This is a genomic window from Peribacillus sp. P4_B1 (assembly GCF_056402395.1).
The window spans coordinates 1-57671 of sequence record NZ_JBFUHM010000007.1 but is presented as its reverse complement, the minus strand read 5'-3'; the positions used below and the strand labels follow the sequence as shown (position 1 = coordinate 57671).

Below are 57671 nucleotides of genomic sequence, written 5' to 3'. Positions count from 1 at the left end.
TATATCCGGATCAACGCTTTCAAGCATACCCAGGCAATCTTGACCGTTATGTGCCACCCCAATTACTTCCATGTCTTCCTGTGCAGAAATGTATTCTTCCAGAAGGCCAACAAGTTCTCTATTATCATCTACAACGCACACCTTAATTTTTTTCACGCTTGATTTCCTCCTCAACTACAATTGGTCTTTTTTTCTATATGACTAAATTCTATTGTAATTGAACTTTTCGACAATGGAAACTAAATTCCTTTTATTTTTGAAAAAATATAAGGAATTCAATATTATTCTCCGGATATCTCTTGTTTTCGACTTCGTTTGCTATTCGAATGAACCGATTGTCGAAAAATCTTCATTTCGTTTTCATTTTATCACATCGTTTTAAAAAAACATCTATTTTTTGAAGAAATCATATTTAATTCCTACCCATGACCTGCGTTTTATAAAAAAAGGGCATCCAAAAGGATACCCGGTTTCATTAGCTTGCCTTTTCATAATTATCTTTGTCATATATATTTATACCGGCTTCGTTTAACATCCATTCGATATGGACTCCATACCCACTTGTAGGATCATTAACAAATACATGGGTGACTGCACCGATTAATTTCCCATTTTGTATGATGGGACTGCCGCTCATTCCCTGAACGATCCCACCCGTTTTTTGAAGCAATTCTTTATCCGTCACTTTTAAGACCATTCCTTTAATCGCAGGAAACTTCTGTGGTATGGAACTGACGATTTCCACATCGAATTCCTCTACTTTGGAACCATCCACCACCGTCAGGATTTTAGCTGGTCCTTCCTTTACCTCATGGGAAAGGGTGATGGGGAGCGCCTTGTCATTTATCCCATTTTTAAAATCTTGATTTAATTTCCCAAAGATCCCAAAGGGGCTGTTGCGATTGATATTTCCTATTTTTTCTTTATTAGAAGAAAAGCGTGCCAATTTTTCTCCCGGATCACCATTGCTTCCCTTTTCGATGGACGTGACAGTCGATTGAACGATCTGTCCGTCCTTTACAACAATCGGCTTTTTTGTATCCATATCGGAAATGACATGTCCCAATGCCCCATATTTTTTCGAGTCCGGGTGATAAAACGTCATCGTTCCGATGCCGGCTGCTGAATCACGGATATACAAACCTAATTTGTAAGTTCCTTCATTCTTATCTTTCAAAGGTAAAAGGGTACTATGAAGCACTTTATTCTCTCGGTTAATGACCAAATTCAACGCCTGACCCTTTTCACCTGCCTGTTGAACAAAAGGGGTTACATCCCCCATCTTCTTTATCGTCTGACCATTGATTTCTGTAATAATATCACCTATTTCAATTTTCGCTTTTTCTCCTGGTGATTTTTTTCCCTGCGCAGTATCAATAAGATGATGACCTACTACGAGCACCCCAAGAGTATTAAGCTTCACTCCAATGGATTGGCCTCCAGGCATGACTTTAAAGTCTTTTATCACTCTAATGTCGACCTTTTTGGCAGGCAGGCCTGCTACATCGAGTAACACTTCATTCGTCCCTGGTTTCTCAGCACCAAGCGTAATTGAAGTTTGCTCATCATGAAGCGAAATCCCATCACTGGATCCCGAAGCTTTTGCAGAAACAGGCAATGATTTGGAAATACTATATTGACTTCCTTCAAATAGTACAAGATGATTTGGAATTAAAAAATATTCACGAGATGGCTGGTATAACCCTAATGTTAATAGCGAAACAAGGAGAATTCCACCGATGATTCTGTTTATCCATACAAATTTCAATCCATTCACTCTCCTCGCTCTCTGAAACTTTATGGCTACACCTTTAATTTAGCCCTCAGGACAGTCATTTATAACAAGTGCACAAAATAAAAGCTATCCGTTTTTGGATAGCTTTACAATGAATGCTTATGATAAAAGTTTAAATAATCTTCTTACTGGCCCATCAAGATGTAATCTTCAGCCTTTTGGCCAGCTGAATTAATTCATTGGCATGCTGCTTCGTCAAATCCGTAATCTCGACTCCTGAAATCATCCTGCCGATTTCTTTTATTTTTTCAGTTTCAATTAGAGGCTTTACCGAGGTATTCGTACGTCCAGCCCTTACATTTTTCGCTATGAAAAGGTGGGTATCCGCCATAGCTGCCACCTGTGGTAAATGGGATATGCACAGCACTTGAGACCCCGTTGCCACTTTATAGATCTTTTCAGCAATCGATTGTGCAACCCGTCCGCTCACACCCGTGTCCACTTCATCAAATATAATCGACGTTATGCCTTGGTGCTTGGAAAAAATGCTTTTCAAAGCCAGCATGATCCTCGACAGCTCTCCACCCGATGCAATTTTAGAAAGGGGTTTTAACGGTTCCCCCGGATTGGTGGAAATATAAAATTCCATCGAATCCAGCCCCGATTGATTAATGCCCCTATCTGATAACTCATCGAAAGTATAAGCCGTTTGAAGGAAATGGGGTTCGAAAATTGTCTTTTCCATGTATAAATCTTTTAATTCCTGATGGATCTTTTTGGTTAACTGCTGAGCGAATGTCTGACGAAGATCAGACAAATTCTTTGCTTCAACAATTAAATCAGCCTTTATTGATTTCATTTCCTTTTCAAGCTTTGCTATGTGTGTTTCCCTATTTTGCAGTTTTTCGACTTCTTCTTCTATGCCTGCACCATATTCCAGGATTTCCTCGATGGACCGCCCGTATTTACGTTTTAGCTGATTTATTTCATTTAGGCGACTTTCAATGAATTCAACACGTTCTGTATCAAAATCCAAAGAGTCTAATTGATCTCGAATGTTCGATACGGCCTCTTCAAGAAGGAAGTAACTATTTGATACGGTCTCGGAGCTGTTTTTTAAACCTTCATCAAGCCCTGCCGCCTCTTCCAGGTTATTCATGGCTACGGAAAGCCAATCAATTGCATGCTGCTCACCATTTAAAGCATTGTAACTCGTTTGCAGCGCTTCATGAATTTTTTCGAAATTATTAATTTTCTTCCGCTCTTCCATCAATTCTTCATCTTCGCGAAGTTTCAAATCAGCTTTTTGGATTTCATCGAATTGAAATTGGATCAAGTCAAGGCGATGAACCATTTGCTGTTCATTTTGACTCAAACTATTTAATTGTTTAGAAGCGGTTTCATAACGTTTATATAGCTTTTGGTATTCCGTAAGTGCCGATGCGATTTTTTCTCCGCCGAATTGATCCAGCAGAGGAAGGTGGAGCCGTTCATCCATTAATTCCTGATGTTCATGCTGACCATGAATATCTATCAATGTCCGTCCTATCTCGCGTAAAATGGCAATCGTTACAAGTTTTCCATTTACCCTGCAAACGCTTTTGCCGCTCTGTGAAATATCCCTACGAAGAATGGCCATACCGTCATTCATATCCAGGCCAAACTCTTCTGCCTTGGCAAAGACCGGGTGTTTCTCATCTTCAATTTGAAATAATCCTTCTATTTCGGCCTTCGACTCACCATGCCGTATGAACTCGGCAGAACCACGTCCTCCAACCAAAAGGTGAACGGCATCTATAATAATTGATTTCCCTGCCCCTGTTTCTCCGGTCAAGACAGTCAAGCCTTTCTCAAATGAAACGGACAGGCTGTCTATGATCGCAAAATTCCTAATCGATAGTTCTGTTAACAAACTAGGTCACCTCACAAAATTATTAGAGCATGTCCAAGAATTTGCCGGAAATGATCTTTGCATCTTCCTCAGAACGGCAGATAATTAAACAAGTGTCATCGCCGCCGATCGTCCCGAGTATTTCTTGCCAATTTAAATTATCAATCAATGCACAGATTGCCTGGGCATTACCCGGGAGCATCTTCATTACAAGTAAATTATTGGCTGCGTCAATGCGTACAAAAGCATCAACCAGGATTCTCTTTAATTTTTGAAGTGGATTGAAACGTTGATCGGCTGGCAGGCTATATTTATACCTTCCATCAGTTAAAGGGACCTTAACAAGGTGAAGCTCTTTAATATCCCTTGAAACAGTGGCCTGAGTTACATTGTATCCAGCTAATTTCAGCTCTTCAACTAGCTCATCCTGGGTTTCTATATCATTATTCGTTATAATGTCCCTTATTTTTATATGTCGTTGTCCTTTATTCATAAGTAGAAGCACCTCTTCTCAACTGTTGCTCATTTAATGAGTATCACTTTTATATCATACTTAAGCAAGCTGCCCAAAATGGGATTGTTTCAAGTATCATCCGTACGTGCAAATAGACCGCTTTCTAAAGTGGCTAATATTAATGTTATCGGATTTTTATGCAATTGTACAACTTTTTCTCTAAAAAGCATAACAACTCTATTTTTTGTTCATACCTATTTTATGTATTCCCCTTAAATGATTCAAGTGCATTACAGGACCATTTAAAATTAAAAAGCTCCTTTTAGCCAACCATCCAGCCAAAGGAGCCATACAAAAAGTTCTAGCTATTCTTTTTTAAATTGGGCATGGGCTTCCCTAACGATGTCATCCACCGTTTTCGAAAGCAATATCGCTCCATCGTCTTTTGACCCTTGCCAGTATAAATGAAGTAAAAATTCAATATTTCCATCGCCGCCGGTAATCGGTGAGAAAGAAGCATCCTTAATATCGTAGCCTTCCTTTTTTGCAAAAGAAATGATCTTATCCAGCACTTGTTTATGGATTTTGGGATCACGAACAATCCCCTTTTTACCCACTTGATCCTTCCCAGCTTCGAATTGCGGTTTAACTAAAGCAACGACGTCGCTTTCCGGAACGAGGAGCGTCTTTAACACCGGTAAAATTAACGTTAGCGAGATGAAAGAAACATCAATGCTTGCAAAGTTTGGCATCTCCCCATCGAGATCGGCGGGTGTAACATAACGGAAATTCGTCCGTTCCATTACTTTTACCCGTTCATCCTGCCTAAGCTTCCATGCAAGTTGATTATAGCCTACATCAAGTGCATAAGACATTGCGGCACCATTTTGCAGAGCACAATCGGTGAACCCTCCAGTTGATGATCCGATATCAAGCAGGATTTTTCCGTTCATTTGTAAATCGAATTCCTTTAAGGCCTTTTCAAGTTTAAGTCCGCCTCTTGAAACGTAAGGCATAACTTTTCCTTTGATCGTAAACTCAAGATCGACCGGCACTTTTTCACCCGGTTTTTCGTACCTCTCTTCATTCGCGTAGACAAGACCAGCCATAACCATACGCTTCGCTTTTTCACGTGTATCGGCCAAGCCTTGTTCTACAAGTAATATATCTACTCTTTCTTTCATCACTTTCATATTGTCAGGCCCTTTTTTCTTTTTTTGGTGTTATCATTTTAATCTTTTTGATGGCTGTCTCTGTCGTTAAACCGATTTCTTCAAGAAGTTCATCGACACTGCCATGTTCAATGAAATAATCAGGTATTCCCATTCGATCTATAATTGCCCCATAAAAACCTTGATCATGAGCATATTCAAGTACAGAACTACCAAAACCACCTTGTAGAACCGCTTCTTCTATAGTCAAGATAGGCATTTTTTCACCAAGAAGACTGCTTAGTATGTTTTCATCCAAAGGCTTGATGAAACGGGCATTGATCACCTTAACTGAATAATCCTCTTTCTCAAGCAGTTCTGCAGCTTTAAGAGCCATGGGGATGGTTGTACCGAACGTTAAGATGGCAGCATCCGTTCCTTCTTTAAGAACTTCCCACGTACCGATTGGAATCTGCTGTAAGTCAGTATCCATTTCAACTCCCGAACCATTCCCACGAGGGAAACGCATAGCGATCGGACCATCATTATAGCTTAAGGCCGTATTGACCATATGTTGGCCTTCGTTTTCATCTTTCGGCATCATCAACACCATATTTGGAATGTGGCGTAAGAAAGCAATATCGAAAACCCCTTGATGTGTTTCACCATCGGAACCAACCAATCCGGCACGATCGATCCCTATGAATACGTTTAGATTCTGTCGGCAGATATCATGGACCACCTGATCATAAGCCCTTTGCAGGAAGGTTGAATAAATAGCCAGGAATGGTTTCATTTTTTGCGTTGCCAATCCAGCTGCAAAAGTTGCTGCATGCTGCTCGGCAATCCCTACATCATAGAAACGTTCTGGGAACTCTCGGGAAAACCCCACCAATTTCGAACCTACAGGCATTGCAGGTGTAATCGCGACAATCCGTTCATCTTCACGAGCGAGCCTGCTGACAGTATCGCTTACGAGGGCACTCCAAGCAGGAGCTTTACTAGTGGATTTCACGAAATCGCCTGTCTCGATCTTGTATGGGCCTGTCCCATGCCAATTTCCTGTTGTATCCAACTCGGCAGGTGAATAACCCTTGCCTTTTTTCGTGATGACATGTAGCAGTACGGGTCCCTTCGTTTTCTTGGCATATCTTAAATTCTCCAGCAATTCTTCATAATTATGACCATCAACTGGTCCAAGGTATGTGAACCCGAGTTCTTCAAAAAAGATTCCTGAGACCAATAAGTACTTCATGCTATCCTTCAAGCGTTCAGCGGTAGCCGCAAGTTTACCACCGACTGCAGGAATTTTTTTCAAAAGCAATTCCAATTCATCTTTTGCCCAGTTATATTTACCTGCTGTCCGCAATCTTCCCAATATCGTGTGTAAAGCACCTACGTTAGGGGCTATCGACATTTCATTATCATTCAGGATAACGATCATGTCCTTTTTTTCATCACCGATATGATTCAAAGCTTCAAGCGCCATTCCGCCTGTTAGGGCCCCGTCCCCGATGACAGGTAAAATAAAACTTTTTTCACCTTTGATATCACGGGCAGCCGCCATTCCCATTGCAGCTGAAAGAGAAGTCGAACTGTGACCGGTTTCCCAAACATCATGAGGGCTTTCAATCATTTTAGGAAAGCCGCAAAGACCTTTATATTTCTTTAAGGTATTGAACTCTCCTGCTCTGCCAGTCAGGATTTTATGGACATAGGATTGGTGACCGACATCCCATAAAATTTTATCGTTCGGACTGTCGAATTCTTTATGCAAGGCTATAGTCAACTCGACTACACCTAAATTGGGCCCAATATGCCCACCGGTCACCGATAATTTTTCCACAAGAAATTTTCGTATTTCCATACTTAACTCAACTAGTTCTTCATTATTCATATTCTTCAAAAAAGAAGGGTCTTTTATAGATAGAAGATCCAAACAGGACCACTCACTTTCTGTCATTTTCGGTTGTAAGCAAAAACAAAGCCTCATAAAAGAGGTCTATATGGAAGACTTGACCGAAAAATTGGTTTTAAGTTAAAAAATAGCCGCCAACACCCAGGTGATTTCGGCGGCTTAATATACCTATTTATCACGTATCTCAATTAAAAATCCCATTTGGGTTTTCACATATTTTTGCACAATGAGTATACCATAAAACCTCATTTGATAACAAATTTAGCCACAATCAATGGTTACGGTTCGCTATTAAATCAGTTAGATCATTCAACAGACCCGTTTGTAATGTTGTTTTTCCTAAAGCGGCATGAGCAAGTTCAATATGATGTTCCAACTTTTCCTTTGCCCCTTGAAGAGTAAGTAAAGAGGGGTATGTGCTTTTGTGATTTCCCACATCACTGCCAACCGGCTTGCCGATCAACTCTACTGATCCTTCAATATCCAGAATATCATCCCGAATCTGAAAAGCAAGCCCCAGATGGTATGCAAAGTCACGTAAATGCAGTCGCTGTTCTTCATTCGCCCCGGCCAATATAGCTCCGGAAAGGATGCTAGCAGTCAATAATTTCCCTGTTTTATGTTCATGGATATACTCCAATTCCTGGAGCGTCAACCTTTTATTTTCACCTTCCATATCGGCAACTTGACCGCCAACCATCCCTTCGGCTCCGGCGGACCTGGCAATTTCAGATACAAGGTTCAGCTTCATTTCAGCCGTCACCTCGGGATCGATCATTTCCGTCACCAATTGAAAACTATATGTAAGGAGGGCATCACCTGCCAGTACTGCTACCGCCTCACCGAATACTTTATGGTTCGTCGGTTTTCCCCGGCGAAGATCATCATCATCCATCGCCGGGAGATCATCATGGATCAATGAATATGTATGTATCATTTCAATGGCAGCGGCTGCAGGTATCCCCATCCTCAAATTTTTCCCAAAGGCCTCTAGAACCGCAAAGACCAATAAAGGGCGAATCCGTTTACCGCCTGCTTCCAACGAATAGATCATGGCTTCTTTGACCACAGCCGGAGCTTTCAACTTATTGACATATTCAACGATTTCTCTTTCTATAATCGCCTTATATTCTTTAGAAAACATATCAAAGGACGCCGTACCCATGTTATTCTTCCTCCTGGACAGCGAAGTTTTCAAGTTCCCCATCTTCGCGTAAAATTTGAGTCAATTGATCTTCAACTGCCTTAAGTTTTGAGTGACAAAGCCTGGATAAATCCATTCCTTGTTTATATATGGAGATGGCTTCTTCTAAGGGTACATCCCCCTCTTCCAACTGTTCCACAATTTTCTCGAGATTCTCCATCGCTTCTTCAAATGTAGCTTCCTGTTTTTTTGTCATGGTTCCATTCGCTCCTTTATTTCTTTAATTTCACATTCAAGGGTTCCATCTTTTATGGAAACGGCTATTCTATCACCTTCGGTTACTTGCTGTGTACTTTTCACTAATGTCTCATCCTCAGCAAAAACCAAACCATAGCCCCGTTCCATGATTTTTAATGGGCTGAGGGCAGACAACGTGGCTGTAATATGAACGAACTGCTGTGATTTTTGCCGATAGATGGCTTCCATGGCCCTCTGTAATACTTTTGCATGCTGCCGCAAATCATCTTTGGATTTTTTCACAGCTTGTTCAGGATGCTGCTTTTTCAGAATATCGTTGATCTGATTAAGCTCATCTCTCTTTTTCATGAAATAACGCGTGCTGGACCTCCCTAGCCTGTCCATCGTCTTGTCTAGCTGTTCAAGCTTCTGTTCATACATTTTATGTGGATAACGAAAAGCATAAGACCTCTCCATCCTGGTCAATCGGGTACGTTCAAAATTCACCGCTTCACGAATGGAACGGGTCAAGCGATTCTTACGGTTCATCAGACGTTCGTGTATTTCATTAAGATGGGGAACTGCTAACTCTGCTGCACCCGTCGGCGTAGGGGCCCTCATATCGGCGACAAAATCAGCGATTGTAAAATCGGTTTCGTGACCGACAGCAGAAATTATCGGTATATCAGAATCATAGATCGATTCAGCCACTATCTCCTCATTAAAGGCCCATAGCTCCTCGATCGACCCGCCACCCCTTCCGACAATGAGCACATCGCTTTCCGCCCTTGCGTTAGCCATGGAAATTGCCTTGGCAATCGATTTAGCGGCATTATTCCCTTGCACAAGTGCAGGGTAAACGATAATTCTGGCAATTGGATATCTCCGCTTGATCGTTGTCAGGATATCTCTTAGTGCGGCTCCGGTCGGTGAAGTTATGACTCCCACAGACTTAGGGTACTGTGGAATCGGTTTCTTATGTTCGGCCAAAAACAAACCTGCCGCCTCCAGCTTTTTCTTCAGCTGTTCATAAGCAAGATACAAATCCCCCACGCCATCAGGTGCCATGCTTTTCACATATAGCTGATACTGTCCGCCCGCTTCATATAATGATATATCGCCCTTAACAAGTACCTTCATTCCATTTTCGGGGAGGAATTTCATCCCTTTGTTGTTGGCGGCGAACATAACGGATAGGAGTCGGGCCTTCTCGTCCTTTAGAGTAAAATACATATGTCCGCTTGTATGTTGTTTAAAATTCGAAATTTCGCCTTTTATGTATACATTTTGCAAATGGGGATCGGCATCGAACTTCCTTTTGATATATTTCGTTAAAGCCGATACACTCAAATATTGTTGGTTGCTCATATAATGTCTCCTTCCGATGGAAATCGGATATAAAGAAAACTTACCTATAGGTTACACTTAAAACTTGATTAAATCTATGAATGGAAAAAAGCGGTCTCCCGTTATTATAAAACAAGAGGTCCGCTTCTTTAAAATAATTTAACGCTTTTTTCAGTTTTTCAATGCTTGCTTGTTCTGTTCAAGTGCTTTTTGGGCAGATTTGACCGTATTCTTCATAAGCATCGTAATCGTCATGGGACCAACGCCTTTAGGAACAGGTGTAATGAATGAAGCCTTATTTTTCACTTCATCAAACGCCACATCACCGCAAAGCTTCCCTTCTTCATTCCTGTTCATTCCGACGTCAATGACGACTGCACCTTCTTTGATATGTTCACTCGTGATCGTGTCCCTCTTGCCGACAGCGGCCACAACGACATCAGCTTGCTTGGTATAATACGCAAGGTCCTTTGTCTTTGAATGACAGTAAGTAACGGTTGCATTCGCATTTAAAAACATTTGTCCGGCTGGTTTTCCAACGATATTACTTCTTCCTACGATGACAACATGCTTACCTTCAAGGTCATAGTCGATATACTCAAGCATCACCATGACACCGTATGGCGTACAAGGTAAAAAGGCATCCTGCCCCGTCATCATCCGCCCAATATTAATCGGATGAAATCCATCTACATCCTTCTCGGGGGAAATCGCTTCAATGATCGCTTTTTCCTGAATATGTCCAGGTAACGGCAGCTGCACCAATATACCGTGAATACTGTCATCCTGGTTTAATTCATCAATGCTCTGAATTAATTCCTCCTGAGATAGTTCCGCAGGCTTTTTAATTAACACAGAATGCATGCCCAAATCTTCACAGGCCTTTTGCTTATGGCGTACATAGGTTTGTGAAGCTTGATTGTCGCCCACAAGGATTACAGCCAAACCCGGAACGATATTTTTTTCACGTAATTGCTGCACTTCCTTACTCATTTCCTGCCTAACTGACTCTGCAATTTCTTTACCATTAATGATTTGAGCTGACATGTGTATATTCCTCCCAAGATAATTTGCTAAAGAAATTGCTGAGAAAATCCTCGTTCAAGGCTGCAGCTTTAGCTGCCGCTTTTCACCTTTACTTTCGATAAAACGGCATTTACAAAGCTGCTTGATTGATCATCACCGAATTTCTTAGCAATTTCAATAGCTTCATTCATTGCAACACTTACAGGAACATCTTCACTGTGAATCATTTCATAAACCGCGATCCGCAGTAAATTCCGATCAATGTTCGCCAGTCTTTCCAACGTCCAGTTCTCTAAATTGTCCCTGATCATTGCATCAAGTTGTTCACGATTTTCCGTTATTCCCATTACTAATTTCTTGAAATATTCATCAGTAGGAGCACCATCCAGTACGCTTTCCATTGCTTCTTCTGCATTCGACTTGGCAATATCTATCTGATATAGTGCTTGAAGGGATTTTTCACGGGCTACTCTTCTTTTCATAATCTTACTCCTTTAACATCTACTATTATATATGAAAATGCTAGAACAAACGAACATTAAATAATATTTTTTGAAAAATATTAAGATTTTCGCTGTTTTTTTTATAAATTAAGCTAATCTCACTAAAATTAAGGCCAAAAGACTCAAACACCTTGATTCAAGACAACATCTCAAGATTCATTTCCAGTTAAACGGCCAACAAAGTCCCATACTTTTTTAAAGTGTCAAAAAGCTCTTGCCTAGCTTTCATGCTCATATTTCACCTTTTACACTCTAACAGAAATCACCCTTGAATTAAAGGGAAACTTCCAGACACCGCCTTATTATGTTCATTTTACGTAATATTATAAGCCGGGTATCATCGAGTCAAAAATTCCAAAAACAAAAACCCGGCTTTTTGCCGGGTTTTTGCAGGTGTGAATCGAATGAAGCCACTTACACTTCTTGTTCGTGATCCGCTTCTTGTTTAGCGTTTTCAAACGCAATGCCTACTACATGAATGTTCACTTCACCCGCGTCGATAGCGGTCATATTCAACAAAGCTTCACGAATGTTATCTTGAACTTCCTGAGCAACTTTCGGAATCGAAACACCAAATTTCATGACACAATAAAGTTCGACTTTGATGGATTCTCCCGATAAGTCCACTTTAACACCTTTACCGTGATTCTTTTTACCAAGCTTTTCAACAACACCTGTAGCGAAATTCCCGCGCATATGTGCAACACCTTCAACTTCCGATGCAGCGATACCCGCAATTACCTCTATCACCTCAGGTGCAATCTCCACTTTACCCAGCCCATTATAATCATTCATTTCGAGTAATTGGCCTTCCATTTCATTCATTCAAAAGCACCTCCTGTCTTCCTTTACATTATGAGTTCATTACATCATATATTTCAAGGAATTTGGTATTAAATTCTCCGGAAACAAATTGTTCATGCTGAAGTAACTTAATATGGAAAGGAATTGTCGTATTGATACCCTCAATGACAAACTCTCCTAAAGCGCGTTTCATCTTCTCAATCGCCTCGTCCCTCGTCGGTGCATGGACAATCAATTTAGCGATCATGGAATCGTAATACGGCGGTATCGAGTACCCAGGGTATGCCGCAGAATCTACACGCACTCCGTAGCCGCCTGGGGGTAAATACATGTGAATTTTACCTGCGGAAGGCATAAAATTCTTTTCTGGATTTTCTGCATTGATCCGGCATTCGATAGACCATCCGTTAAAAGTCACATCTTCTTGTGAAAGTGATAGTTTGTCACCTGAAGCAACTTTGATCTGTTCTTTAATCAAATCCACGCCCGTTACCATTTCTGTAACTGGGTGCTCAACCTGGATACGTGTATTCATTTCCATAAAGTAGTATCTTCTATTCACATAGTCATAAATAAATTCAACTGTACCTGCACCTGAATAGTTAACGGCAAGAGCAGCCGTAACTGCAGCCTGCCCCATTTCCGCCCGTGTTTCACCATCAAGGGCTGGAGATGGAGTTTCTTCAACAAGTTTTTGCAAACGGCGCTGAACCGTACAATCACGCTCGCCTAAATGTATGGCGTTGCCATGATTATCTGCCATGACCTGGATTTCAACGTGACGGAAGTCCTCAATGAACTTTTCAATATACACGCCTGGATTCCCAAATGCCGTCGCGGCTTCCTGTTGCGTGATGTTTATGCCTTTGATGAGATCCTCTTCGGTCCTTGCAACGCGGATACCTTTACCGCCACCGCCAGCAGTAGCTTTGATGATGACTGGATAGCCCATTTCGTTAGCTAGGGCTACACCCTCATCCGTATCTTTAATTATGCCTTTAGAACCGGGAACGATCGGTACACCAGCTTTGCGCATGGTTTCCCTTGCTACGTCCTTTGTTCCCATTTTATTGATGGCTTCTGGGCTAGGACCGATGAAAATGATATTACATTCACGGCATAGCTCAGCAAAGTCGGCATTTTCAGCAAGGAATCCATATCCAGGGTGAATCGCATCAGATCCCGTTTTCTTGGCTGTACTGATTATGTTCGTTGTATTTAAATAACTGTCTTTTGATAATTTAGGACCGATGCAATATGCTTCATCAGCAATTTGAACATGTAATGCTTCTTTATCCGCTTCTGAATAGACCGCTACAGTCTCGATCCCTAACTCTTTGCATGCCCGGATGATTCGGACTGCAATTTCCCCACGATTGGCAATCAATACCTTTTTAATCATTTAGAAACAGCTCCTCATTCCGGCTTTACTAAAAATAATGGTTGGCCATATTCTACAAGTTGACCTTCTTTTACAAGGACTTCAACGATTTCACCGGTTACTTCGGCCTCGATTTCATTGAAAAGTTTCATAGCTTCCACGATGCAGACAATGGAATCCCCTGTTACTTTATCGCCTGCTTTTACATATGCAGGAGAATCCGGTGATGGAGATTGGTAGAAGGTCCCTACCATCGGAGAAGTGATTTTATGTAAATTTTCCTGTTCCGTGACGGCAGCAGCCGGTTTTGCAGGTTCAACAGCTTTTGGCACTACAGGGGCAGGGGCCGCTGCGGGCTTGACCTCTACAGCTCCATTGGCTTGAACAACTTCTGGAGCAGCTGCTGGGTGTAATACTGTACCCGCTTCAGTTTTTTTCAATTTAATTTTCGTTCCTTCATTTTCAAAAACGAATTCACTGATATTTGATTGATCGACTAGCTTAATTATTTCACGAATTTCTTGCACTTTCATTTTGTGGCACCCCTTGTCTAATTTAATATGAGTTTGTGAGGCAATAATATTTTATGTAACCTTTTACCTTTAGCTTATCCTACCTTGTCCATTTATGCACAAAGTAGTCGCTTTCTCCATGCGAAAGCGAATAAACTGAATACACTGTCATCTGTATTATAACAGATGTTTCACTTTCTCAAAATATTGTTTCCTTTAGAAAATTGAAAAGTTTATGACCAGCTTCTAACATCATACAATATTAGCTTATACAAATTCAATGATAGATTAGTTGCAGCTTGAAATCCATACTTCTATATTACACCTATATTATAATATTGTGAATAATTATAAACTGGATCCCCTCAGCGTTTTCACCTGATTTTTGCGAATTACCCCTGAAATAACAGCTATAAATTTTAGTATAATTACTTTTCTAGAATATTACTGAGAATTATAGTCACCATTTCTATTTGAGTTCTTGATATAAATAGACATAAAAAAACTTTTCCTCTAAAGTTTCCCGATTGGATGATCGCGAAAAAAGCTTAATAAAAAAAGCCACCCTTTTTTTATTAAGGGGGACTTTCACATTTTCATGATTATGAACTGTTGTGCATCAGCTCTTTCATCTGTATGTGAGATTACTTTTCCGGTTGAAAATCGACCACTACATTTTGTGCATCGCTCACTTCTTTCCTTACGAGGCGGATAATGTTATTGGCCTCTGTTTTCGTCTGTTTATCGGCCTTGACACTCACCTTTACATCCGTTCCATCCACACGGACAAGTGCGGCATTGTAATCCATGGCCACTATTAAGTTTTCGATGATATTTTCTTTTACCTTCGTTTCACTTAATTGTTCGATTTTCGCATAGGCCTCGTCTCTTTCCTCAGAGGAAAGCTCTGTGTTGCCCATCTTTGCAGTCAATTCTTCATTCAGCTTCGCCCGTTCATCTTCAATCTGCAACCTTAACGATTCAAATTCATCCCCTGATGCAATGGTTACAGAAGAACCTTCTGTATTTTTGGCCGTTTCTTTTTCACTTTTATTTTCCCCTTTTGGATCAGCTTTGCTTTCTGTTTTACTTTCTGTTTTATTTTCTGCCTTTTCCATTTGTTCTGTTGCCGTCATATCTGCGGCATTTTCCTCTGGAGCGGTTAAATAATAGACTGAAAGTACAACGACCAGACTTAGCATAGTCAATAACCAAACGGTTTGTTTTTTTAATAACATGTAGATTTTCCCCCTTATTTTTTAGGCATGACAGAAACCCGGTGACTCGGTACATCCAGTGAACGTGTGACAGCTTCGATGATCCACTTCTTTATTTGAATGTTTTCGGCTCCTTTAGCGACTACGAGGACTCCTCGTACACTAGGCTTTTTCGTTTCCGAAATGATCGGTCCTTCTTTTTCACCGCTTTTGACCAAAACGAGCTGTTCATCAACCGATGTGTCTTCGACCGTCCTTTTGCCGCCTTCCTTGTCGGTTTCTTGTGTGACTTGTTTTTGGGTGACTTTGTTTCTTTCATATACTTTTTTCTCGGATGCATCCACATAGATTACGACTTTTACATCTTGGACGCCTGCGATGGATTCAAGCGCTTCCTTCATTTCATTCTGAAGATATATTTCATAATCTTTTGTCGTCTTGAATTCGGATTTCTTCTGACCGAATGTTTCAACCTCCCCTTCATCGTCCTGTTTATCATTATTGAATACAGTCTTCACTTCAGGTGTTTGTCCCGTCTGGTTGGTGGTTAACAAATTCCCGGCCATCATAATTCCCGCTCCCAAAAGGACAACTATTAGAGCATAGACATACAGGGAAGGTTTTTTTTCCTTAGGTTCTTTTTGGTCAGGGTCTTTATTTAATAGTTTTTGCAGCCAGGATAACGGACCTTTGTCTTTGTTCAATACTCAGTCACTTCCTTTCCCCGGCGATTTCAATGATCTCTTCATCAACGGACCAACTTGTTGCCAGAAACCTTTTCACAGCATCAAGATTGGCATCATTCGAAGAGGATAGTTTCTCTGCATTGATATCAACCTTCGCTACTGCCTCTATCCCCGAGTCTTCTTTCCCTTCTGCCTTTTCCAATGATATCGTTATGTTTTGCAAATCATCAGCGCTCGGTTCTTCCTCATTTTTGACCCCTACATCAATTGAACTAATCTTCATGTTATAATCCACCATCAGCTCCTCTTCCACTTCTGCCTGTAAGTCAACAGCCATTTGTTTTAAAATATATGCACCCTGGGTAGCTTGTATTTCTTTTTTCTTCATTTCTGTCAAATTTCCTAAATCTTTTTTTTTCTGCTCTTGAAATTCACTTGTAGCCGCAGAGAGGATTTCGTCGAAATCCTTATTGAATAATCCCAATATAGGAGTGATGATGATTGCAATCAGTAAAAGTCCGATTACCATTTTGGCATACTTCTGTAAAGCTGAATTCGGAAGAAGCATATCGATCACAGTAGCCAGCAATACAAATATGATGATGTTAGATACCCAGCCAGCTAAAAAACTCACCAAAGCCCTCCTCCTTTCTTAACGAACCATCAGTGTAATGTTTCCAGAAGCGATAATTACAGTGATACTTAAAAAGAACATGAGTGAGACAATGGCCAGTGCTGCGAAAATATAGATCATGCTTTTACTTATAACGTCAAGACATTTTATTACAGGCCCTCCGCCCAGCGGCTGCAAAAGACTCGCTGCCAACTTATAGACAAAAGAAATCATCAAGATTTTTATTGCTGGAAATGTGGTTATGAGCAAGAGAATTATGACACCTGACAAGCCCACTGTATTTTTCAGCAGAACGGAGGCACTAATGACCGTATCCGTTGCATCAGTAAACATGCGCCCTATTACCGGTATAAAGTTACCTGTCACGAATTTGGCCGTCCTGATCGTCACTCCGTCTGCTACAGCGGAGGATGCTCCTTGAACGGATATGACACCAAGGAATATGGTCATGAATGCACCTAGTATCCCGATAGCAAAATTTCGGAGAAGTTGTGCCAACTGTGTCACTTTATAATGTTCGGTCAATGTGCTGACAATGCTTAAAATCGCTGCAAAGAATAAAAGAGGGAGGACGACAAACTGGATCAAGATTCCGCTTGTATTCATTAAAAACATTAAGACCGGGTGAAAGAAAGCTGCTGATACAAGTCCTCCTGAAGCGGCAATTAAGGCCAAGAGTAAAGGGATGAGCGCCATTAAAAAGGAAATCATCAAATCTATCGTATCCTTTGTATATTCAATCGCCACATGAAAACTGTTAAGTGCCAAAATGATCAGCACCATATAAACGATTGCATAAGCGACCTTACTAACGGAGCTTTGTTCGAACGCGTTCTGCAAAGACTGCAGGAACATGCTGAAAACGGTTAATAAAATGAGTGAGCCCAGCAGCTTACCATTCACAAGCAGTTCATGAAAAATGAATTTTGTAATTCCCTTTATCCATTGGTCAAAGGAGAATTTCTTATCACCGCTTACAAAATCCATGAAGCTCCCCTTCTGGCTTTCCGGTAAGAACCCTCCATATTCCGTAACGATGTCATCCCAATATTGTTTGAGCTCATCGACACCCAGCCTGTCTATTTGGGCTTGTACCAATTCGGTCTGCATGATCGGCTCTTGATCGATTTCACCATTTTCTGGATTTTCGGCGGCTTGTCCAATAGATGGATGCAAAAAAAAGAGTAAAACGAATAGAATGGATAAGTAAGGCATCCGCTGCTTCATACATTCACCTCATTGACTAGTAGGAGTGATCCGTTAACTTGGGAGCATCTGCAAAATCGTTTCGATAATGACCGTCAAAATCGGAATCGCCATGGCAAGAATCAAGATTTTCCCGCTCAATTCTATTTTGGAAGCGAGCGACCCTTGCCCTGCATCTTTTGTAATTTGAGAAGCGAATTCAGCAATATAGGCAATTCCGATTATTTTTAAGATGGTCTCTAAATACACGCTATTTACATGCGCATTCACTGCAATTTTTTCTAACATTAAAATGATTTCGTATATTTTATCCGCTAAAAAAAGAAAAATGGAGCAGCCTACAAAAATGACGAGCAGGAATGCGAAATTTGGTTTTTGCTCTTTGACGATCAAGGCCAAAAAGGTGGCAACTAGGGCAATGGCCACGATTTTTATGATTTCAATCGCGAATCCCTCCCTTACTGAAATAGGAATACAGATTTAATTTTTTGAAATAAATCCTCCACTACAGAAGCTACCATGAATAAAATATAGATAAATCCGAAAAGTGTCACCCACTGGGCATATTCCTTCTTCCCAACCTGATCGAGTATTGTGTGAAGAAATGCCACAACTAGCCCCACACCTGCTATTTTAAATATGATGTCCACATCAATGCCCATTTTCATTCCCCCCACATATTCCTACATCAGCAAAATGATCAATAATAGCCCTGATAAAAAACCAAGACTTTTCATCATTTTTTCATACTTTACCTGTCGGTCGAGCGCATCGCTCTCTTCTCTTTCCAAGTGTGCCATCGTTAGCATGATTTGCTTTTGCTGATGATATTTATCGCTTTTTCCAAGCGTCTCCCCAAACTGTGAAAGTATCTCGAATTCCCCCTGTTTTAAAGCAAGGGATTGCCATATTTTCTTCAAACTATCAACCCATGCTTCTTTGACGGTGGTCTCACCTGACTCGAGTCGAGTTGCAAAGGTCTCGAAAAAGATGGATAAAGGTTTGGCCATCTGCTTAGACAGTTTCCTCGCTGCCTCTTTCAAAGGTGTATGACCATACATGATTTCAGCTTCGAGCGATTGCATGGCGACTTTCAGCTGTCTCAATTGACGAGGCCTCATACTTAATTTTTTCGCAGCTTCGAAACCCGCCCATGTCGTTGCTATAATGATTATCGCTGCTCCAATTATCTTAAACATGCGGGTTCACACCTTCTCCCAAGAAAATAGGAACCCCCGCTGCATCAAGGACTTTATAGCTCCTTTTTCCGGATTTGCTTCTCTGTAATTCTATAAAACGTTCAAAGATGTTTTGCTTTAATATTTCGGCGATAAAAGGACGCTTCTTAATTTCATCCAATGTATGGCCATGTGTAGTTATCATGAGTTTAATACCTGCATTAACTGCTTCGAGCACAGCTTGTGTATCCTCAGCGCGGCCTATTTCATCCACGATCAATACATCCGGGGACATCGAACGGATCATCATCATCATCCCTTCCGCTTTAGGACATCCATCGAGCACATCCACCCTTGTTCCAAATTCGAGCTGCGGCACGCCATGAACACATCCGGCAATTTCTGAGCGCTCGTCCACTATTCCCACCTTTCGAGGGGGAATTCCCCGTTTTTCATTTCCACTGGATATCATTCTTGCAATATCACGCAATACGGTCGTTTTTCCTGTTTGCGGAGCACCGATCAACATTGTATGTTGCCATTCCCCATTATATAAATAAGATGTTAGCGGTTCAGCAGCACCTATTTTTTCACGTGCAATCCGAATATTGAATGAGGAAATGTCCCTGATCGCTTTGACCGACCCATTTTCCAGGATCACCTTGCCAGCAAGACCCACCCGGTGTCCGCCCGCTATAGTTATATATCCCCGCTTTAATTCTTCCTCAAGTGTATATAACGAAAATTGACCGATTTGATTCAATAATTGATCTGCATCCGAATGGGTCACTTCATAGGAAAAGAAGAAAGGTTCCCCACCCACAATGACCTCAAGCGGCCTTCCAACTCGAATCCGCAGCTCTTCCATCTTCTCGATCATCATCGGTGTCATGCCCCGGAGTTGCTCGTATAATTTTTTCGGTAAAAATGAAAGAATCGTTTCCATTTTGACAATCCTCCTGTATACACCACTTTCAATAAAATATATGCCGACCAAACCGTAATGATGACAGGCTAATAAAGAAACAGACCATTTATTGAACTTTTTTATATCCTTCGGAATAAGGACCAAAAAAAGACCGAGAAATTAATCTCGATCTCAAGCTGTAGACAAATTCGAAGAAAGCGAGTTTGTCTACAGCTTTTTTATGACTTGTACAATTTGGACGTTGATTAAACGTAGGGCACTCGCTTTCCGCGGGCGGTCCACCCTCGGCGCCATTGCGCCTGCGGGGTCTCCCTTGGACACGCTTTTCCCTTAGTAGTCTCGTACCTTCCGTTCCCAATCAACTTTGGTTTAACATTAAGATAGACCTACAGTCTTTTAAAATAGATGGATGAAAAAACTTGAGGTGAAAAGGATTCTTTTTAAGCAGCGGCTTCAGCTTGAAATGATTACTTTAGACCGACTGGTGCCAGCTTGTAAAATGGAGATTAAACTGATGGTCTTTACTTTCTGTACACTGTGATAAAAATGAACAAGTTGCACAAAAGGTAGTGACACGCCATATTTGGCAAGAAGAAGCAGATCATCTGCGTCATCATGAAGTCCAATCCAATAAAAAATCAAAAAGGTTTCGGAATGAGACCATTCCGAAACCTTTTTGTCTACAACTGAAACCGAGATATTAATCTCGGCCTTCTTTCATTTATGCACGTGATACGTAAGAGCCTTCATTTGTATTGATCAATAATTTGTCACCTTGGTTGATGAAGAATGGAACTTGAACCGAAAGGCCCGTCTCAAGTACGGCTGATTTCGTTCCGCCTGAAGATGTATCGCCTTTTATTCCCGGCTCAGTTTCCGCCACTTCCAGTTCTACAGTGTTCGGAAGCTCTACCCCAAGTGTTTCGGCTTGGAAAGTCATGATATGGACTTCCATATTTTCTTTAAGGAATTTCAATTCACGTTCAATGCTTGAAGCTGGCAGCTCGATTTGGTCATATGTTTCGTTATCCATGAATACATGGCTATCACCACTTGCATAAAGGTACTGCATCTTGCGGTTTTCGATATGTGCTTTAGCGACTTTTTCACCAGCACGGAATGTTTTCTCTTGGATTGAACCTGTACGAAGATTACGAAGTTTAGAACGTACAAAAGCTGCACCTTTACCAGGTTTAACATGTTGGAACTCAATAACCTGCCAAATTCCATTATCTACTTCAATCGTAACACCCGTGCGAAAATCGTTTACAGAAATCATAAATTTGTCCTCCTACATGTACATGTTTACAGAATGATTAACTCTTTCGTTGAATGAGTAAGTGCTTCGTTACCTTCAATTGTAACGATTGTATCATCTTCAATCCGAACTCCGCCAACACCCGGTAGGTAAATGCCCGGCTCGACGGTTACGGCCATACCTGGTTCTAAAATGATATCAGACCTTAAGGATAATGCAGGACCTTCATGGACTTCCAGACCGATTCCATGTCCAGTCGAATGTCCAAAATACTGCCCGAATCCCTTTTCTTCAATTAAATTACGAGTTAGTGCATCCGCTTCCCTGCCCGTCATCCCAGGTTTAATCCCAGCCATTCCGCGCAGTTGCGCTTCTAAAACAATGTCATAAATGTTAATAAGTTCTTCACTCGGCTTGCCAACTGCTAATGTCCGAGTTATGTCAGACACATACCCGTTATAGTATGCTCCGTAATCCAATGTGACAAAATCGCCTTTTTCAATGATTTTATCCGTAGCCACTCCATGCGGGAGAGCTGACCTTACGCCAGATGCTACGATAATATCAAAGGAAGAGGAAGTTGCCCCCTGTTTCCTCATAAAGAATTCAAGTTCATTGGATACATCCAGTTCTGAAATCCCTGGACGCATGTAATCCAGAATATGTGTAAAGGCAGCGTCAGCAATAGCAGCCGCTTCCTTTAATATCTTAATCTCTGATGAAGTCTTTATCAAGCGTAAATTCTCAATAACTCCAGACACCGGCAAAAGTTGTCCTTCAATGGCCGCTTCGTATGCCTTATATGTGGCAAAAGTCAGATGATCTTGCTCAAAGCCCAGTGTGCCGATCTTCATTTCTTTAACTTGCTTACCGACCTCTTCGGTGATGGTTCCTTTGTGCTGGACGATTTCATAGCCCGTAGCCTGCTTTCCTGCTTGTTCCACGTATCTGAAATCAGTGATGAATTTAGCTTCATTTTGGGAAATCAGGACGACGCCTGCACTTCCGGTAAAATTGGTCATGAATCGGCGGTTATATGTACTGGTGATCAATAAACCATCAATGCCCACCTTTTCCATTGAGGCTCTTAAGCGCATTAGTTTATTCATTTACTTTCTCCCCTTTGCAATCTTTGTGATCGCCTGCAACGCCAATTCATATCCGTGTATCCCCAAGCCGACAATCTGTCCCGCCGATACCGGCGCGGTCACCGATTCATGCCGAAAGCTTTCACGGGCATGTATGTTCGAAATATGCACTTCCACAACTGGAACATCAATTCCGGCTATTGCATCACGAATCGCATAGCTATAATGAGTAAAAGCTCCAGGATTAATGATAATCCCGTCGATCCCCTGATCCTCTGACCAATGGAGCTTGTCGATAATCGCCCCTTCATGGTTAGTTTGAAATGAGGTTAGTTCCACATTTAACCCTTGAGCTTGCTGATGTAATAGAGCTTCCACATCCGCAAGTGTCGAGGATCCATAATGCGCAGGTTCCCGCTTCCCCAAGCGATTTAAATTCGGACCATTGATTAGTAAGATTTTTGTCATCATCAAACACCTGCTCATCATTAAAAGAATGCTTTCCATGAACATTCTATCATAATTACAAATTGTCTTACTACTTTTTTACAACCAAGAAGCAATCAGCTTTCCGATTGCTTCTCGGCCTTGTTTTTATGACGTAGATATTCCTGATGATCATATGATATGGAATACCCTACAAAAAGACCGTATAAAATAAAAATGCAGACACTGGTTATAATCGAATTTGACGACATTTTTGAAATGGTTGGCAAATCGGCGAACATCGGTTTCAGGACAAATACCAGCAAAAACCAGCAAACCACTCCAAAAAAAATACCCGAAAAGATACTCTTCACCCTTTTAAAAAGACTATAGTAGATAAAAGCGATCCCCACGGATAAAATTCCGAACAAAAGTATGGTCATTACCGTACCAAGCCAGTGATCGATCCAGGCCATATTCGACCACGACGTAAGTATGAATTTTGGGCTAAACCCCATAAAATTGACATAATGGGCTATGATTCCAATTAAACTGGCTGCAGCCCCCCCAACGAAACCGATAGCTAGTACATTGTAGATCGCACCTTGATTTTCCTGTTGAATTTGTCCATTTACATTAGAAGACATATCAAGCACCTCCGCTACGTAGTATGCCCTTTGTTAAATAGAACTATTTTTTTTTATTCTTAGGGAGGAGAATCACTAGAGGTTTTGTGATTTATTCTGTATGATTAAATCATAAATAATGTACTTTTTTCAGAGGAAAATACCCATCCTCTGTTGAAGTTTATAATGTACACAGGATACTACCTTCCTGTGATTCAACATTCATAAAGTAATTGCAGGGATAAAGCCGCCATTTAAATTTTGGAGACCGTCTTTATCCCTTGTGATACTTGATAATAAACATGTTAGCACCCAAGAGAGAGCTACGTGAATAACTATTAGGTTGGTGTAGAAATGTCTGAGGTCCAAAAACCCGTTTATGGAGGGCAGGCTGTTGTGGAAGGCGTCATGTTTGGCGGCAAACATCACACAGTCACTGCGGTACGCCGCAAAGATTCAACGATTGTATATTATCATCTGCCGCGTGAAACGAAACCTGTTGTCAACCGCTTAAAAAAAGTACCGTTTCTAAGGGGTCTCGTATCACTGATTCAGTCAAGTGCCATCGGTGCAAAACATCTGAACTTTTCCACTGAACAGTATGAAGAAGAAGAAGAAGAAGGGGAAAAGCGGGACGAAAAGAAAAAAGAAACTAAAGAATCTTCTAAATTAAGTGTATGGCTTGGAGTTGCCGTAATCGGTGTCCTTTCCTTCCTATTCGGGAAGCTGCTTTTCACTTTGATTCCCGTATTTCTTGCCGCATTGACAAGACCCATCTTCAGTGGCCAAATAGAACAGGTTTTAATCGAAAGCTTGTTCAAGTTGATATTATTGCTGGTATACATTTACTTGGTATCCATGACTCCATTGATCAAGCGGGTCTTTCAGTATCACGGTGCAGAGCATAAGGTGATCAATTGCTTTGAAAGCGGAAAAGAATTGACCGTAGCAAATGTGCAGGCAAGTTCACGCCTTCATTATCGCTGTGGCAGCAGCTTTATTTTATTTACAGTCATTGTTGGCATGTTTGTCTATATGCTTGTTCCAATCGATCCATTATGGCTCCGTGTCGTGGATCGCGTTTTGCTTATCCCCGTAGTGCTTGGCATAGCCTTCGAGGTATTGCAGTTGACCAACAAAGTAAGAGATATTCCAATTCTGCGTTACCTTGGCTACCCTGGCCTTTGGCTTCAGTTATTGACAACCAAAGCCCCTACCGACGATCAAGTCGAAGTTGCATTGGCATCCTTCCATGAACTGTTGAGGATGGAAAAAAAGACCGAAAAAGGTTTAGAATCCGATGTTATTGTGTAAAACACCTATACACATTTTGATGATGAAAAGTCATATACTAAATTAAGGGAATAATCTTCATTAATTTCTAGTATTTTACATGGGTAATGTTTAAAATAAGCAAAAAATGCTTATGATGCTCTTAAGGAGGTGTCTTTGTTGAAACGTTTCATATCTTTCATGATATACGGAATCATTGCCCTCGGAGTCCTCGGACTAATGAGCCGACTATTTAATGACCCGATTGGCTTTTTTAGAAACATTCTCATAATAGCCATTGTCGCAGGGATTATTTATATGATTTATACCGGATTAACAAAGGGAAAACCAGTAAAAAAAGAGCAGCAAGCATTCCGAAAGGCTGCACGCCAATCGAAAAAAAGGCTAAAAAACCGAACTTCGAAAAAGGATAATGTGGCTAGCTTTTCTGCAGCAAAATCATCAAAAAAAATAAAAGTGAGAAAGAAAACGGATAGTCACTTAACTGTCATTGAAGGAAAAAAGAATAAAAAGAAAAATCGGGCTTCTTTTTAAGAGCCCGATTTTTTATGATTATTAATATGACCATCTCTTAAGGAATTCTTTCGTACACTGTCTGCCCTGATTCATCAATTCTCCCTTTTTTTCATCATTCAGATTGAAATCCATTGCCGAAATTCCCCTCATCGGGATAAATACAATATTCTGGACGTGTTTCTTGGAAATATAACGTGCATCATGGGCATCTTTCATCGTTTTGAATAGTGCGGAGAACAATTCAAGCGCATTATCCACCACATGCGGTTTCCATATCTCATCGACACTTAGTCGCAAGCCTATGACCGGCCGTTCCTTTCTTACATGATCTGAATTGAATAACCACATTGGAAAATTGCTTAACACACCTCCATCAACAAAAAGGACCCTGCTTTTTCCGACATCAAGTTTGACTGGCTCAAAGAAATAGGGGATGCTACAACTCATTCTTACTGCCTTTGCCACCGGAAAAGTCATCGGATCAATTCCATAGTTAGATAAATCATCAGGCAGCACCACCAATTTCCCATGTGTAATGTCAGAGGTTATGATACGGAGAGATTTCGGCCGAACATCCTTAAAGGTGACTACATTCCTTTCGGCAAGTTTAGCGGCAATCCATGCTTCCAAAGCGTCACCTTTATAAAGGCCCAGTTTCCAGTATAAAAGGAGCCACTTGGCAAGCGGGATAGGCAAAAGACCACGCCTTTTATCCAGCATGCCGATTAAATCTATATCAAGAAAAAGCTGTTCCATTTCTTTTCCTGTGTACCCAGCGGCTACGAAAGCTGCAATTATGGAACCTGCACTTGTACCGGCTGTCCTATGGAATACAAATCCTCGCTCCTCTAATTCCTGCAGGGCACCCACTAAACCGTAGCCTTTTATCCCGCCTCCGGAAAAAACGCCGTCAATAATCATAGCTGCCCTCCCCTAATCCGGTCTTTACATTTCTAAGCAGGATTAGAGCGATTTATGACAGTTTTATATGGAAAATGCCTTCATCAGGTAAAATACTGAATTTCCGCTTTAGGGAAAAATTCCGCTATATACCCACGAATGGTCGTTTCCAGTTCTGCGGCTTCTTCGGTTTGGTAAACATATTTGCCAATTCCATATCGGCCCCATTTATATTTGCGCTTCGTTTCGTCCAGTTCCAATTTTGTTTTCGGATAGTTTTTTTGAATTACTTTTTTAGCAGGGCCCGTAAATCGATGCTGGATTAGTTCAAAAGTCAAGTCAGGGATATCCACCCCTTTTAACGCCTCACTTAACCGTTCGAATAATTCATGGTAGCCCTCCTTCCACGCTTCATGACGATATATTGGAGCTACGATAAAACCTAAGGGATATCCGGCACCTGCCACTTTACGTGCCGCTTCCATTCTTTCCTCGAAACTCGAAGTTCCGGGCTCGAAATTCTTTATTACGTAACGTGAATTTATACTGAACCGAAATCTCGTTTTTCCATTATGTTCAGCATCCAACAGGTGGTCGACATGATGAAATTTAGTTACGAACCTCAAAACCCCATATTCACTTTTTCCAAAATACTCTATAGCCCTTTTTAACGAATGTGTCAAATGATCAATTCCAACGATATCTGACGTACAGGCCGCCTCAAAACGAGTAATTTCAGGCTTTCTCTCATTGATATATTTTTCAGCTGCCTCAAAAATCTCCTCGAGATTCACATATGTCCTAATGTATGGCTTTGTTCCGAGAGTCGTCTGTAAATAACAATAATGACAATGCCCCATACATCCGGTAGCAAGAGGGATGGCATATTCAGCGGATGGCTTTGAAGAATCGAATTTCAATGTTTTTCTGATGCCCACCACAAGCGTCGACTTGGCGACACGATATTTTTGCTGATCATTTTCTCCAGGAAGATCCCTAATTTGGTTATGTGATGTGGTCTCACGGATTTCAATGTTCAAATCCTCGAATTTCTTTTTCAATTCCCGGCCAAGCGGGTATTCCAATGCCCTAGGCTCGATATATACTAACTGTGGCATAAATGGTTTCATTTCGTTCTCCATTCTTTTATGGATTTGTTCATACTTTCAATCGAACTAGACAATCTAATTAATAAGGATAGTTTTTCTTTATTCTGTTATCCTCATGATTGTTTTTAATTGGAAATCCAAATGAAGGAGATGCAAAATGGCTAATAAACGAGAATTCTTGACAAACGGGGGGAAACAAACGATTACCGTCCAAACAGATAATAAATATCCTAATCCTAGGAATATTCCCGGAGACTCGGTCGATGAATTTTCGGTATTGAAGGATGGAAACCAATACCTGGCCGAAAAGGAAATAGGCCAACAAAATGAAAATGGTTGAATGAACTTAAAAGAGAAAGCCGGATTCGGCTTTCTCTTTTAATAAGTTTAAAAACTACTCGCCCGATCTTTTAAAAAAAAAGCCGTTAAGATTAGCTTTTCAGCATACTTAACGACTTCCCTTCTATTAGCTTATAGCCCACATTTTAATTGTGCTCCGCAATTCGTGCAAGTATTACATCCGCCCATTTCCTGGACTTCGCCTTTACGGCAGACCGGACAAGTGTTGCCCACTTCCGACCCAATCGTAACATTCGTCGAACGCAGTTCATTTATCGTATCGACCAATACGACTTTTTTCTTTACTTCCACATCTGTCAATTCGTCCATTTCGAGCTGCTCGTCCATTTGGTTTTCTTCCGCTTTGAGCGTGAGAACCTGACTGTCACGGCTGCCATCCACATATACTGTACCGCCTTTTGCTCCGCCTTTATATAGACGTTCATATACTTTTTCAACTTGTTCGACAGTATATCCTTTTGGAGCATTGACCGTTTTACTGATCGAGCTGTCAATCCAGCGTTGAATGATGCATTGAACATCTGCATGGGCTTCAGGAGCTAATTCCATAGCGGAAATGAACCATTTTGGAAGCTCTTGTGTATCAGCTTCTGGATGACGATCCAAGTATTCCTGAACAATATCAGCCTTAACTTCAATGAATTTGCCAAGACGGCCACTGCGGAAATACGTGAAGGAAAAATATGGTTCAAGACCTGTTGATACCCCAACCATCGTTCCTGTGCTTCCTGTAGGAGCCACTGTCAATAAATGAGAGTTACGGATGCCATATGCAGCAACGCTTTCCCTGATATCTTCCGGCATTTTTTCCATAAATCCAGTTTGTGTGAATCGTGTTCTAAGCTCATCGGTTTCTTTATCCGTTGATCCGATCAGGAACGGGAAACTGCCTTTTTCTTTAGCAAGTTCCACGGATGCCTTGTAAGCTGTAGTCRCAATCGTTTCAAACACCTTGTCAACCAGAATATTTCCTTCTTCAGATCCGTATTCCGTTTCACAGTAGATCAACAGGTCATGCAGACCCATTACACCAAGTCCAACCCGTCGCTCGCCCAGTGCCTGTTTTTTGTTTTCATCCAAGAAATAAGGAGTTGCGTCAATGACATTGTCCTGCATACGCACACCGACTTCGACGGTCTGCTTAAGTTTCTCGAAATTAACGGTTTTGCTATCTTTATCAGCCATTTCAGCCAAATTGACAGCAGCAAGGTTACATACTGAATATGGGGCCAATGGCTGTTCGCCACATGGGTTCGTAGCTACGACCTGTTGACCGTAGGCTTTGGCGTTTGTCATTTCATTAGCATTATCGATAAAGAAAATACCTGGTTCTGCAGAGTATGTTGCACAAATGTTTATTAAGTTCCAAAGCTCTTTAGCTCGGATTTTACGGTAAACACGGACTTTGTGCCCCATTTCCTCCCATTTACGAACATCACCGACTTTATGCCATTCTTGATTATAAGTAGCCATTTCTTCGGCATCATAGCTTTCAACATCAGGAAAACGCAATTCGTATTCCGCATCTTGTTCTGCCGCTTCCATAAATTCCTTTGTCAAGCATATCGAGATGTTGGCGCCCGTAAGAAATTCAGAATTATGGACACTGTACGTTCCGCCTGTACGGATCTTTTCCTCTGCATCCCTAATGATTTTTTCGCTAAATCCACCTAGACCGGGAATTTCCTTATAGTTGATGATTCCTTGATACATAGCCGTTTCCTGTTCGGTGTGCGGCGTGAATTTCAATTTATCCGTTGCATATTTCTTGATCGCTTCATCTTTAGTGTTTTCCACTAGGTATCGAAGGATCCTTGGATTTTGCATTTTAGAAATGATGAATTCTGCAATATCCGGATGCCAATCAGCCAGCATGATCATTTGTGCACCGCGTCTGCTACCGCCCTGTTCAACAAGATGCGTCAATTTCGCGATATCATCAAGCCATGATACTGAACCAGAGGATTTTCCATTAACCCCTTTGGCCAAAGTGTTTCTTGGACGCAGTGTCGATCCGTTCGTACCCACTCCGCCTCCGCGGCTCATGATTTCCATCACTTGTTTCCTATGTTCTGAAATCCCCTCACGTGAATCCGGTACGAATGGCATCACATAGCAGTTGAAATAAGTAACATCCGTATTGGAACCCGCACCATATAATACGCGTCCTGCCGGAACAAAATTAAGGTTCTTTAGTTCTTCATAGAATTTATTGAACCATTCCGTTCTTTTTTCTTCCGTGGTTTCCACTGAAGCCAAGCCCGTTGCATTACGTTTCGCAATTTGTTCATAGTATATTTCAAGCGGCTTTTCGATAATATCCAGCGGACGGTTTACAATCCCTGTCTCCACTTCTTCCGGATTATCCAATACGCCACGGAATTCTTCATCCACCAATACTTTGGCTTTTTTCATTTCCCAATCTATTTCAACGATGTAACCGAGACCCCTTGCCGGGAATTTCGGATCTTCCTTAATCGTCAACACTACGAAATCGCCTGCCGAGAGTGTGATTTTTTCAGTATCCTTAAAAGAATAGCGGTCAAGCATGACTAGACGGGACACGCCCTTATGCGCCATTTTCATATCAGCAGTTACAGGGTGAACCTGGGGAAATAAAGAAATATCCTTATTCAACCTTTCTAGATCAACCTTTAAAGATTCTTTTATTACAACCGACATAATTCCCTCTCCTTTATATGTTTCAAGATCCGTTCTTGCTGCCGCAAAAATCTATATGTAGCCTTACATGTCCGTTTCGCTTAACAAGTACCCTAAATTTATCATAGCGAAACCCAAAAATCAACATATAGTGTCGCATTAAATATTTCAACTACTATATATTGTGTTTGTTTTGAATAACATTTAATTTTGTCAAACGATAAATCAATTAATATAGTTAGCAAAAGGGAGGAAAATGTCGATTTATAATAATTTTTCATCAGATTTCAATTAATTTGGGCCTTGCTTTTTCCCCATGCCTTTTAGGGCTTATCCCTGCAAGGAATAGCTTATTTGGTCAAACAAATCTGAAAAAACTTTTTTATTATCCACTTTAATTATCCTGCTTTTTCTATCTCATGAAATTCCATTCATCGCTTTCATATTTACTTTCTGCAATGGCCTTCACTTCCTGCAATTGCTTTTCAGTTAGGACGTATGGCTCTAACTCGATCGAAAGTCCTTCGGCAAAACCTTTTTCAAAAGCTTCTTTCGCTTCAGGAATGGTAACCTTTCTTCCGGCAATGTCATTTATGGCCACAGCTTTATTTTTTAAGCTTTTTTGCATTCTCTCCTTAACCCTGTCATTTGAGAATTTAAATACGCTAAAGAGCTTATCATCATCAAGTTCAAGCAAAATGGAACCGTGCTGAAGGATGACGCCCTTTTGCCTGGTTTGAGCGCTGCCAGCGACCTTCCTGCCCTCGACGACCAGTTCATACCAGCTTGGAGCATCAAAGCAGACGGAAGACCTGGGCGTTTTTAAAGCCGCTTTTTCCTGATCGGTTCTAGGCACGGCAAAATAAGCATCCAATCCCAGATTCCTGAACCCCATTAATATTCCTTCAGAAATGACACGATATGCTTCAGTAACGGTAGTTGGCATTCCCGGGTAGGATTCTGGAACGATTACACTATAAGTCAATTCATGCTCGTGCAGTACCGCTCGTCCTCCTGTTGGTCTGCGAACAAAACCAAGGCCCTGCCTTTTGACCTCTTCCATATCGATTTCCGCTTCTGCCTTTTGAAAATAACCAATCGACAATGTCGCTGGGTCCCAACCGTAAAAGCGTATGATTGGCGGAATTTCCCCTTTGCTTTGCCAGTTTAGCAGTGCTTCGTCCAGCGCCATATTAAACGCCGGTGAACAATATCCAGAATCTATAAAACCCCATTTTTCTTTAGTCATCCTTACCCCTCGTTTCAATAGACTGTTTTTCAATACCCCACAAAAAAACTCACATGTAGTAGTTTAACAGACTTTAACACTCTAAAAAAGAAAGTGCTATCAAGTCGATGAAGAATTTGATGAAAATTCTTTTTGATTATTGGGTAAAGCAATTATATAATAAAGATTGTCTGTATTCGTTAAGGTAGAAGGGAGTTTTTATGTTTGGAAATATTATATACACTGCTCATCATCTTAGGAGTGGTTATTGCGTATTCACTTTTTAATTGGTACCGCCAGCGTAAAATCGTTAAAACATTAACACAGGACGAATTTATCGCTAACTACAGAAAAGTGCAGCTAATCGATGTGCGGGAACCGAATGATTTCGATAATGGCCATATCTTAGGCGCAAGAAACATCCCTATGACGCAAATGAAAACCCGCTTGGTCGAAATTAGGCCGGACAAGCCTGTATATTTGTACGCTCAAAGCGAAATCATCAGCGGAAGAGCTGCAGCCATGCTATACAAAAAGGGCTACAGGGAACTTTTTCACTTAAAGGGCGGTTTCAAGATGTGGACCGGGAAAATCAAAGCAAAGAAATAAGACCCCATCTCCGCATGGGCTCTTTTAAATTAAAAAGCCTTCATACGCATCATGCGTGCTCCAGGAAAATGAAAGTTAACTGTTCGACTTTAATGAATTCTTACATAAACATGAAAAATCCCCGCCGGCAGGCAGGGATTTTTTTCGTGTAAGCTATCAGTCTATGCTTGATAGCGCAGAATAGGTTTTCTTGCAGCAAGAGTTTCATCAAGCCGCTTAATAACGGTTGTATGCGGAGCTTCCTGAACGATTTCCGGGGTTTCTTCAGCTTCCTTGGCAATCTGGATCATTGCATCGATGAATGCATCCAGCGTTTCTTTTGACTCGGTTTCAGTCGGTTCTATCATCATTCCTTCTTCCACGTTCAACGGGAAGTAAATGGTTGGAGGATGATACCCGAAATCCAGCAATCTTTTTGCTATATCGAGGGTCCTTACCCCTAATTTCTTTTGCCTGCGTCCGCTTAATACGAATTCATGCTTACAATGACGATTATATGGTAAGTCAAAAAATGGTTCCAACCTACGCATCATATAATTGGCATTGATGACCGCATTCTCTGTGACGGCTTTAAGGCCATCAGGACCCATTGAACGAATGTACGTATAAGCTCTAACATTTATCCCGAAGTTCCCATAGTATGGTTTTACCCTGCCAATGGATTGCGGGCGGTCATAATCAAGAACGAATTGCTCATCTTGTTTTACAACAAGCGGTTTAGGCAAGTAGGGAATCAAATCCGACTTTACCCCTACAGGGCCGGAACCCGGACCGCCGCCGCCATGCGGACCTGTGAATGTTTTATGGAGATTTAAGTGAACCACATCAAAGCCCATATCACCCGGGCGTGCTTTTGATAGGACTGCATTCAGATTGGCTCCGTCATAGTAAAGCTTCCCACCTGCATCATGGACAAGTTGTGCCATTTCCAAAATGTTCTCTTCAAACAATCCCAATGTATTGGGGTTCGTCAGCATCAAGGCCGCCGTATCCGGTCCGACAACACGCTTTAAATCTTCAAGGTCGACTAACCCATTTTCATCGGACTTCACTGTAATCGTTTCAAGTCCGGCAACAGTTGCAGATGCAGGATTCGTACCGTGTGCAGAATCAGGTACGATCACTTTCGTCCGTTCTGTATCGCCATTCGCTTCGTGAAAAGCGCGAATCATCATCAACCCTGTCCATTCACCGTGTGCACCTGCTGCAGGTTGTAATGTCACTAGATCCATTCCTGTGATTTCCGTTAAATGTTCCTGCAAATCAAATAATAGTTCCAAGGCTCCCTGGACTGTAGTCGGGTCTTGATATGGATGGATATGGGCGAAACCGTTATAGCGTGCCACATTTTCATTTATTTTCGGATTATATTTCATCGTGCATGAACCCAGCGGATAAAAACCCGAATCCACCCCATGATTCCGTTTGGAAAGTGCTGTATAGTGACGCATGATATCCAGTTCGGACACCTCAGGAAGCTCTGCCTCTTCTTCACGGATGTAGTCGGCAGGAAGAATTTCTTCGAGCGGAATAGTTGCAACATCCATTTCTGGCAGACTGTACCCGATTCGACCGGAAGTGCTGATTTCAAAAATGAGTGATTGATCTTGATTATTCATGTTGATCCCCCAATTCCTGCGCAAGTGCATCGATTTCTTCTTTTGTTCTAAGTTCCGTTACCGCAACCAGCATATGGTCTTTCAGCTCAGGATAAACCGTCCCTAAATCGAAGCCGCCAATCATCCCTTTTTCAAAAAGGTTTTTATTGATTTCTGAAAACGAAGCAGGCAGTTTAATGACAAATTCATTGAACGAAGGACCGTCGAACATCACTTCTATCCCTTTTGCCTTTATAGCTTTTTTCGCATAGTGTGCTTTTTGAATATTTTGCACGGCCATTTCTTTGACACCCTTTTTCCCAAGCGCCGTCATTGCAACAGAAGCTGCCAAGGCATTCAACGCTTGATTGGAACAAATGTTGGATGTGGCCTTATCACGGCGAATGTGCTGTTCACGAGCTTGAAGCGTCAACACAAAGCCCCTTTTTCCATTTTCATCCACCGTTTGACCGACGAGCCGGCCCGGAACTTTCCGAACAAGTTTATTAGTAACGGCAAAATATCCACAGTGAGGTCCCCCGAATGCCGCTGGAATGCCGAATGGCTGAGCATCTCCCGTTACGATATCTGCACCGAGTGAACCTGGGGGTGTCAAAGCCCCCAGTGCAAGCGGATTACTGGAAACGATAAACATGGACTTGGCGCCATGAATGATTTCTTCCATTTCTTTCAATGGCTCTATCCGTCCAAAAAAATTCGGATATTGCACAATCACTCCTGCAATGTCATCATTCATTAATTCCTTTAAAGCAGCCATGTCCGTCACACCGTCTTTATAAGGAATTTCAATCACTTCCACGCGTTGCCCTTTCGCATATGTCTTCACAACTTCTCTTGATTCAGGATGAACTGCTCCTGAAATGAGAATCTTCTTGCGCCGAGTCTGACCTGAAGCAAGCATGGCCGCCTCAGCCAGCGAAGTCCCGCCGTCATACATGGAGGAGTTAGCTACGTCCATACCCGTCAACTCACAAATCATCGTTTGATATTCAAAGATGGCCTGCAGTTCACCCTGTGAAATTTCGGGCTGATAGGGAGTATAAGCCGTATAAAATTCAGAACGGGAAAGAACGTGATCGACGATGACCGGTGCATAATGGTCATAGACACCCGCACCAAGGAAGGAAGCATAGTTTTTAAGATCCGCATTCTTGGCAGCAAGCCTTGATAATTCTTTCATTAATGCAGGTTCCGATTTAGCAGGTTTGATATCGTATTCTCCTTGAAAGCGAACACTTTCAGGGATATCATTGAAAAGTTCTTCAACAGCAGGTACCCCTATAACTTCCAGCATTTCTTGTTTATCTTGCTCTGTCATGGGTAAATAACGATGTTTCATCTAATGACCATTCCCCTCTATTTACGTGGTTTTTTATAAAAAGGTGTTTGTATTATAACGGCTTTCAAACGTTTGGAACGGATTTCCACTTCAATTTCCGCATCCAGCACCGAATATTCCTTATCGATAAGTACCAATCCTACGTTTTTCTTCAACGTTGGTGATTGGGTACCAGTCGTGACCTCCCCAATGACTTTGTCCCCGCTGTAGACCTTATACCCATGACGAGGAATGCCACGGTCAATCATTTCAATTCCCACAAGCTTCCGGGGTGCCCCTTTCTCCTTTTGTTCAGCAAGAACGGCTTTCCCGAAAAAATCGGCTTCCTTATCCACTTTTACCGCAAAACCAATCCCGGCTTCTATTGGAGTAATGTCCGCTGAAAGCTCCTGCCCATACAGCGGCAGTTTCGCTTCAAAACGCAGGGTATCACGAGCACCTAAACCAATCGGCTGTATCCCTTCTTCCTTTCCGGCATCCATTATCGCCTTCCAAAGGGCAGGGCCGTTTTCACTGTCGCTATATATTTCAAAACCATCTTCACCAGTATATCCAGTACGGGATACCAACGTGGAGATACCATTTATCATGACATTCTCCTTGAACTTGAAAAATCCAATTTCACTTAAGGCAGTATTTTCTGAAAGTTTTTGCAATATCTTCTCTGCAGATGGTCCTTGAAGTGCTAGCTGTATATAGTCACTCGATACATTCGTAATTTGGGCATTTTCCGTTAGATTAGCTTGCAGCCAATCGAAATCTTTTTCTGTATTCGCTGCATTGACCACGAGCAGATAGTCGTCTTCCGCCCTTTTATAAACGATGAGATCATCAACCGTCCCGCCGTTTTCATAACACATGGCCGAATATTGGGCACCGCCCGTTTGCAGCTTTGATATATCATTAGTCAGCATCTTCTGTAAAAAGGAAAGGCTCCCAGGACCCTTAACATCAACTTCCCCCATATGCGATACATCGAACAGACCCGCTTTTGTACGTACGGCTTCATGTTCGTCCTTTATACCCGTAAATTGGACAGGAAGTTCCCAGCCGCCAAAATCAATCGTTTTCCCTCCGTATTCACGATAAACCTCAAATAGTGGTGTTCTTTTTAAATTGGTCAAAAAATGACCCCCCTCAGATTTTTTAAAATTAAATTGGCTTCATTATCAAAGCTTTTTGTCCTTACGCATCAGATATTCTGATTCATGATGTAAAAAAAGCACAAAAAAGGACAGAGAAAGCCCGTTTGAGCTTTTTCTCTGTCCTGAAACCTGAAAGTTTACCTATATAATAGGTTTTCCCCTTTGGTGGCCGTCCCAAACGGGCGGCGCTCTCCAGAGTTGCGTCCAATAAGAGTTCTTTTGCCTGAGAGATTCACTGCTAAGTTTGCTCCTTCGGCGCTACATCCGTAGTCTCTCCCCTTATCTTCACCCGCATATTATGGTCTACCAATGAAATTAAGCGAATAAGCCCCACCCATTAGTAAAACCTTTGAGCATCATAGAATGCATTCTCTGCCAAATCTCCAAAAACTCCAGAAAAACGTTTACATGATCTCCTTCGGTAATCTTGGATAAAGCAGGTACCTATAGCCCATACTAAGAAAACGCGAATTGCAAATCGATACAAAAATTCTTTTTAGCGTTTGGAAATTGGAATTTTCTAAATATACTTATATCCTACCCTAAGAAACTTATCTCTGCAATATCTTTTGAAGAGAAATATTTTTCTTACTTCACATATGAAATGTTCGGTTTTTGACCTTATATTAAGGAATTTATGATTTAAGAGGGAGTTATTTCTATGAAAATCAATATATCCTTCAATTCTGAATGGAATGACGAGTTTTTACAAAAGGTGGAAAATGATGGTCCATGGGGAAATTGGGAGCTTTATAAGTTGGCGGTTAAAATGGAGGAAAATCTCATCATTCCTGATTTTGAAGGTTTACAGGCACCCAAGCACCTTCCTCAGTTAACCCCGCTTCCCCATCAATTGGAAGCTGCAAAGCAAGTGGTGGAAAAGATGAATGGAAAGGCCATTTTAGCAGATGAAGTAGGTCTCGGAAAAACAATTGAAGCCGGCTTGATCCTAAAGGAGTATATGATCAGAGGCCTTGTAAAGAAGGTATTGATCCTTGTACCAGCTTCCCTTGTAACACAATGGGCTTTTGAATTGAATACGAAGTTTCATATTCCGGCAGTCGTTCAGAGAAAAAGTTATGTGTGGGACTCCTGTGATGTGGTCATTTCATCCATTGATACAGCGAAACGCGCTCCACATCGTGATATCATTTTCAATCAGGAATATGACTTCATCATCATTGATGAAGCTCATAAACTTAAAAATAATAAGACGAAGAACTATGAATTCGTCCAAAATCTGAAAAAGAAATTTTGTTTACTCCTGACAGCTACTCCCATTCAAAATAAAGTCGAGGAAATTTTTCACCTCGTTTCGTTATTGAAACCAGGCCACTTGGGAAATGCCTCACTCTTTTCAGAAAAATATAAAGGGAAAGGCCGGAACATAATTGAAGATGAACACCTAAAGGAATTGGTCAACACTGTGATGATTCGAAACCGGCGGGCCGATACTGGTATTGAATGGACAAAAAGGCATGTGGAAACCATCACCATTGAATTTTCTCCAACCGAGCAGGCATTGTACGATGCAGTTTCAAAATTCAAACCTATTTCTGATGGAACAAAAGGAAGCGCCTTTTCAGCTCTCACTCTCCAAAGAGAAGCCTGCAGCAGCAGAGAGGCGGTCTTTTATACTTTAAAAAACATGAAAGCCAAATACGACCAGCCTACCCCTGACTTTTTGGCAAAGCTTGATGATTTATTTACAAAAGTGAATGAAACGGTTCAGAATTCAAAAGCTGAAAAAGCTTTGGAACTGATCAAGAAAATTGATGACAAAGTGATTATCTTTACAGAATACCGAGCGACTCAGCTTTATCTACAATGGTACCTTCAACAGAATGGAATTTCTTCAGTCCCATTCCGAGGCGGATTTAAACGTGGAAAGAAAGACTGGATGCGAGAATTATTCCAAAAGAAAATTCAGGTATTAATTGCAACAGAAGCTGGCGGGGAAGGGATAAACCTTCAGTTCTGCCATCACTTGATTAATTTTGACCTGCCATGGAACCCCATGAGGCTTGAGCAAAGAATTGGGCGGATTCACCGCCTTGGACAGGAAGAGGATGTCAGGATTTATAACTTTGCCACGAAAAATACTGTTGAAGAACATATTCTAAAGTTACTATACGAAAAAATTAATTTATTTGAAAAAGTAATTGGTGAATTGGATGATATTCTAACCAAACTGGATATTAACAACATTGAAGAATATTTAATTGATGTGGTCGGCGAGTCCAAAACAGAGGGCGAAATGAAAATCAAGATGGATAATTTTTCATCGATGATCCAATTCGCTCAATCCATGAAGGAAGGTGAGGTTCATGCAGCAACAGGAAATTCATGATTTTTTAATAACTTACTTTAAAGCCAATGAATGTGAAATACTGGATAATAAACCAACCCACCTTACAGTTCAACTAACGATAGAAATGGATAAAGAATTAATGAACCGGCCCTTTTATTGGCACTACCTGGAAAAAACGGGTGGCATTCCGAACCCAGCCCAGATGACTTTCATTACCGATCCAGAACAAGCCCCACCCGACCTAAAGGGAGAAATGATTCATTTTGGCTCCCCTCGGCTCCATCAGATTATTCAATCAACAAAAAAGCTGGCAGGGTATACTAGACTTTTTGAAGATACTCCTCCATCAATGAGCGGGAATAATCCATTGTTCCCATGGCTTACCCTGAATGTGAAAATATCCTACCAATGCGATCGTAAAAAAGATACTTTTATGTCCATCGGATTGAATTTAATTTCAGGAGAAATCATGGAAGGATTTCACCATCGGGTTTTACCGGTTAAGGTCACCCCAAAAATACCGGATTACTCGTTTACGCTTTCACCGCTCATCATGCCGAAGAGTGGATTGGCAAGACTTGATACATACATTAGAAGGAGCTTCGAGGATGATGACCATTCTTGGGCGGAAGAAGCCATGCTGCGCTGGCAGAATGACTTGAACTTATTGGAGCATTTTTACAAGGACATGGACGAAAAAAGTGAGAGTTATTTTACCGAAAAAGAAGCCTTAAAAGCTCAATACGAACCGAACATCCGAATATCCATCATCAACGGAGGTTTGTTTTACCTTTCAGATAGGGCGTTGGGATAGTAAAAACCATACTTAAAAAAACAGATGTCCTAAGTTTAGGACATCTGTTTTATTTTTTGATATTTTTCCTTACGAACATCGACAAAGCAAAAGGGACAATGCCAAACCAATGGGATATACCATGATTTTTATCCTCTTTTCTATGACGGCGCTTTTCTTTTCGTTCTTTTTTGGTCAGATTAAAATACTCGACAAGCTGTTGCGTCAGATATTTAATATAAGCGTTTGTAGACATTTAAAATCACCCTATGCAAAGTATGCCCGGCTAGCGCTTCTTTTAATCCTTCTCTTGTTCGTTAAACACGTAAATCGTTGAAAATGGGTCAGCGTTTTAAAAAGAGAATTGATCTTTGAGTATTACATCGCCTGCTTTTCTATCCATTCTATCACTCTCCCCGCTTCTTTATCATATTGAATGATGACCCTGCCAACGCGGCCATTTTTAGTTGTGGAAGAAAATTCGAGATAGACGTAAGGACCGTCTTGCTTCGTTAAGGAATACTTCACCACACCATTTGGGTATGAGATTTCCCCCTGAATGATGTCCGGGATCACTTCCCCCAGCTCTTCCGTCACATCCTTAACGGCGAGATGTACAAGATGGTCGGCCACAAGCGATTCTTCCACTTCTTTATAAAACCTTTTATCGAGGATAAATTGATCGATCATCAATATCGTCAACATGATGAAAACACTTGCTACAATCATTACCATCGGGAAAACGACTCCTTTTTGATTATTCATCGACTTTCTTCACATTTTTAAAGAAAGGATGAAATCTTCGACTGAAAGTAGTCCCTGCTTTATCCGTTATATTTAAAACAATGACACCGCCATCCTTCTCGACCTGGAATTCCGAAATGTTCTGCAAGATGACCTCATGCCCCATACCATTCACTCGCCTTCGGACCTTATCCTCATATTGTTCAATGGATGATAATTGCTCACCTGAAAGCAAATATAATTTATTTCCCATTACATCCTGATCTATTGAACTCCGGACCTCCTGCTGCATTTGCATAGTAAAGACCTCCCACTCTTTAGGATGTAATTTGTCAATGGACCTCACCTGGGTATGAATGGTTGAAAAAAGTTCTAATACAAAAAGAGACGTCGTCATTAAGATCATTAAAGAAAAAAGCATTTCGATCATCGTAAAACCATCATTTTTTCGCAGCATCACAAATGGATTCATATTTACCAGATTCATCTTCATAACATACACACCCTTCAATCATCCCAGGGAAATCCCCATGGTCCCTCCATATCAATTCATAGGATTTTCTTCGGTAAATGATATCCTGTCCAACAGCTTGTATCTCCCCATCGATGAACGCCGTCAATCTTTCATATAATAAATGGTGGGCTTCTGTCCTTATGACAATATTTTTACGATGTGTCATCAACTCTTCAAGAATCGGTAAAATGGAAAGGACCACGAAAATACAAATGGAAAATGCGGCAATAATCTCAAGGTAGACGTAACCCTTACAATTTCTCAATCCTGAACCTCCCTTTACCGATATTGAGGACCAATTTGTACTTTCCTTTTAAAGTGTCAACCATCATCGTTCCAGCTTTTGAAGCATTTCCATACTGATTAAAATGAAAGCTGAACCCTAATGTTCCACTTAAGAACTGTATATCCTCTGGTATGCTTAACTCTAGAAGAGTTCCCTCCTTATATGACGAAACACTATAAAACTTATTGGTATTATCAATATGGAGGTAAATCAAGCTCTCATGACTGATGGCATACTGTTGTGCGTAGAAAAGATCTTCATGGAATTGAGAAAGAAATAACCTGATTTCCATCCCTTTTGTGAAGCTTGGATATAAATTTGGGCTGATGGAAATCAGGAGTATAAAAATAACGAGGACAATAAGGGTTTCAGACAGGGTATACCCCCCATTGGAATGCCGTATATTCACTTTTCTCCTACTCAACGACCGTTACCTTTCCTTTGTTATCCAAACTAATAGCATTCCCATTAGGACAAGATGTCTGTTTGAGATAGCCTTGACTTTCCAATTCATCGATACTTGCGGGCAATTTAGCATTGTCGATCTCATATGCCTGAACCTGTGCTTGAGCCATCTTAACGAATGCTTCACACCCTTTAGACTGGATTGTAGATTGATTCTTCGTGATATTTGGGATTGTTATAATCAAAAGAATGGATATTACAAGTAAAACAATAAGCATCTCAATTAGTGTAAAACCTCGTTCATTCATCATTTTCTTCATCATATCATCCTGCCCTGAAACCATTTGGCACCATTTGATTTCAGGGCAATTTCACCTCCTGAATGCAGTGCTAAACACTATATACCTTCGAGCAGAGAGAACATTGGCAGCAAAACCGCTAAATAAATGGAAACGATCAAAAGACCTATCAAGGAAAACATAAGAGGCTGAATGATTTTCAAGATTGCATTCATTCTCTCTTCAATTTTCTCGAGTAAAAAACGACTGTAATGATGCAGCTCTGCATCAAGTCTGCCGTATTTTTGACCATTTGCAGCAACCACCGGTAAGTTTCCATCGAAATAGGGGAGCTCCTTAAAGATCATTTCAAGCGATCTTCCCTCAGTCAGATCATCCTTGATGATAGAGCATAGTTTTTGGTAAAAAGGCTGTTGCTGGTTTTTAGAGAATAATTTGATGCTTTCGTTAATCGAAAGCCCTCCGGAAAGCAAACCGCTGAATTGGCTTGCAAAGAAATAAGTTTCGTATAACTTGATGAAGGTCCCGAATATCGGAATGCCCATCAAAATCCGCCGCTGCCTTAATGGGCATAATTCATTGAACCAAAATCGTTTGAGCACATACAGGAATAGGAGCAATCCAAGCAATATGAAGGGGAGGACTGGGAGAATGAATGTAGAAGCTGACATTAATTTCAAGATTGCATTCTGATCGACATCCATCGTGAAATAGATTGCCTGAAATTTAGGAAGGAGAACACTCTGAAGTATATAAAAAACGATGCTTACAAAAATGACTAAGAATACGGGATAGACCATTAACTTTTTTACTTTATCCATATCCTCCGTTCTTTTCTTCCAATATTGCCCTCCTTCTATCAACGCCCGATCCAGGTCGCCGTATTGCTCTCCATAAAATATATAACTTACAAGCTGCGGATGAAAATTAAGGTGAATTAGCACCTGGTGCAACGGATATCCATTCCTTAAATCCTTTATGGCCTGAGCGAAATCTTCCGCTTTCTTCTTCGATTCCTGGAATTCCAGAAAATGTAATGCGTCCGCCAAGGGATAACCATGACTTAATAATTCCCCTAGTTTCGAAATAAAGACCGCCTGTTCTTTTAGCTGCCATTTACTTTTTTGCTTCATCGTATACCAGCCGTTCATATTCCAGGGAATCCACATAGCCCATTGCAACCGCTTTTCCTATTTCATCCTTCAATTGGCGGTAGCTTACCGTACCCCTTCCTTTTTCATCCCCCATCATCCGAAGGACATTGGCCATGCTTTTTCCATAAAGCAATTCATACACACTTGCCCTTTTGTTCCTGGCAGTCATTTGGCAAGCAATAGCACAGTCGCCTTTACATGGTACACAGCTTAATTCAACCAGCCGCTGTGCTGTCACGCCAATCAAACTCTGTTCAATTTCAAGCAGGCTGACACCAAATTCAAGTAACCTGGAGATAGCGCCCTGTGCATCCCTTGTATGCATGGTTGTAAGTATCAAATGACCGGTTAGTGCAGCACGAACTGCAATTTTGGCCGTTTCGGCATCCCTGACCTCCCCAACCATGATCACATCGGGATCATGCCTTAGCACAGCTTTTAGTCCGACAGAATAAGTAATGCCTGCCTTTTCATTGATTTGGACTTGCAGTACCTTTTCGGATACATTTTCAATGGGATCTTCAAGTGATATGATATTTCGATTGATCATCTCATGGGCATGATGAAGCAGGGAATATAGTGTGGTGGTTTTTCCACTTCCGGTTGGACCGGTAAATATGAGCATGCCATGGGAATGCTTCAAAAGTGCAATCAATTTTTGAACGGTGTTTGGAAATAAGGATAACTGTTCTAGAGGAAGGATATTCTGTTGGGGTATTAAGCGGATGACCAAGCTTTCAAGATAGGCAGTGGGTAAAGTGGAAAGGCGGAGTCCAACCACTTGGTTAGCCAAATTGATGGTGATAGCACCACTCTGTGGCCTCCTTTTCTCGCCTATATCCATTGCGGCAAGGAACTTCAAATGGGCTATCAGCCTTTCAGCTTCAAAGAATGATATGGTTTCCTGAGGAACGAGCTTATTGTCTATCCTGAATTGGATGAGGGGCCCCTCCCTGCGAAAAAAAATGTGGATATCCGAAGCCGATGACCGTATGGCACTGGTAAGTATTTTTTCTGCGGTCTTTTCAATCGATATCAAAACATTCATCACCTCCTATGTTTCTTGTGGATGAATTCGACAATCCACGACAAATTCCTGCTTAAGAATAAAAAAATCCTCGAAAAAATTTCGAGAATCGATTTACATGCTCATTTTCAAACCAAGCCTTTGTGAAACCAAATTTCTTAATGCGTCCTCATTATGACCAATCACCAGTTTTTTCCCGTCGATGAGGATGGGCCTTCTTAATAACTTCGGTTCATTTGTTAATAATTGGATGACATCAGAAAGCATCATTTCGTCAATATTAACATGTAAGCTTTTGTAAGCTTCACTTCTTGTTGCTAAGACTTCATCAAGTCCTTCCGTTGTCAATTCAAGAATTCGTTTTAATTCTGCTTCTGTTGGAGTCTCTCTGAATAAATGTCGCTCATCGAAGGAAACATGATTGGCTTTTAACCATTTTTTTGTTTTTCGACAAGATGTACAACTTGGGTACGAAAAGAAAGTTAACTGTTCCATACTAATCCTCCCCGTTCACATTTTGTATATATTTATAATCTTTATAATGACTGTATAACATTTGTATAATTATTGTACATCCATTTACCTTATAAGACCGTTTAAATTGTGAATTTTTTTTAAACTAAGGGGAGTTTGCCATATCTTTTATTCCATTTTTTTCTGCCTGCATTATAATGAACATAGTTAAACTATGGAACCGCAGGAGGAAATAATGGAACAAACGTTAAAAATAACAAACGTGTTAGCAGATCCCACCAGATATTATATATACCAACATATTGTGGACAATCATGGGGATGTATCCGTACAGCAAATCGCCGATTCCTTTAAAATCCATCCAAATGTTGCCCGCCTACATTTGTCAAAACTGGAGGATGTGGATTTGTTGACATCGGATGCCCGTAAGACAGGGAAAGGCGGCCGCCCTAGCAGACTTTATCGTTTGTCTGATAAAGTCATTCAGCTTCATTTTCCATATAGGGACTATCAACTGCTTTCAAGGATTGCAATCCAGACGATGATGAAATTAGGGGAAAAAGGAAAACAAGCTCTTTATGAAACGGGAAAAGTATTCGGAGAGGAATTGATCAATCAGCAACTAGCATTGAACTCAACGCCGATTGATAGACTTGCTTTTGCGGAAAGAGTCAACATGCTTAAAAATGCTGCCACCATTGCTGGTTTATCACCCGAAATACAAGCTAGCGAAGAAGAAAATAAAATATACTTTCGTATCTTCAATTGCCCATTTAAGGAAGTTACCGAAGTAGAGCCAGGTACAATCTGTTCCATGCACAATTCATTTTTAAAAGGTATGTTCGAAGCCTTGTTTGACAATGTCAATATTGTGGAATTAGAAAATATGATGTCTAATTGCACAACGTGCTCATATCAGGCATCGGTTCTCACATAGAAACAAAAGGCATCCTTTACATTACCTTACAATTTCATTTATAATTATTTAGAATGTACACGACTAGACATAAGGAGGGATTCGGATGGAACGCATGTTCAGAGTATGTGGATTTTGGACAGGGATTATGGCAATTTTCTTTTATCTTGGCCATATGCATCAAACGTCTTTACTTTTCTTTGCACAAACCGGCTTTTTTGTACTTTTAAGTTATTTGAAATTATCTGAGCGCATGTATATTTATGTTTTCGGCGCCTATCTTACCGTTTTCTTTGCAGGATTTTCCTACTGGAGCGTATTTATGATGACTCCGGGTACTGCCCATTAAGAACAAGCAATATTACATAACCCATGAATTTTGAATTCATGGGTTTTTACCTGTCCTCATTCAGGAAGGATCCTTGCTTCTTCAGCTAAATTCTTCGATTGAAGCAACACTCTGAAATGTTCACTATATCCCCCTGGAAGGATCAGCCCCCGAATTGCACGGTTACGCTTCGCCGTCTTGGAAAATGGATCAGTCTCTTTGTGGTCCTTCAATTCCTCAAGGATCCCCGTTTTAAGCAGGAATTCATTTTGAATATAAAGCCCCTGATCAAAAAATCCCCTTCTTTTTCCAATTTCAATTAATGTGTCAAAATGGATATGTGTCGTCAAATCCATATCACCTGGATACATAAGTGCATCTTTAATCATTTCATGCTGATAATAGCCCCTCAAGCTCCCTTGAAGATGAGCTGGCTCCTTCCATTCCCTTTCGATATAACCATAATCAATTGTAAGGAGAATACCCGATTCGATACGGGAAACGATCTTCTCATATTCCTCGACCATTTTTAGCGGAACTTCGTATCGTTGTTTTTCAATTAACGTGATAGCCCGATCTGTAAGGTAAGCGAGTATATCAGGGTTGACCAATGGTTCCCTCACTTCCACCAAATCGCCATCCTTTTCAGTGACGAATATCTCTACAAGGGCCCCCTCATACTTTTCAATGACATGTACAGGCAAAGCATCGAAAAGTTCGTTTGAAAAGACGATTCCATTTACATTCGTCCAATTTTCCAAACTGGCAGCAGAAACTGCCTGTTTGAACATCCCCACACGTTCTTGCTGAATCTTTCTGTGATACGGACTGCCATCCACAAGGATATAAGTCAGAGATTCCCATATCAGCGGTTCCGTTTCTTTAATGAAAACGAGGATATCATAAGCCAACTTACCGTCTCCTGCGCCTACTTCGATGATTCTTGGCGATAGTCCGCACATTTTTATCAAATAAACGAACCATCTGGCCAGTGACCTCCCAAATGCATCCCCAACATTACCGGACGTATAAAAATCCCCTTTTGAGCCAATCTTCTTTTTTTGACGCACATAGTAGCCTATATTTGGTGTATACAAAACAGCATCCATATAATCATGATAGGAAATTCCCTTTTGGGGGCTGCTTGCAATCAATTCCTTCAAGTGACCTTTCAACACAATGCCTCCGTCTCTATTAATTCATACTATATATTTAAAGTTCATAAAATGTTCAATTTTTCATGACAACGTTCATAAAAGGTGCACCACTATCAATGAATGTTTCCCCTTTAAAATAGGCATTTTTCAAAGTAAGAAATATTCCACTCCCAGGAAGGCCCTTAAATTCCCGTGAGCCTTTTCATCACCCGCCATTCCCAAATCACCAAAAGAGACAAAATGTTTTTTATATTCAGTATAGTCCCGGAAATGATCCATTTCAATATTTTTACATTATAAGGACTTAAAATAAAACAGGTGCCATCTATGGCACCTGTAATAGTCATTATCTCAAAAAGGGATTGGTATTCTTTTCATCTAAAATGGTCGTGACCGGCCCATGACCGGGAAAAACGATGGCATCATCAGGAAGTGTCAGCAGCTTCGTATCAATGCTTTTCAACAGCACTGCCTCGCTTCCGCCTATTAAATCAGTTCTGCCAACGCTTCCCTGGAACAAGACGTCCCCTGAAAAGAGGAGACGTTCCTCCTTCACATAATACGAAACGCTCCCTGGAGAGTGTCCGGGGGTTTCGAATACTTCAAAAGTGAATCCACCAATAGTAAGTTCCTGCTCATTTGCCAGGATATGATCGGCAGGCTTCATTCGCATTGGATTTTCAGGGAACCAGTTTTGGGAACCATTCAAAGCGGGATCAAGCAGCCACTTAGCCTCTTTTTCGTGAATATATGCTGGGATCTCATAATAATCCCGAATAGCATCAAGGGCACCGATATGGTCAAAATGTGCATGCGTCAATAAAATCGCTAAAGGCTTTAATTTTTTTGTCTGTATGTACTGTATGATTTTCTGAGGCTCTTCACCCGGATCGAAAATGATGCAATCCTGTCCATTGGAAACTACATAACAATTCGTTTGCAGCGGTCCTAGAGGAATTTGTGTCCATTTCATTTCCATCACTCCAATATGATTTTCTATCTACATCTTACACCAATTCACGCACTAATGTTAATCCAGTTTACTCAAGTCATAGAAGTATCACCTTTTAAACCTCGACAAATAATTAAAAAAATATTAAGATATTAACAAATGCAATCTTTTCTACATATTTTTGGTAGTTGCTTTATTCTCTGGGTATATTATTAGAGATTAGGTATTCATTACGAAAAAGGGGGTTTTGATATGATATTAATGGTTGTTTTCGGACTTGTGGCTATCTTAGGGCTGGCAGCTGTATTTACCACATTAAAAAAGAGAAACTTCTTAGGATTCATTTTTGCAGCCGGCAGTGCAGTCGTGTTTGGCTGGTTCACTGTCATGACTGTCATCAACAGCGGTTTTCCTGTTGCCCATTAAAGAAAAAGCTCGCCATCCGGCGAGCTTTTGTATTTAGGTCATTATGTTTGTTTGAACAATCTTTGTATTTGATGGGTTTTCATATCAATCATTTTCTCAAATTGATATCCATATAAGCAGAGGTTGCCATCAAGCGAACAGCTTAATGGTTCATTTTCCATGTCCTTCATCAATTCTTCTTGTGTGCCTTTTGCCCAATTAAATTTAGTTAAGGTAAACCTTCCCTCATATTGGTCTGCATCTTTTGATTCATTAGGAATAAACGTTATGAATTCCTTGTTTTTTTCAATGATATCATAAGATGGAATCACCCAATCTGAAAAGCTTTTCAATAGTGGCACGGAAAAAGAGTGGATCGGCTTGTTTGTTGAATCATAAAAGGCATATGTACCCCGATCTTGTTTTTCTGTCTCCACTTGAATCGTCATCAGCGCTTGTTTCATTTTTTTAAAGTGAATGACATCGAGCATAAGGCTGTCCGCCCCGTCACCATTCAGCGCCTTTCTTTCTAAGGGAGCCGTCAAAGCAGGTTCTTCCTTATCCCAATCGAGAAACATCAATTCCTTTTCGCCTGCCCATTGTGCAAAGGGCTGCGGAAAGTCCAATGTTTCCATCGTTTGATCATCTGGATTCAACACATAGCTGCTGTAAGTCCAGTCTTCATAAAAACTCGATAAAAACAACATGCCATCTTGATATGAATTCCACTCATAAGCTAATTCATAAGCTGGGATTGAAACCGAATAAAGCGGATTTCCTGTTTTATCAAGTATTGTGATTGATGCTTTCCCCGAAGATGTGAAGGACGATACCAAAATATGCGTACCAGACGGACTGATTGATACTTCGGAAAACGCAAAAGCCGGCTGATAGAAAACGGAAGTGTCATTCGTCTCCAAATTCCATGCCATCAACTGGGATACTTTACTACCATCCCGCTTCACAGAATATAAAATGGTTTTAGAATCCAGCCATCCATAAATGGCTTCGATTTTTTCCGTTTCTGCAGTCGGGACCTTTAAATTGCTTACTGAAGTTTCCAGTTTAGATTGGGATTGTTCTTTTTCCGTATCATTTACGGGTTTACTAAGGTCCTTGGAAGGCTCACAAGCCGTGATAAGAAGGATAGTGGAGATAAATAATGGGATGAAACACAACATCTTACAGATGGAAAGCCGCATACAAAGTGCTGCTTTTGATACTTTAATCCCCACACACCTCCCACTTCAAAAATAAACGCCTGGCATATGTGAGCGAGACATTAGAAAGAGAGTAAGGATTACCAATCGAACCCTTACGACTTTCATTATAAAGTAAAAAAGAGAAAAAGTGGCGATTAATTACCTTGTATTTTTTTGGAAGTATATTAGAAAAATGTCATCACATATACAAGCCTGCCATCAAAATCTTAACGGTATCTTTATATATACCAGGTAAATGGGATAAGGGAAGTGGATTGATGCCTTTTCCCAGCTCAATTGTGAACCCGCCACGTTTAAATTCCTGAATGAACCAATCTTTATACCCAGCATGGCTGTCAATGTATTGAACCGCCCGATATCCGCTGCGCTCCTCAAACTCCCTTGCAACATTCGCCGCCTGTTCAGGTTCATGTCCTTCATATCCCCAATAAAATTCCTTTCCCTGTGTGTGAAGTGCTAGCACTCTTTCAAAATTCCGTCTTTTTGCCAGCTCCTTCATGGCCAATGCTTCTGGCTCTGATAAAGCGGTCTCTCCTGGATAATCCCTCGGAGCAGGGACTTTAGGAATTTTCCTTTGCTTTTCAATCTCCCAATTGGCCGGATATTGATTATTCAGGTCTACACCACGGATATTGGCTTTCCAAGCATAAAAAGCAGGATTACCATTATTCATTTTTAATACATTAAATTTCCCCTCTGCCGCCTCCTCCCCCTTTAGGACTAGCTCGACTCCATCAGGATTCACCATTGGAACCATCGAAATAGTAACTTCCCGATAGAAAGGCATACAATCCATTCCGCATAATGTACGATCATTCGTTACTGCCAACAGCAAATCATTCAGCCATTTCATCAAGACCGCCGATGTGATCCATTCATTTGCATGAAACGAACCATTATAATGTATGAGCTTATCACCTTTACCGACCCTCACCTCATGAAGTTCTTTTCCTAATACACTCCTCCCAATCGATTCAACTTTTATGAAGGGATAATGAAAAGAAAGAATATCAAGGTCGTCAAGAAGTGTTTGATAATCATATGGCTTTTCGGTGACAAGCATGGGATGCATGACTCTGACGGGTACGGAAAATGGTTTTTGTTCACCTTGATTCAACAACAATATCGCATCGATTGGCAATTGAGACTGTAAAGCGATATCGGAAAAATCGATATCTAGCCGGGACTCTTCTTGAATAACGAACCCCGGTATTTGCACCTCCATGCCATTTGGCAAAATCCCTCCCGTAATGGAGGGATTTGCATCCTCAATCAAGACACGTGGAATTTGGAACAATTGACTATAATATGCCAAATCATCCCCGCTTCTGCTTACGACTTTCATTCAGCCTCCGCCCCTTTCATTGTTTAATCTTTATGAAACGAAAGGCCGAAAGATGTTCAGGAAGTCTCCCGTGTTTCAAATTGAATGGTGATCCTCCTTTAATGGTGCCGATTCTCCTCACAAAAACAAAAAAACCTGGATTAGCCAGGTTTCCATTTTCAACGTTGCTCATAAAATCGAAGCAAGTCGCCATATATTACTTTATCGGAGTAATTAAGTTCCTGCTTCGCCTTTTCTAAATACTTCTCACATGGACTCTTGTCCGTCGCCGTTCCGGTCTTTTTATCATAGCAGGTATCCATCGTATACAGATGATCCTTCGTGATGAAGCTGCTATCGCGAAGAACGGTGAATTCTATTTTCTCTTCGGAAAATAAATCTTTGCCGAATTCGATATAATCATCATTTTCAACGCCCAATAAATGCAGGAGTGTCGGCCTTACATCAATTTGGCCGGAAACGGTGGAAATCGTTTTTCCCTTCTGTCCTGGGACATGTATGATCAGCGGGACACGCTGAAGTTGGATGGATTCGAACGGCGTGATTTCCTTACCCAGGAACTGGCTCATGGCAGAGTTATGATTTTCCGAAATACCATAATGGTCCCCATATAGTACAATAATCGAATTCTCATATATGCCATCACGTTTCAAATCGCCAATAAATCGTTCCAAGGCTTCGTCCGTATAACGTACGGTCGGAAAATACCGATTCAAGGTTTTGGAATTTGAATCGTATGGTTCCAATGATCGGTCTGCTTCATTCAAAGTGAATGGGAAATGATTGGTTAACTTTATGAATTTGGCATAAAAAGGCTCCGGCATCCCCTTCAAGTGAGCAATTGATTGCTTGAAGAACGATTTATCATTCAAACCCCAATTGATGGAATTCCTTTCAGAGACCTTGTATTCATCACTATCATAAAACCGCTGGTACCCAAGAGAATCGTACATCATGTCACGATTCCAAAAGCTTTTATTATTGGCATGCAAGGAAGCCGTATAGTAACCTTTTTCCGTTAAGATTTCGGGGGTGGCTTTGTATTCATTTTGGGAATGCGTGAAAAATACTGCACCTCTACCTAAAGGATAAAGGGAATTCTCAATAATGAATTCTGAATCAGATGTTTTCCCCTGGCCAGTTTGGTGATAAAAGTTATTGAAATAATAGCTCTCTTTAATGAATTCATTCAGAAAAGGAGTGATTTCTTCCCCGTTCACTGTTTTATTGATGACAAAGCTTTGAGTGGATTCCAATGATACAAGAATCACATTTTTGCCTTTTGCCAGACCATATAGATCATCATTAACCGCTTTTTGATTGGAACGGATATAATTTTCAATTTCCGCCAATTCACTGCCATCCGCAAGGGCGCGTTGAGCTGATGATTTCGTCTGTAATATTGCATCATAGAGATGATAATGGTACGTACCAATATTCTTAACGAGGATTTCGCGGTCAAACGTTCTTGTCAGGAGTTCAGGACGCTCCGCTTCCGCTAAAGCTAAATTAAAGAATGTCACTCCTAAAGTCATTAACACTAAGAATTTACGATCCTGTGGATTGTATGAACGATCGTGGAATATTTTCGGTTTGTATTTGACCAAAAGCATCAAGAAAAGAATATCGGCAAAATACAAAAGGTCACCCGGATTGATCAATTCATGTACACTGCTTCCAAGGTCGCTCATATTGCTCGTTTGAAAAAGAACGGGAATGGTTAAAAAGTCATTGAAAAAGCGAAAAAAAACAAGGTTGGCAAACAGGACAAGGGTGATGAAAAAACTCATGATCAATAAGTATGCTGTCCGCCTTTTTTCCTTTAAAAATATATTTATGCTAAGGGTAAGTAATAGGAAACTGACCGGATTGATGAATAATATGAACTCCTGGACCCAATTTTCAATATCTATCTCAAAACTCGTTTTATAAGCAATGTATGTTTTAAGCCAAAGCGATATTAATAGGACCCAAAACAATGAGTATCCTTGATTTTTGAAGACCCTTTTCACTACTGGTCCCTCCTCATTGAAGAAGCGCTGGCGCTATGAACCAGAGCGTTTCAATCATGGGTCATGGTTCTTCTCTCCCGCAATGCAAAATCAGGAACGATTGGACCTGCCCCTTAAAGTTGTTAAACTGTCTGAAAATTACGTCTACTTTCATTATACCCCTGTTTGCCACAGGGCCACGCAACGGATCAAGTATTCAATTGGCTTTTGATAAGCCAGGCTGCACCTATTACCCCTGCATCATTGCCTAGTGTTGCCAGGCTGATTTTCGTTGATTTATTAACCCGTTTGAATGCATACTTTCCAAAAGCAGAACGGACAGTATCAAGCAGAATGTCCCCCGCTTGTGAAACGCCCCCGCCAATGACGATTTTATCTGGATTCATCACATTTCCAACATGTGATAGTGCTAACCCTAGGTAATTGCCTACCTTATCTACCACAGCTGTGGACAAAGGATCACCTGCTGCAGCGCATTGGAATAACAATTTGGAAGTAACCACATTTCCCTCGTCGACTTTCTGCTGAAGCATTGACTTTTCATCGGCATTATTCAAGGCCTCTAAAGCCATACGGACGATTCCCGTTGCTGAAGCGACCGTTTCCAAACAACCTGTCTTGCCGCAATTGCACGGCGCCCCGCCGTCTGTTATGACCGTTATATGGCCCACTTCTCCAGCAGCACCACTAATACCATGGACAATTTGCCCATTATGGATGATCCCGCCGCCTACACCCGTACCTAAAGTGACACAAACGAGGTCTTTGGCGCCATTACCCGCACCTTTCCACATTTCTCCCAAAGCTGCCATATTGGCATCATTATCGATCACCGCAGGGAGAGATGTCTCCACTTCCAATAAATCTTTTAAAGGATAATCTTTCCAGCCTAGATTGACGGCTTCATATATGGAACCACTTACAAAATTCACAGGGCCGGGGGCACCCATTCCTATCCCAACTATCTTACTCTTCGGTTCATTAAGTTCCACGAGCTTCGCATCAATCGCTTTTGCTATGTTAATCGTAATGAATTTGCCCTTTTCGGAGATGTCCGTGCTGATTTCCCATTTATGAATAATCTCTCCGTATGAATTGATCAGAGCCAGTTTGGTAGTTGTACCGCCTAAATCTACACCCATCAGCCACTTTTCCATCATTCTCACCTTTTTTATCATTTTTTTTTCTTTTTTTCCCTTTCAAGAGACAATTGCTGCCTAATTAAAAGGATTGCCATTTGATAATCTTTCGTATCCATCATCTGCATACGGTGGATTTCCCTGATTTCAGCTTCCATCAGTTCAAGCTCGGCTAGCCGATCACCAATATAAATAAATGTACCGAATCTTTTCAAGTATTGCTGAAGATCATAATATGTTTTCATTGTTAGCCTCTTTAGTCTTTTATATAGGAAAGTATATCGAATCAGCCTCTTTACAACAAGCGTCCATTTCCTCTTTTGATAATTTTACCCATCCCCCTCATACATGTCCAACTCTATTCATATGATGAAATATCAAGAATGTGAACGCCTAATGAGGACTCTCTCGATTTGATTTAAAAATTTGGAACAACTTAATATTTTTTAAAATCATTCATCGTACGTGAAAACGGAGGGGAAAAATGAAAAATGAAACTACAATTGAAGTATACCGTCTTTTTAGTCTTAACCACCATTTTTGTCATCCTTTACTTTTCAAATAATAGACAGGCAGAGGAAACCATTATTTTTTTCCCCATCGATTCCTCGCTCCATTTTGAACATGCTTCAACCCACCTGACACCGAAGGGTACCGGGGGTTCCACCTATTCCATTACTTGGAAGGTGGATTCTGCGTTGGACCAGCCTGCTTATTTACGTCAGGACGTATCGCTCTTATACAAAAATGGAAAATTGGCCGGAGCTTTAAAAAATTGGCGGCAAAATAAACAAGAACTCTCTCAAAAAGCGGAATCTAAAGAAAGGGAGAGCGGGCGTTACGAAGCGGTAACATTTCATTATGCCGAGGTTCATCCGGCTGACACAATTTTCACCAGTGCACAGCAGCTCAGTAAAGATAAACTTTATACAGTAACATCACCAGTTTTTCAATATTTCCATCGTCCCCTTTCAGAAGAACAGATTCAATGGAAAAAAACGCTGGACGGTTTGACTGATCAAACGGTTCAAAATGGTTTGGAGAAAGCAGGTCAAGCATTTCAAGTTAATCTGGATCAGTACAATATCATCTCATTGACGGATCTGCCCTCAAAAAAAAATCAATGGCTTTCCGCCTTCCCCCAATTCAAACGGGAAGAAATTGTGGGAAAGCTATGGGAGGGGCTTTATAAAAATTATGTGTTAGGCATTAAAAAGGAGGATGGATCCACTGTGAGTCCACAAGGAAGCACCATCCCCCAATTGCTTATGGCGAAGAACCAGGGTGAAATACTTGTCTTGTTTACCCTGAAAGACGGTACCCCAATCATGCTACGTCAAAAGTTATAATCGCTTTTCAATTTCTGCCAACAGTTTAACATATGACTTTTTATCCGGGGCTAGCTCAATAGCCTTTTCAGCTTGCTCCTTAGCTTTGTCGAATGATTCGAGCTTCATGTAGACTAAGGCCAGATTGTAATGCGCCCCATGCAAATCCGGATTACTTTCAATCGCTTTTTCATAATAATCCCTTGCTTTGTATAAGTCGTCTTTATCAAAAGATAAATTCCCAAGCATAAAAAGCGATTGTGGTGCATCTGGGTTTTGATCCACATAATTGAATAACATCTCTTCTGCTTTATCTTCTTCTGCATCATCAATATACTTTTGGGCTAGCATGGCCATGGTATTATCATCTATAGCTGCATCGCTCTGATGTTTAAAACCAAATTGAAGCATGCCATAGGTCAGTATCGCAGTTCCTATTAAAAAAGCCAGCTGCCGAAAGAGATTCCTGGTTTTTGGCAGATGGACCACTCCAGCAGCCAAGAACCCGCCAACCAACCCTCCGATATGCCCTGCATTGTCAATTCCCGAAACGGTGAAACCATATATCAGGTTAATGATAATTAACGCGATCACCGTTGAGCCCATCGAGCGCATGAATAATTTTGGATAGACGATGCCAAAGTACAGAAGGGCCCCAAAACAGCCAAAAATGGCGCCGCTCGCCCCTGCCGAAAGATTCGGGGTCATGATGAAGCTGCCTAGAGTTCCGGCGAAACCTGCGAATATATAGATAAAAAGGAACCTGGCATTACCGTAAATCCTTTCTACTTCAGCACCGATCAAATACAATGAAAATGTATTCATCAGTAAATGAATGAACCCAATATGGATGATCATCGGTGTAAAGAACCGCCACCATTCCCCTTGTATGATATAAGGGGAATATTTAGCGCCAAACTCAATCAAAGTATTGGAGTTGGTGCTGCCTCCATTAAACTCCATCAAGATGAACATAGCTATTTGTATCGCTATGAATATATATGTAAAGAATGGCTTATTTGCATTTTGAAATACTTTCTGCTCAGCCTTAGCCTTTTTGACTGACTCCGAGATGGCGTCTTTCTTTACTGCGAGAACCTTTTCCTCATCTATTTCATTTTCTTTAAGAACTTGAATTGAAAGTGGTTTTTTCAAAACATGCTCAAGGTTTTGCAACGAATCATGAAATGATTCACAAGTAAGAATAAACGTGTTAACATTCGTTTTTTTAAAGGAAGCCACCTGTAAACTAAAGTCATGATCATCGACCGGGGCAAATTTACTAACATAGATACTTAGTATGTCTATGGGCTTTTTGTATAATTTCCTCCTGATCCTTTCCCCATTCTGCAGCGTTCGGTCGATATCACGTTTCAGCCAATTAGCCCAATCCAAATCATGTCGAATGAGCCTGATGACTGGAAACTCCTTATTCTTATCGCTCTCAAGCCAAATCTCCTGATGGTTTTCCGTGACAGTGATCATTCGATAATCATAATGGGCCGACAATTCCCTTATGGTTTCCCAAAACAAATAATCCTCTTTAAATCCCAATGCCTTCCCCACTTTCCAATGAATCTTAAGCTTCTAAAATTCCTGTTTCTATAATTAAAACTATAGACGAAATGATGAAAAAAGTAAAAAGGAGACTGTTTTCCCCTCCACTCTCCCCCTCCTTATAAAAAAAGGAACCCTTGAGAGGTTCCTTTTTAAGATGCCGGCATCATCATTTGGTCTGACTGAACATGCTTTGCATCATTTTATCCCTGAACATTGGCATATCCAAGGACTTAGTCACTAGAAATCTTCTCAGTATGCCGTTAGAAAGCACAGCATTTATCAGGCGGTACCGGTTTTGATAACCTGCATAAACCACTAAACCAACCAAGAAGATTTGAATAATTAATCGAAGCATAACAATCCCTCCTAGCATTAGTTTGATACAGGAAAGGATTTTTATGAGCTAAAAGTGATAATTAATAATTTTCTTCTTCTAATGGGCGTACGTGCGTAAAATCCTTGAAGGGGTAATGAGTTTGCTTACCGCTATATCATGAACCTCTATCGGGAGTTCATCCAAAAATTGAAGGTCGTATGCAAGGGCCATTGTAGCACCTCGGTAATATGAGAGGAAGCGGTCATAATAGCCACCCCCAAAGCCTAGGCGATACCCTTCTTTGGTAAAGGCAAGACCGGGTACGATCAATACGTCCAATTCCTCTTTGAGAGCCTTGGCAGTTTCAGCCACTGGTTCAAGCAATCCATAATAAACAGACTCCAGCTGATTGAAGGAGGAAATCTTTTTGAATTCCATTGTCTTTTTTTCAGGGTCACACTTGGGCACTGCCACTTCTTTCCCTTCACTCCATGCTTGTTCAATGATCCGTACCGTTGGAACTTCAGGTGGAATGGAGATGGTGATGCCAATGGTTTTAGCTTTTTTCCATTCCTCCAGTGAAAATAAGTTTTCAGCGATTCTGCTCGATAGTTCTTCATGTTCCACTTTGGTCAGTTCCATTAAACGGGACCTAACTTCTTTACGGAGCTTATTCTTGTTTTCTCTCATCTCTTCCGACTCCTTTAGTCTACTTCTATTATTATCTCATAATATTTGTTCAATTACGAAAATACGAAGCGGGAAGTTGCTTAATCATTAGTACATTCTGAAAATATTCACTAAATGGGCAACGGACCCTAAAGGAAAGATAGAAAGATGGAAAGATAGAAAGA

Annotated in this window: 63 protein-coding genes and 2 riboswitches (1 of these 65 running past the window's edge); of the genes, 10 read left to right on the top strand and 53 right to left on the bottom strand. The window is 40.9% G+C overall.

Features of this window, described 5'->3' with window-relative positions:
* The 27 genes from spo0A to AC1DVK_RS05625 all read right to left on the bottom strand — a co-directional run.
* Positions 1 to 156, bottom strand: the beginning of a protein-coding gene (gene spo0A, locus AC1DVK_RS05755; protein WP_061463989.1) for a sporulation transcription factor Spo0A. Its footprint begins 636 nt before the window's first position; only the first 156 of its 792 coding nucleotides appear in the window; its start codon is at positions 154 to 156; the stop codon falls past the left edge of the window.
* Positions 157 to 475: 319 nt separating this feature from the next.
* The gene (gene spoIVB, locus AC1DVK_RS05750; RefSeq protein ID WP_061463990.1) at positions 476 to 1768 is read right to left on the bottom strand and encodes a SpoIVB peptidase; all 1293 of its coding nucleotides are present in this window, start codon (positions 1766 to 1768) and stop codon (positions 476 to 478) included.
* 163 nt (positions 1769 to 1931) lie between these two features.
* Positions 1932 to 3647 carry a DNA repair protein RecN gene (recN, locus tag AC1DVK_RS05745; protein ID WP_061463991.1) on the bottom strand — a complete coding sequence of 572 codons (1716 nt, stop codon included), beginning with the start codon at positions 3645 to 3647 and terminating at the stop codon, positions 1932 to 1934.
* A 22-nt stretch (positions 3648 to 3669) separates the two neighbouring features.
* On the bottom strand, positions 3670 to 4119 hold the full coding sequence (gene ahrC / locus AC1DVK_RS05740; protein ID WP_061144401.1) for a transcriptional regulator AhrC/ArgR: 450 nt from the start codon (positions 4117 to 4119) through the stop codon (positions 3670 to 3672).
* Between the two features lie 326 nt (positions 4120 to 4445).
* Positions 4446 to 5273 (bottom strand): TlyA family RNA methyltransferase, encoded by an 828-nt coding sequence (locus tag AC1DVK_RS05735; RefSeq protein ID WP_477626025.1) that lies wholly within the window; start codon positions 5271 to 5273, stop codon positions 4446 to 4448.
* Between the two features lie 4 nt (positions 5274 to 5277).
* Positions 5278 to 7170, bottom strand: a complete 1893-nt coding sequence (gene dxs, locus AC1DVK_RS05730) for a 1-deoxy-D-xylulose-5-phosphate synthase (RefSeq protein ID WP_477626052.1) — start codon at positions 7168 to 7170, stop codon at positions 5278 to 5280.
* A 250-nt stretch (positions 7171 to 7420) separates the two neighbouring features.
* Positions 7421 to 8314 carry a polyprenyl synthetase family protein gene (locus AC1DVK_RS05725; RefSeq protein WP_477626024.1) on the bottom strand — a complete coding sequence of 298 codons (894 nt, stop codon included), beginning with the start codon at positions 8312 to 8314 and terminating at the stop codon, positions 7421 to 7423.
* A gap of 1 nt (position 8315) precedes the next feature.
* Entirely contained in the window at positions 8316 to 8549 is a 234-nt protein-coding gene (locus tag AC1DVK_RS05720) for an exodeoxyribonuclease VII small subunit (RefSeq protein ID WP_034308286.1), read from the bottom strand.
* The gene (xseA, locus tag AC1DVK_RS05715) at positions 8546 to 9898 is read right to left on the bottom strand and encodes an exodeoxyribonuclease VII large subunit (RefSeq protein ID WP_477626023.1); all 1353 of its coding nucleotides are present in this window, start codon (positions 9896 to 9898) and stop codon (positions 8546 to 8548) included. Before xseA ends, AC1DVK_RS05720 begins: the two co-directional genes overlap by 4 nt.
* A gap of 150 nt (positions 9899 to 10048) precedes the next feature.
* Positions 10049 to 10924: a bifunctional methylenetetrahydrofolate dehydrogenase/methenyltetrahydrofolate cyclohydrolase FolD gene (gene folD / locus AC1DVK_RS05710; RefSeq protein ID WP_089361486.1), complete on the bottom strand. Its 876-nt coding sequence runs from the start codon at positions 10922 to 10924 to the stop codon at positions 10049 to 10051.
* A 68-nt stretch (positions 10925 to 10992) separates the two neighbouring features.
* On the bottom strand, positions 10993 to 11385 hold the full coding sequence (gene nusB, locus AC1DVK_RS05705; protein WP_061463996.1) for a transcription antitermination factor NusB: 393 nt from the start codon (positions 11383 to 11385) through the stop codon (positions 10993 to 10995).
* A gap of 435 nt (positions 11386 to 11820) precedes the next feature.
* Entirely contained in the window at positions 11821 to 12222 is a 402-nt protein-coding gene (locus AC1DVK_RS05700) for an Asp23/Gls24 family envelope stress response protein (protein ID WP_375166286.1), read from the bottom strand.
* A 37-nt stretch (positions 12223 to 12259) separates the two neighbouring features.
* Positions 12260 to 13612 carry an acetyl-CoA carboxylase biotin carboxylase subunit gene (gene accC / locus AC1DVK_RS05695; protein ID WP_284470244.1) on the bottom strand — a complete coding sequence of 451 codons (1353 nt, stop codon included), beginning with the start codon at positions 13610 to 13612 and terminating at the stop codon, positions 12260 to 12262.
* A 14-nt stretch (positions 13613 to 13626) separates the two neighbouring features.
* Complete coding sequence (gene accB / locus AC1DVK_RS05690) at positions 13627 to 14124, bottom strand: acetyl-CoA carboxylase biotin carboxyl carrier protein (protein ID WP_410860374.1); 498 nt, start codon at positions 14122 to 14124, stop codon at positions 13627 to 13629.
* A gap of 623 nt (positions 14125 to 14747) precedes the next feature.
* A complete protein-coding gene (locus AC1DVK_RS05685) occupies positions 14748 to 15341 on the bottom strand; it encodes a SpoIIIAH-like family protein (RefSeq protein ID WP_089361489.1) in 594 nt (197 codons plus the stop codon).
* Positions 15342 to 15355: 14 nt separating this feature from the next.
* Positions 15356 to 16024, bottom strand: a complete 669-nt coding sequence (spoIIIAG, locus tag AC1DVK_RS05680; protein ID WP_061464001.1) for a stage III sporulation protein AG — start codon at positions 16022 to 16024, stop codon at positions 15356 to 15358.
* 7 nt (positions 16025 to 16031) lie between these two features.
* A complete protein-coding gene (gene spoIIIAF / locus AC1DVK_RS05675) occupies positions 16032 to 16640 on the bottom strand; it encodes a stage III sporulation protein AF (protein ID WP_061466141.1) in 609 nt (202 codons plus the stop codon).
* A gap of 18 nt (positions 16641 to 16658) precedes the next feature.
* A complete protein-coding gene (gene spoIIIAE / locus AC1DVK_RS05670) occupies positions 16659 to 17867 on the bottom strand; it encodes a stage III sporulation protein AE (RefSeq protein ID WP_089361490.1) in 1209 nt (402 codons plus the stop codon).
* Positions 17868 to 17900: 33 nt separating this feature from the next.
* Complete coding sequence (gene spoIIIAD, locus AC1DVK_RS05665; RefSeq protein ID WP_089361491.1) at positions 17901 to 18281, bottom strand: stage III sporulation protein AD; 381 nt, start codon at positions 18279 to 18281, stop codon at positions 17901 to 17903.
* 23 nt (positions 18282 to 18304) lie between these two features.
* Positions 18305 to 18508, bottom strand: a complete 204-nt coding sequence (spoIIIAC, locus tag AC1DVK_RS05660; RefSeq protein WP_034308319.1) for a stage III sporulation protein AC — start codon at positions 18506 to 18508, stop codon at positions 18305 to 18307.
* 21 nt (positions 18509 to 18529) lie between these two features.
* The gene (gene spoIIIAB, locus AC1DVK_RS05655; protein ID WP_061464004.1) at positions 18530 to 19045 is read right to left on the bottom strand and encodes a stage III sporulation protein SpoIIIAB; all 516 of its coding nucleotides are present in this window, start codon (positions 19043 to 19045) and stop codon (positions 18530 to 18532) included.
* Positions 19038 to 19970 carry a stage III sporulation protein AA gene (gene spoIIIAA / locus AC1DVK_RS05650; RefSeq protein WP_477626022.1) on the bottom strand — a complete coding sequence of 311 codons (933 nt, stop codon included), beginning with the start codon at positions 19968 to 19970 and terminating at the stop codon, positions 19038 to 19040. The genes spoIIIAB and spoIIIAA overlap by 8 nt, the downstream gene beginning before the upstream one ends.
* Before the next feature lie 435 nt (positions 19971 to 20405).
* A complete protein-coding gene (locus tag AC1DVK_RS05645; protein ID WP_477626021.1) occupies positions 20406 to 20594 on the bottom strand; it encodes a hypothetical protein in 189 nt (62 codons plus the stop codon).
* A 79-nt stretch (positions 20595 to 20673) separates the two neighbouring features.
* A complete protein-coding gene (gene efp, locus AC1DVK_RS05640) occupies positions 20674 to 21231 on the bottom strand; it encodes an elongation factor P (RefSeq protein WP_034308328.1) in 558 nt (185 codons plus the stop codon).
* Positions 21232 to 21257: 26 nt separating this feature from the next.
* On the bottom strand, positions 21258 to 22319 hold the full coding sequence (locus AC1DVK_RS05635; RefSeq protein WP_061464006.1) for a M24 family metallopeptidase: 1062 nt from the start codon (positions 22317 to 22319) through the stop codon (positions 21258 to 21260).
* The gene (gene aroQ / locus AC1DVK_RS05630; RefSeq protein ID WP_061464007.1) at positions 22320 to 22766 is read right to left on the bottom strand and encodes a type II 3-dehydroquinate dehydratase; all 447 of its coding nucleotides are present in this window, start codon (positions 22764 to 22766) and stop codon (positions 22320 to 22322) included.
* A gap of 95 nt (positions 22767 to 22861) precedes the next feature.
* Positions 22862 to 23371 (bottom strand): YqhR family membrane protein, encoded by a 510-nt coding sequence (locus AC1DVK_RS05625; protein WP_410860371.1) that lies wholly within the window; start codon positions 23369 to 23371, stop codon positions 22862 to 22864.
* Between the two features lie 333 nt (positions 23372 to 23704).
* Between AC1DVK_RS05625 and AC1DVK_RS05620 the strand changes: the two genes are divergently transcribed.
* Complete coding sequence (locus AC1DVK_RS05620; RefSeq protein WP_477626020.1) at positions 23705 to 24664, top strand: DUF1385 domain-containing protein; 960 nt, start codon at positions 23705 to 23707, stop codon at positions 24662 to 24664.
* Between the two features lie 138 nt (positions 24665 to 24802).
* Positions 24803 to 25177: an SA1362 family protein gene (locus AC1DVK_RS05615; protein WP_061464010.1), complete on the top strand. Its 375-nt coding sequence runs from the start codon at positions 24803 to 24805 to the stop codon at positions 25175 to 25177.
* A gap of 21 nt (positions 25178 to 25198) precedes the next feature.
* On the opposite strand, the gene AC1DVK_RS05610 is transcribed toward AC1DVK_RS05615, so the two are convergent.
* Together AC1DVK_RS05610 and splB are read right to left on the bottom strand one after the other, a co-directional pair.
* Positions 25199 to 26080, bottom strand: coding sequence for a patatin-like phospholipase family protein (locus tag AC1DVK_RS05610; protein WP_061464011.1), 882 nt, complete (start codon positions 26078 to 26080; stop codon positions 25199 to 25201).
* Positions 26081 to 26163: 83 nt separating this feature from the next.
* Positions 26164 to 27189 (bottom strand): spore photoproduct lyase, encoded by a 1026-nt coding sequence (gene splB / locus AC1DVK_RS05605; protein WP_061464012.1) that lies wholly within the window; start codon positions 27187 to 27189, stop codon positions 26164 to 26166.
* 136 nt (positions 27190 to 27325) lie between these two features.
* Here splB and AC1DVK_RS05600 point away from each other — a divergent pair, with 136 nt between their 5' ends.
* On the top strand, positions 27326 to 27508 hold the full coding sequence (locus AC1DVK_RS05600) for a hypothetical protein (RefSeq protein ID WP_289320071.1): 183 nt from the start codon (positions 27326 to 27328) through the stop codon (positions 27506 to 27508).
* Between the two features lie 131 nt (positions 27509 to 27639).
* On the opposite strand, the gene AC1DVK_RS05595 is transcribed toward AC1DVK_RS05600, so the two are convergent.
* Together AC1DVK_RS05595 and AC1DVK_RS05590 are read right to left on the bottom strand one after the other, a co-directional pair.
* A complete protein-coding gene (locus AC1DVK_RS05595; protein WP_477626019.1) occupies positions 27640 to 30210 on the bottom strand; it encodes a vitamin B12-dependent ribonucleotide reductase in 2571 nt (856 codons plus the stop codon).
* Positions 30211 to 30601: 391 nt separating this feature from the next.
* Positions 30602 to 31438 (bottom strand): lipoate--protein ligase family protein, encoded by an 837-nt coding sequence (locus AC1DVK_RS05590; protein WP_089361497.1) that lies wholly within the window; start codon positions 31436 to 31438, stop codon positions 30602 to 30604.
* A gap of 204 nt (positions 31439 to 31642) precedes the next feature.
* Here AC1DVK_RS05590 and AC1DVK_RS05585 point away from each other — a divergent pair, with 204 nt between their 5' ends.
* Positions 31643 to 32026, top strand: a complete 384-nt coding sequence (locus AC1DVK_RS05585; protein WP_076365383.1) for a rhodanese-like domain-containing protein — start codon at positions 31643 to 31645, stop codon at positions 32024 to 32026.
* Positions 32027 to 32187: 161 nt separating this feature from the next.
* Here AC1DVK_RS05585 and gcvPB read toward each other — a convergent pair whose 3' ends face one another.
* From gcvPB to gcvT, 3 genes are read right to left on the bottom strand one after another with little or no spacing between them, the layout of a single operon-like run.
* Entirely contained in the window at positions 32188 to 33645 is a 1458-nt protein-coding gene (gene gcvPB, locus AC1DVK_RS05580) for an aminomethyl-transferring glycine dehydrogenase subunit GcvPB (RefSeq protein WP_061464017.1), read from the bottom strand.
* A complete protein-coding gene (gene gcvPA, locus AC1DVK_RS05575) occupies positions 33638 to 34984 on the bottom strand; it encodes an aminomethyl-transferring glycine dehydrogenase subunit GcvPA (RefSeq protein WP_089361499.1) in 1347 nt (448 codons plus the stop codon). Before gcvPA ends, gcvPB begins: the two co-directional genes overlap by 8 nt.
* A 17-nt stretch (positions 34985 to 35001) precedes the next feature.
* Positions 35002 to 36108, bottom strand: coding sequence for a glycine cleavage system aminomethyltransferase GcvT (gene gcvT, locus AC1DVK_RS05570; protein WP_477626018.1), 1107 nt, complete (start codon positions 36106 to 36108; stop codon positions 35002 to 35004).
* A gap of 136 nt (positions 36109 to 36244) precedes the next feature.
* Positions 36245 to 36327, bottom strand: a riboswitch (glycine riboswitch).
* A gap of 3 nt (positions 36328 to 36330) precedes the next feature.
* A riboswitch (glycine riboswitch) is annotated at positions 36331 to 36418 on the bottom strand.
* Between the two features lie 372 nt (positions 36419 to 36790).
* Between gcvT and AC1DVK_RS05565 the strand changes: the two genes are divergently transcribed.
* Together AC1DVK_RS05565 and AC1DVK_RS05560 are read left to right on the top strand one after the other, a co-directional pair.
* Positions 36791 to 38479 (top strand): DEAD/DEAH box helicase, encoded by a 1689-nt coding sequence (locus AC1DVK_RS05565; protein ID WP_089361501.1) that lies wholly within the window; start codon positions 36791 to 36793, stop codon positions 38477 to 38479.
* Complete coding sequence (locus AC1DVK_RS05560; protein ID WP_477626017.1) at positions 38457 to 39254, top strand: YqhG family protein; 798 nt, start codon at positions 38457 to 38459, stop codon at positions 39252 to 39254. Before AC1DVK_RS05565 ends, AC1DVK_RS05560 begins: the two co-directional genes overlap by 23 nt.
* A 49-nt stretch (positions 39255 to 39303) precedes the next feature.
* Here the strand turns inward: AC1DVK_RS05560 and AC1DVK_RS05555 are convergent, their stop codons facing one another.
* From AC1DVK_RS05555 to AC1DVK_RS05515, 9 genes are all read right to left on the bottom strand, one after another.
* A complete protein-coding gene (locus tag AC1DVK_RS05555) occupies positions 39304 to 39489 on the bottom strand; it encodes a YqzE family protein (RefSeq protein WP_061464022.1) in 186 nt (61 codons plus the stop codon).
* A gap of 122 nt (positions 39490 to 39611) precedes the next feature.
* A complete protein-coding gene (gene comGG / locus AC1DVK_RS05550) occupies positions 39612 to 39998 on the bottom strand; it encodes a competence type IV pilus minor pilin ComGG (RefSeq protein ID WP_089361503.1) in 387 nt (128 codons plus the stop codon).
* Complete coding sequence (gene comGF / locus AC1DVK_RS05545; protein WP_061464024.1) at positions 39991 to 40470, bottom strand: competence type IV pilus minor pilin ComGF; 480 nt, start codon at positions 40468 to 40470, stop codon at positions 39991 to 39993. Before comGF ends, comGG begins: the two co-directional genes overlap by 8 nt.
* Positions 40418 to 40756, bottom strand: a complete 339-nt coding sequence (locus AC1DVK_RS05540) for a hypothetical protein (RefSeq protein ID WP_089361505.1) — start codon at positions 40754 to 40756, stop codon at positions 40418 to 40420. The genes comGF and AC1DVK_RS05540 overlap by 53 nt, the downstream gene beginning before the upstream one ends.
* Positions 40743 to 41186 carry a competence type IV pilus minor pilin ComGD gene (gene comGD / locus AC1DVK_RS05535; RefSeq protein ID WP_477626016.1) on the bottom strand — a complete coding sequence of 148 codons (444 nt, stop codon included), beginning with the start codon at positions 41184 to 41186 and terminating at the stop codon, positions 40743 to 40745. Before comGD ends, AC1DVK_RS05540 begins: the two co-directional genes overlap by 14 nt.
* A 7-nt stretch (positions 41187 to 41193) precedes the next feature.
* On the bottom strand, positions 41194 to 41502 hold the full coding sequence (gene comGC, locus AC1DVK_RS05530; RefSeq protein ID WP_286140731.1) for a competence type IV pilus major pilin ComGC: 309 nt from the start codon (positions 41500 to 41502) through the stop codon (positions 41194 to 41196).
* Positions 41503 to 41579: 77 nt separating this feature from the next.
* Positions 41580 to 42614 (bottom strand): competence type IV pilus assembly protein ComGB, encoded by a 1035-nt coding sequence (comGB, locus tag AC1DVK_RS05525; RefSeq protein WP_477626015.1) that lies wholly within the window; start codon positions 42612 to 42614, stop codon positions 41580 to 41582.
* The gene (comGA, locus tag AC1DVK_RS05520; protein WP_410860519.1) at positions 42598 to 43674 is read right to left on the bottom strand and encodes a competence type IV pilus ATPase ComGA; all 1077 of its coding nucleotides are present in this window, start codon (positions 43672 to 43674) and stop codon (positions 42598 to 42600) included. Before comGA ends, comGB begins: the two co-directional genes overlap by 17 nt.
* A gap of 102 nt (positions 43675 to 43776) precedes the next feature.
* On the bottom strand, positions 43777 to 44157 hold the full coding sequence (locus AC1DVK_RS05515) for a Spx/MgsR family RNA polymerase-binding regulatory protein (RefSeq protein WP_089361508.1): 381 nt from the start codon (positions 44155 to 44157) through the stop codon (positions 43777 to 43779).
* 214 nt (positions 44158 to 44371) lie between these two features.
* On the opposite strand from AC1DVK_RS05515, the gene AC1DVK_RS05510 reads away from it, so the two are divergent.
* Both AC1DVK_RS05510 and AC1DVK_RS05505 read left to right on the top strand, forming a co-directional pair.
* Positions 44372 to 45073, top strand: a complete 702-nt coding sequence (locus tag AC1DVK_RS05510; protein WP_089361509.1) for a helix-turn-helix transcriptional regulator — start codon at positions 44372 to 44374, stop codon at positions 45071 to 45073.
* Positions 45074 to 45158: 85 nt separating this feature from the next.
* Positions 45159 to 45401 carry a DUF2626 domain-containing protein gene (locus AC1DVK_RS05505; protein WP_053346950.1) on the top strand — a complete coding sequence of 81 codons (243 nt, stop codon included), beginning with the start codon at positions 45159 to 45161 and terminating at the stop codon, positions 45399 to 45401.
* Between the two features lie 56 nt (positions 45402 to 45457).
* Here the strand turns inward: AC1DVK_RS05505 and AC1DVK_RS05500 are convergent, their stop codons facing one another.
* Entirely contained in the window at positions 45458 to 46555 is a 1098-nt protein-coding gene (locus AC1DVK_RS05500; protein WP_089361510.1) for a class I SAM-dependent methyltransferase, read from the bottom strand.
* A gap of 328 nt (positions 46556 to 46883) precedes the next feature.
* Complete coding sequence (locus tag AC1DVK_RS05495) at positions 46884 to 47510, bottom strand: MBL fold metallo-hydrolase (protein WP_061464054.1); 627 nt, start codon at positions 47508 to 47510, stop codon at positions 46884 to 46886.
* A gap of 231 nt (positions 47511 to 47741) precedes the next feature.
* On the opposite strand from AC1DVK_RS05495, the gene AC1DVK_RS05490 reads away from it, so the two are divergent.
* On the top strand, positions 47742 to 47915 hold the full coding sequence (locus AC1DVK_RS05490; RefSeq protein ID WP_081108857.1) for a DUF2759 domain-containing protein: 174 nt from the start codon (positions 47742 to 47744) through the stop codon (positions 47913 to 47915).
* A gap of 41 nt (positions 47916 to 47956) precedes the next feature.
* On the opposite strand, the gene AC1DVK_RS05485 is transcribed toward AC1DVK_RS05490, so the two are convergent.
* The 5 genes from AC1DVK_RS05485 to AC1DVK_RS05465 form a co-directional block, all read right to left on the bottom strand.
* On the bottom strand, positions 47957 to 49129 hold the full coding sequence (locus tag AC1DVK_RS05485; RefSeq protein ID WP_410860361.1) for a YqgU-like beta propeller domain-containing protein: 1173 nt from the start codon (positions 49127 to 49129) through the stop codon (positions 47957 to 47959).
* A gap of 166 nt (positions 49130 to 49295) precedes the next feature.
* Positions 49296 to 50462: a M14 family metallopeptidase gene (locus AC1DVK_RS05480; RefSeq protein ID WP_477626014.1), complete on the bottom strand. Its 1167-nt coding sequence runs from the start codon at positions 50460 to 50462 to the stop codon at positions 49296 to 49298.
* A gap of 158 nt (positions 50463 to 50620) precedes the next feature.
* Positions 50621 to 52474 (bottom strand): LTA synthase family protein, encoded by a 1854-nt coding sequence (locus tag AC1DVK_RS05475; protein WP_477626013.1) that lies wholly within the window; start codon positions 52472 to 52474, stop codon positions 50621 to 50623.
* A 188-nt stretch (positions 52475 to 52662) separates the two neighbouring features.
* Positions 52663 to 53634 (bottom strand): ROK family glucokinase, encoded by a 972-nt coding sequence (locus AC1DVK_RS05470; RefSeq protein WP_410860517.1) that lies wholly within the window; start codon positions 53632 to 53634, stop codon positions 52663 to 52665.
* 14 nt (positions 53635 to 53648) lie between these two features.
* A complete protein-coding gene (locus AC1DVK_RS05465; protein ID WP_061464059.1) occupies positions 53649 to 53858 on the bottom strand; it encodes a YqgQ family protein in 210 nt (69 codons plus the stop codon).
* A 246-nt stretch (positions 53859 to 54104) separates the two neighbouring features.
* Between AC1DVK_RS05465 and AC1DVK_RS05460 the strand changes: the two genes are divergently transcribed.
* A complete protein-coding gene (locus AC1DVK_RS05460; protein WP_477626012.1) occupies positions 54105 to 54962 on the top strand; it encodes a hypothetical protein in 858 nt (285 codons plus the stop codon).
* On the opposite strand, the gene AC1DVK_RS05455 is transcribed toward AC1DVK_RS05460, so the two are convergent.
* The 3 genes from AC1DVK_RS05455 to AC1DVK_RS05445 all read right to left on the bottom strand — a co-directional run bounded on the left by AC1DVK_RS05455 (position 54957) and on the right by AC1DVK_RS05445 (position 57507).
* On the bottom strand, positions 54957 to 56495 hold the full coding sequence (locus tag AC1DVK_RS05455; RefSeq protein WP_410860354.1) for a rhomboid family intramembrane serine protease: 1539 nt from the start codon (positions 56493 to 56495) through the stop codon (positions 54957 to 54959). The genes AC1DVK_RS05460 and AC1DVK_RS05455 overlap by 6 nt on opposite strands.
* Positions 56496 to 56667: 172 nt before the next feature.
* A complete protein-coding gene (locus tag AC1DVK_RS05450; protein ID WP_061464062.1) occupies positions 56668 to 56856 on the bottom strand; it encodes a hypothetical protein in 189 nt (62 codons plus the stop codon).
* Between the two features lie 78 nt (positions 56857 to 56934).
* Positions 56935 to 57507: a 5-formyltetrahydrofolate cyclo-ligase gene (locus AC1DVK_RS05445; RefSeq protein ID WP_061464063.1), complete on the bottom strand. Its 573-nt coding sequence runs from the start codon at positions 57505 to 57507 to the stop codon at positions 56935 to 56937.
* Positions 57508 to 57671: the final 164 nt, after the last annotated feature.

Excerpts from the sequence above, each read along its gene's own strand:
- accC (WP_284470244.1), bottom strand. The coding sequence starts at position 13,612 with ATGATTAAAAAGGTATTGATTGCCAATCGTGGGGAAATTGCAGTCCGA.
- comGB (WP_477626015.1), bottom strand. The coding sequence starts at position 42,614 with ATGAAGCAAAAAAGTAAATGGCAGCTAAAAGAACAGGCGGTCTTTATT.
- AC1DVK_RS05515 (WP_089361508.1), bottom strand. The coding sequence starts at position 44,157 with ATGGAACAGTTAACTTTCTTTTCGTACCCAAGTTGTACATCTTGTCGA.
- AC1DVK_RS05560 (WP_477626017.1), top strand. The coding sequence starts at position 38,457 with ATGCAGCAACAGGAAATTCATGATTTTTTAATAACTTACTTTAAAGCC.
- spoIIIAE (WP_089361490.1), bottom strand. The coding sequence starts at position 17,867 with ATGAAGCAGCGGATGCCTTACTTATCCATTCTATTCGTTTTACTCTTT.
- AC1DVK_RS05600 (WP_289320071.1), top strand. The coding sequence starts at position 27,326 with ATGGCTAATAAACGAGAATTCTTGACAAACGGGGGGAAACAAACGATT.
- comGC (WP_286140731.1), bottom strand. The coding sequence starts at position 41,502 with ATGAAGAAAATGATGAATGAACGAGGTTTTACACTAATTGAGATGCTT.
- AC1DVK_RS05445 (WP_061464063.1), bottom strand. The coding sequence starts at position 57,507 with ATGAGAGAAAACAAGAATAAGCTCCGTAAAGAAGTTAGGTCCCGTTTA.
- spoIIIAC (WP_034308319.1), bottom strand. The coding sequence starts at position 18,508 with ATGGGCATTGATGTGGACATCATATTTAAAATAGCAGGTGTGGGGCTA.
- efp (WP_034308328.1), bottom strand. The coding sequence starts at position 21,231 with ATGATTTCTGTAAACGATTTTCGCACGGGTGTTACGATTGAAGTAGAT.
- comGF (WP_061464024.1), bottom strand. The coding sequence starts at position 40,470 with ATGAAGATGAATCTGGTAAATATGAATCCATTTGTGATGCTGCGAAAA.
- AC1DVK_RS05735 (WP_477626025.1), bottom strand. The coding sequence starts at position 5,273 with ATGAAAGTGATGAAAGAAAGAGTAGATATATTACTTGTAGAACAAGGC.
- gcvPA (WP_089361499.1), bottom strand. The coding sequence starts at position 34,984 with ATGAAACATCGTTATTTACCCATGACAGAGCAAGATAAACAAGAAATG.
- AC1DVK_RS05700 (WP_375166286.1), bottom strand. The coding sequence starts at position 12,222 with ATGGAAGGCCAATTACTCGAAATGAATGATTATAATGGGCTGGGTAAA.
- AC1DVK_RS05610 (WP_061464011.1), bottom strand. The coding sequence starts at position 26,080 with ATGATTATTGACGGCGTTTTTTCCGGAGGCGGGATAAAAGGCTACGGT.
- nusB (WP_061463996.1), bottom strand. The coding sequence starts at position 11,385 with ATGAAAAGAAGAGTAGCCCGTGAAAAATCCCTTCAAGCACTATATCAG.
- AC1DVK_RS05480 (WP_477626014.1), bottom strand. The coding sequence starts at position 50,462 with ATGAAAGTCGTAAGCAGAAGCGGGGATGATTTGGCATATTATAGTCAA.
- AC1DVK_RS05625 (WP_410860371.1), bottom strand. The coding sequence starts at position 23,371 with ATGTCTTCTAATGTAAATGGACAAATTCAACAGGAAAATCAAGGTGCG.
- aroQ (WP_061464007.1), bottom strand. The coding sequence starts at position 22,766 with ATGACAAAAATCTTACTAATCAATGGTCCGAATTTAAATCGCTTGGGG.
- xseA (WP_477626023.1), bottom strand. The coding sequence starts at position 9,898 with ATGAGCAACCAACAATATTTGAGTGTATCGGCTTTAACGAAATATATC.
- AC1DVK_RS05635 (WP_061464006.1), bottom strand. The coding sequence starts at position 22,319 with ATGAATAAACTAATGCGCTTAAGAGCCTCAATGGAAAAGGTGGGCATT.
- AC1DVK_RS05450 (WP_061464062.1), bottom strand. The coding sequence starts at position 56,856 with ATGCTTCGATTAATTATTCAAATCTTCTTGGTTGGTTTAGTGGTTTAT.
- comGG (WP_089361503.1), bottom strand. The coding sequence starts at position 39,998 with ATGAATAATCAAAAAGGAGTCGTTTTCCCGATGGTAATGATTGTAGCA.
- AC1DVK_RS05495 (WP_061464054.1), bottom strand. The coding sequence starts at position 47,510 with ATGAAATGGACACAAATTCCTCTAGGACCGCTGCAAACGAATTGTTAT.
- AC1DVK_RS05510 (WP_089361509.1), top strand. The coding sequence starts at position 44,372 with ATGGAACAAACGTTAAAAATAACAAACGTGTTAGCAGATCCCACCAGA.
- AC1DVK_RS05565 (WP_089361501.1), top strand. The coding sequence starts at position 36,791 with ATGAAAATCAATATATCCTTCAATTCTGAATGGAATGACGAGTTTTTA.
- AC1DVK_RS05465 (WP_061464059.1), bottom strand. The coding sequence starts at position 53,858 with ATGAAAACATATTATGATCTTCAGCAATACTTGAAAAGATTCGGTACA.
- AC1DVK_RS05725 (WP_477626024.1), bottom strand. The coding sequence starts at position 8,314 with ATGGGTACGGCGTCCTTTGATATGTTTTCTAAAGAATATAAGGCGATT.
- AC1DVK_RS05490 (WP_081108857.1), top strand. The coding sequence starts at position 47,742 with ATGATATTAATGGTTGTTTTCGGACTTGTGGCTATCTTAGGGCTGGCA.
- AC1DVK_RS05720 (WP_034308286.1), bottom strand. The coding sequence starts at position 8,549 with ATGACAAAAAAACAGGAAGCTACATTTGAAGAAGCGATGGAGAATCTC.
- AC1DVK_RS05590 (WP_089361497.1), bottom strand. The coding sequence starts at position 31,438 with ATGACTAAAGAAAAATGGGGTTTTATAGATTCTGGATATTGTTCACCG.
- AC1DVK_RS05470 (WP_410860517.1), bottom strand. The coding sequence starts at position 53,634 with ATGATGGAAAAGTGGCTGATGGGTGTAGATTTAGGCGGTACAACTACC.
- spoIIIAB (WP_061464004.1), bottom strand. The coding sequence starts at position 19,045 with ATGTTTAAGATAATTGGAGCAGCGATAATCATTATAGCAACGACATGG.
- folD (WP_089361486.1), bottom strand. The coding sequence starts at position 10,924 with ATGTCAGCTCAAATCATTAATGGTAAAGAAATTGCAGAGTCAGTTAGG.
- ahrC (WP_061144401.1), bottom strand. The coding sequence starts at position 4,119 with ATGAATAAAGGACAACGACATATAAAAATAAGGGACATTATAACGAAT.
- AC1DVK_RS05555 (WP_061464022.1), bottom strand. The coding sequence starts at position 39,489 with ATGTCTACAAACGCTTATATTAAATATCTGACGCAACAGCTTGTCGAG.
- spoIIIAA (WP_477626022.1), bottom strand. The coding sequence starts at position 19,970 with ATGGAAACGATTCTTTCATTTTTACCGAAAAAATTATACGAGCAACTC.
- AC1DVK_RS05460 (WP_477626012.1), top strand. The coding sequence starts at position 54,105 with ATGAAACTACAATTGAAGTATACCGTCTTTTTAGTCTTAACCACCATT.
- gcvPB (WP_061464017.1), bottom strand. The coding sequence starts at position 33,645 with ATGAATAATCAAGATCAATCACTCATTTTTGAAATCAGCACTTCCGGT.
- accB (WP_410860374.1), bottom strand. The coding sequence starts at position 14,124 with ATGAAAGTGCAAGAAATTCGTGAAATAATTAAGCTAGTCGATCAATCA.
- splB (WP_061464012.1), bottom strand. The coding sequence starts at position 27,189 with ATGAAACCATTTATGCCACAGTTAGTATATATCGAGCCTAGGGCATTG.
- AC1DVK_RS05685 (WP_089361489.1), bottom strand. The coding sequence starts at position 15,341 with ATGTTATTAAAAAAACAAACCGTTTGGTTATTGACTATGCTAAGTCTG.
- AC1DVK_RS05620 (WP_477626020.1), top strand. The coding sequence starts at position 23,705 with ATGTCTGAGGTCCAAAAACCCGTTTATGGAGGGCAGGCTGTTGTGGAA.
- AC1DVK_RS05505 (WP_053346950.1), top strand. The coding sequence starts at position 45,159 with ATGGAACGCATGTTCAGAGTATGTGGATTTTGGACAGGGATTATGGCA.